Source organism: Streptomyces sp. NPDC057616, assembly GCF_042800575.1.
Classification (GTDB): Bacteria; Actinomycetota; Actinomycetes; order Streptomycetales; family Streptomycetaceae; genus Streptomyces.
Genome location: NZ_JBHVGU010000057.1, coordinates 1 through 52,674 on the forward strand (window position 1 = coordinate 1; position 52,674 = coordinate 52,674).

General features: G+C 72.0%; 51 protein-coding genes. 33 read left to right on the plus strand and 18 right to left on the minus strand.

Annotated elements, in window-relative coordinates; genetic code table 11:
* Window positions 1–32: 32 nt before the first annotated feature.
* Window positions 33–3,170: an isoleucine--tRNA ligase gene (ileS, locus tag ACFU97_RS42185; protein ID WP_384267545.1), complete on the minus strand. Its 3,138-nt coding sequence runs from the start codon at window positions 3,168–3,170 to the stop codon at window positions 33–35.
* 604 nt (window positions 3,171–3,774) lie between these two features.
* Between ileS and ACFU97_RS42190 the strand changes: the two genes are divergently transcribed.
* From ACFU97_RS42190 to ACFU97_RS42215, 6 genes are all read left to right on the plus strand, one after another.
* A complete protein-coding gene (locus ACFU97_RS42190; protein WP_384267546.1) occupies window positions 3,775–5,241 on the plus strand; it encodes a TraR/DksA family transcriptional regulator in 1,467 nt (488 codons plus the stop codon).
* 61 nt (window positions 5,242–5,302) lie between these two features.
* The gene (gene lspA / locus ACFU97_RS42195; RefSeq protein ID WP_384267549.1) at window positions 5,303–5,878 is read left to right on the plus strand and encodes a signal peptidase II; all 576 of its coding nucleotides are present in this window, start codon (window positions 5,303–5,305) and stop codon (window positions 5,876–5,878) included.
* 101 nt (window positions 5,879–5,979) lie between these two features.
* A complete protein-coding gene (locus ACFU97_RS42200; RefSeq protein WP_384267552.1) occupies window positions 5,980–6,924 on the plus strand; it encodes an RluA family pseudouridine synthase in 945 nt (314 codons plus the stop codon).
* Complete coding sequence (locus ACFU97_RS42205) at window positions 6,921–7,403, plus strand: GNAT family N-acetyltransferase (protein ID WP_384267555.1); 483 nt, start codon at window positions 6,921–6,923, stop codon at window positions 7,401–7,403. Before ACFU97_RS42200 ends, ACFU97_RS42205 begins: the two co-directional genes overlap by 4 nt.
* A 74-nt stretch (window positions 7,404–7,477) precedes the next feature.
* Entirely contained in the window at window positions 7,478–9,064 is a 1,587-nt protein-coding gene (locus ACFU97_RS42210) for a Na+/H+ antiporter (RefSeq protein WP_384267557.1), read from the plus strand.
* A gap of 104 nt (window positions 9,065–9,168) precedes the next feature.
* The gene (locus tag ACFU97_RS42215; RefSeq protein ID WP_384267560.1) at window positions 9,169–9,909 is read left to right on the plus strand and encodes an SDR family NAD(P)-dependent oxidoreductase; all 741 of its coding nucleotides are present in this window, start codon (window positions 9,169–9,171) and stop codon (window positions 9,907–9,909) included.
* A 43-nt stretch (window positions 9,910–9,952) separates the two neighbouring features.
* On the opposite strand, the gene ACFU97_RS42220 is transcribed toward ACFU97_RS42215, so the two are convergent.
* On the minus strand, window positions 9,953–11,119 hold the full coding sequence (locus ACFU97_RS42220; protein ID WP_384267563.1) for a mechanosensitive ion channel family protein: 1,167 nt from the start codon (window positions 11,117–11,119) through the stop codon (window positions 9,953–9,955).
* 107 nt (window positions 11,120–11,226) lie between these two features.
* On the opposite strand from ACFU97_RS42220, the gene ACFU97_RS42225 reads away from it, so the two are divergent.
* On the plus strand, window positions 11,227–11,796 hold the full coding sequence (locus ACFU97_RS42225) for a dienelactone hydrolase family protein (RefSeq protein WP_384267565.1): 570 nt from the start codon (window positions 11,227–11,229) through the stop codon (window positions 11,794–11,796).
* A gap of 20 nt (window positions 11,797–11,816) precedes the next feature.
* Here the strand turns inward: ACFU97_RS42225 and ACFU97_RS42230 are convergent, their stop codons facing one another.
* The 5 genes from ACFU97_RS42230 to ACFU97_RS42250 form a co-directional block, all read right to left on the minus strand.
* On the minus strand, window positions 11,817–12,155 hold the full coding sequence (locus ACFU97_RS42230; protein WP_384267567.1) for a hypothetical protein: 339 nt from the start codon (window positions 12,153–12,155) through the stop codon (window positions 11,817–11,819).
* Between the two features lie 103 nt (window positions 12,156–12,258).
* Window positions 12,259–13,929, minus strand: a complete 1,671-nt coding sequence (locus ACFU97_RS42235; protein WP_384267570.1) for an alkaline phosphatase D family protein — start codon at window positions 13,927–13,929, stop codon at window positions 12,259–12,261.
* Between the two features lie 123 nt (window positions 13,930–14,052).
* Window positions 14,053–14,862, minus strand: coding sequence for a thioredoxin domain-containing protein (locus ACFU97_RS42240; protein WP_384267572.1), 810 nt, complete (start codon window positions 14,860–14,862; stop codon window positions 14,053–14,055).
* Between the two features lie 101 nt (window positions 14,863–14,963).
* On the minus strand, window positions 14,964–15,659 hold the full coding sequence (locus tag ACFU97_RS42245) for a hypothetical protein (RefSeq protein ID WP_384267574.1): 696 nt from the start codon (window positions 15,657–15,659) through the stop codon (window positions 14,964–14,966).
* A gap of 68 nt (window positions 15,660–15,727) precedes the next feature.
* Window positions 15,728–17,053: a DUF2252 domain-containing protein gene (locus ACFU97_RS42250; protein ID WP_384267577.1), complete on the minus strand. Its 1,326-nt coding sequence runs from the start codon at window positions 17,051–17,053 to the stop codon at window positions 15,728–15,730.
* A 204-nt stretch (window positions 17,054–17,257) separates the two neighbouring features.
* Here ACFU97_RS42250 and dnaE point away from each other — a divergent pair, with 204 nt between their 5' ends.
* Entirely contained in the window at window positions 17,258–20,797 is a 3,540-nt protein-coding gene (dnaE, locus tag ACFU97_RS42255; protein ID WP_384267579.1) for a DNA polymerase III subunit alpha, read from the plus strand.
* 86 nt (window positions 20,798–20,883) lie between these two features.
* Here dnaE and ACFU97_RS42260 read toward each other — a convergent pair whose 3' ends face one another.
* Window positions 20,884–21,048 (minus strand): hypothetical protein, encoded by a 165-nt coding sequence (locus tag ACFU97_RS42260; protein WP_384267581.1) that lies wholly within the window; start codon window positions 21,046–21,048, stop codon window positions 20,884–20,886.
* A 236-nt stretch (window positions 21,049–21,284) separates the two neighbouring features.
* On the opposite strand from ACFU97_RS42260, the gene ACFU97_RS42265 reads away from it, so the two are divergent.
* From ACFU97_RS42265 to ACFU97_RS42280, 4 genes are all read left to right on the plus strand, one after another.
* The gene (locus ACFU97_RS42265; RefSeq protein ID WP_384267583.1) at window positions 21,285–22,499 is read left to right on the plus strand and encodes an NYN domain-containing protein; all 1,215 of its coding nucleotides are present in this window, start codon (window positions 21,285–21,287) and stop codon (window positions 22,497–22,499) included.
* A 123-nt stretch (window positions 22,500–22,622) separates the two neighbouring features.
* Window positions 22,623–23,597, plus strand: a complete 975-nt coding sequence (locus ACFU97_RS42270) for an ABC transporter ATP-binding protein (RefSeq protein ID WP_384267585.1) — start codon at window positions 22,623–22,625, stop codon at window positions 23,595–23,597.
* 100 nt (window positions 23,598–23,697) lie between these two features.
* Window positions 23,698–24,519: an ABC transporter permease gene (locus ACFU97_RS42275; RefSeq protein WP_384267588.1), complete on the plus strand. Its 822-nt coding sequence runs from the start codon at window positions 23,698–23,700 to the stop codon at window positions 24,517–24,519.
* A gap of 34 nt (window positions 24,520–24,553) precedes the next feature.
* Window positions 24,554–25,243 carry an AAA family ATPase gene (locus ACFU97_RS42280; RefSeq protein ID WP_384267590.1) on the plus strand — a complete coding sequence of 230 codons (690 nt, stop codon included), beginning with the start codon at window positions 24,554–24,556 and terminating at the stop codon, window positions 25,241–25,243.
* Between the two features lie 213 nt (window positions 25,244–25,456).
* On the opposite strand, the gene ybaK is transcribed toward ACFU97_RS42280, so the two are convergent.
* From ybaK to ACFU97_RS42300, 4 genes are all read right to left on the minus strand, one after another.
* The gene (ybaK, locus tag ACFU97_RS42285; protein ID WP_384267592.1) at window positions 25,457–25,957 is read right to left on the minus strand and encodes a Cys-tRNA(Pro) deacylase; all 501 of its coding nucleotides are present in this window, start codon (window positions 25,955–25,957) and stop codon (window positions 25,457–25,459) included.
* A 112-nt stretch (window positions 25,958–26,069) separates the two neighbouring features.
* A complete protein-coding gene (locus ACFU97_RS42290) occupies window positions 26,070–26,810 on the minus strand; it encodes an LON peptidase substrate-binding domain-containing protein (protein ID WP_384267595.1) in 741 nt (246 codons plus the stop codon).
* A gap of 11 nt (window positions 26,811–26,821) precedes the next feature.
* Complete coding sequence (locus tag ACFU97_RS42295) at window positions 26,822–27,871, minus strand: hypothetical protein (RefSeq protein WP_384267597.1); 1,050 nt, start codon at window positions 27,869–27,871, stop codon at window positions 26,822–26,824.
* Window positions 27,872–28,007: 136 nt separating this feature from the next.
* The gene (locus ACFU97_RS42300; protein WP_384267599.1) at window positions 28,008–29,585 is read right to left on the minus strand and encodes an oxidoreductase; all 1,578 of its coding nucleotides are present in this window, start codon (window positions 29,583–29,585) and stop codon (window positions 28,008–28,010) included.
* A 164-nt stretch (window positions 29,586–29,749) separates the two neighbouring features.
* On the opposite strand from ACFU97_RS42300, the gene hisD reads away from it, so the two are divergent.
* The 10 genes from hisD to ACFU97_RS42350 all read left to right on the plus strand — a co-directional run bounded on the left by hisD (window position 29,750) and on the right by ACFU97_RS42350 (window position 37,437).
* Window positions 29,750–31,075, plus strand: a complete 1,326-nt coding sequence (hisD, locus tag ACFU97_RS42305; RefSeq protein ID WP_384267601.1) for a histidinol dehydrogenase — start codon at window positions 29,750–29,752, stop codon at window positions 31,073–31,075.
* On the plus strand, window positions 31,072–32,187 hold the full coding sequence (locus ACFU97_RS42310) for a histidinol-phosphate transaminase (protein WP_384267603.1): 1,116 nt from the start codon (window positions 31,072–31,074) through the stop codon (window positions 32,185–32,187). The genes hisD and ACFU97_RS42310 overlap by 4 nt, the downstream gene beginning before the upstream one ends.
* Window positions 32,184–32,777, plus strand: coding sequence for an imidazoleglycerol-phosphate dehydratase HisB (gene hisB / locus ACFU97_RS42315; protein ID WP_007381383.1), 594 nt, complete (start codon window positions 32,184–32,186; stop codon window positions 32,775–32,777). The genes ACFU97_RS42310 and hisB overlap by 4 nt, the downstream gene beginning before the upstream one ends.
* A complete protein-coding gene (locus ACFU97_RS42320) occupies window positions 32,774–32,938 on the plus strand; it encodes a hypothetical protein (protein WP_164932275.1) in 165 nt (54 codons plus the stop codon). The genes hisB and ACFU97_RS42320 overlap by 4 nt, the downstream gene beginning before the upstream one ends.
* Window positions 32,935–33,576 carry an imidazole glycerol phosphate synthase subunit HisH gene (gene hisH, locus ACFU97_RS42325; protein WP_384267607.1) on the plus strand — a complete coding sequence of 214 codons (642 nt, stop codon included), beginning with the start codon at window positions 32,935–32,937 and terminating at the stop codon, window positions 33,574–33,576. The genes ACFU97_RS42320 and hisH overlap by 4 nt, the downstream gene beginning before the upstream one ends.
* Window positions 33,573–34,298: a bifunctional 1-(5-phosphoribosyl)-5-((5-phosphoribosylamino)methylideneamino)imidazole-4-carboxamide isomerase/phosphoribosylanthranilate isomerase PriA gene (priA, locus tag ACFU97_RS42330; protein ID WP_384267609.1), complete on the plus strand. Its 726-nt coding sequence runs from the start codon at window positions 33,573–33,575 to the stop codon at window positions 34,296–34,298. The genes hisH and priA overlap by 4 nt, the downstream gene beginning before the upstream one ends.
* A complete protein-coding gene (locus ACFU97_RS42335) occupies window positions 34,295–34,687 on the plus strand; it encodes a RidA family protein (RefSeq protein ID WP_384267611.1) in 393 nt (130 codons plus the stop codon). The genes priA and ACFU97_RS42335 overlap by 4 nt, the downstream gene beginning before the upstream one ends.
* Window positions 34,688–34,719: 32 nt before the next feature.
* Window positions 34,720–35,475 carry an imidazole glycerol phosphate synthase subunit HisF gene (gene hisF, locus ACFU97_RS42340; RefSeq protein WP_384267614.1) on the plus strand — a complete coding sequence of 252 codons (756 nt, stop codon included), beginning with the start codon at window positions 34,720–34,722 and terminating at the stop codon, window positions 35,473–35,475.
* 110 nt (window positions 35,476–35,585) lie between these two features.
* On the plus strand, window positions 35,586–36,176 hold the full coding sequence (locus ACFU97_RS42345) for an ArsR/SmtB family transcription factor (protein ID WP_384267616.1): 591 nt from the start codon (window positions 35,586–35,588) through the stop codon (window positions 36,174–36,176).
* Complete coding sequence (locus tag ACFU97_RS42350) at window positions 36,169–37,437, plus strand: MFS transporter (protein WP_384267619.1); 1,269 nt, start codon at window positions 36,169–36,171, stop codon at window positions 37,435–37,437. Before ACFU97_RS42345 ends, ACFU97_RS42350 begins: the two co-directional genes overlap by 8 nt.
* Here ACFU97_RS42350 and ACFU97_RS42355 read toward each other — a convergent pair.
* Window positions 37,434–38,069 (minus strand): TIGR03085 family metal-binding protein, encoded by a 636-nt coding sequence (locus ACFU97_RS42355; protein ID WP_384267621.1) that lies wholly within the window; start codon window positions 38,067–38,069, stop codon window positions 37,434–37,436. The two genes, ACFU97_RS42350 and ACFU97_RS42355, sit on opposite strands and share 4 nt — an antisense overlap.
* 83 nt (window positions 38,070–38,152) lie before the next feature.
* On the opposite strand from ACFU97_RS42355, the gene hisI reads away from it, so the two are divergent.
* The 11 genes from hisI to lgt all read left to right on the plus strand — a co-directional run bounded on the left by hisI (window position 38,153) and on the right by lgt (window position 46,938).
* The gene (gene hisI, locus ACFU97_RS42360) at window positions 38,153–38,545 is read left to right on the plus strand and encodes a phosphoribosyl-AMP cyclohydrolase (RefSeq protein WP_384267624.1); all 393 of its coding nucleotides are present in this window, start codon (window positions 38,153–38,155) and stop codon (window positions 38,543–38,545) included.
* An 11-nt stretch (window positions 38,546–38,556) separates the two neighbouring features.
* Window positions 38,557–40,035 carry an anthranilate synthase component I gene (locus ACFU97_RS42365; RefSeq protein ID WP_384267626.1) on the plus strand — a complete coding sequence of 493 codons (1,479 nt, stop codon included), beginning with the start codon at window positions 38,557–38,559 and terminating at the stop codon, window positions 40,033–40,035.
* 70 nt (window positions 40,036–40,105) lie between these two features.
* Window positions 40,106–40,747 (plus strand): TIGR02234 family membrane protein, encoded by a 642-nt coding sequence (locus tag ACFU97_RS42370; protein WP_384267629.1) that lies wholly within the window; start codon window positions 40,106–40,108, stop codon window positions 40,745–40,747.
* A gap of 144 nt (window positions 40,748–40,891) precedes the next feature.
* Window positions 40,892–41,152, plus strand: coding sequence for an HGxxPAAW family protein (locus ACFU97_RS42375; RefSeq protein WP_384267631.1), 261 nt, complete (start codon window positions 40,892–40,894; stop codon window positions 41,150–41,152).
* Between the two features lie 89 nt (window positions 41,153–41,241).
* Window positions 41,242–41,691 (plus strand): DUF2752 domain-containing protein, encoded by a 450-nt coding sequence (locus ACFU97_RS42380; RefSeq protein ID WP_384267634.1) that lies wholly within the window; start codon window positions 41,242–41,244, stop codon window positions 41,689–41,691.
* Window positions 41,692–41,835: 144 nt separating this feature from the next.
* On the plus strand, window positions 41,836–42,645 hold the full coding sequence (gene trpC / locus ACFU97_RS42385) for an indole-3-glycerol phosphate synthase TrpC (RefSeq protein ID WP_384267636.1): 810 nt from the start codon (window positions 41,836–41,838) through the stop codon (window positions 42,643–42,645).
* A gap of 21 nt (window positions 42,646–42,666) precedes the next feature.
* Entirely contained in the window at window positions 42,667–42,891 is a 225-nt protein-coding gene (gene trpM / locus ACFU97_RS42390; RefSeq protein WP_384267639.1) for a tryptophan biosynthesis modulator TrpM, read from the plus strand.
* Between the two features lie 77 nt (window positions 42,892–42,968).
* On the plus strand, window positions 42,969–44,252 hold the full coding sequence (trpB, locus tag ACFU97_RS42395; protein WP_384267641.1) for a tryptophan synthase subunit beta: 1,284 nt from the start codon (window positions 42,969–42,971) through the stop codon (window positions 44,250–44,252).
* Window positions 44,249–45,067 (plus strand): tryptophan synthase subunit alpha, encoded by an 819-nt coding sequence (trpA, locus tag ACFU97_RS42400; protein ID WP_384267643.1) that lies wholly within the window; start codon window positions 44,249–44,251, stop codon window positions 45,065–45,067. The genes trpB and trpA overlap by 4 nt, the downstream gene beginning before the upstream one ends.
* Before the next feature lie 88 nt (window positions 45,068–45,155).
* A complete protein-coding gene (locus ACFU97_RS42405; protein ID WP_384267646.1) occupies window positions 45,156–45,929 on the plus strand; it encodes a DsbA family protein in 774 nt (257 codons plus the stop codon).
* Between the two features lie 82 nt (window positions 45,930–46,011).
* Complete coding sequence (lgt, locus tag ACFU97_RS42410) at window positions 46,012–46,938, plus strand: prolipoprotein diacylglyceryl transferase (RefSeq protein ID WP_384267649.1); 927 nt, start codon at window positions 46,012–46,014, stop codon at window positions 46,936–46,938.
* Between the two features lie 48 nt (window positions 46,939–46,986).
* Here the strand turns inward: lgt and ACFU97_RS42415 are convergent, their stop codons facing one another.
* Genes ACFU97_RS42415 through ACFU97_RS42435 form a run of 5 tightly spaced genes read right to left on the minus strand, consistent with a single transcriptional unit; the run spans window position 46,987 to window position 52,634 of the window.
* Window positions 46,987–47,823, minus strand: coding sequence for an HpcH/HpaI aldolase/citrate lyase family protein (locus tag ACFU97_RS42415; protein WP_384267651.1), 837 nt, complete (start codon window positions 47,821–47,823; stop codon window positions 46,987–46,989).
* Window positions 47,820–49,022 (minus strand): CaiB/BaiF CoA transferase family protein, encoded by a 1,203-nt coding sequence (locus tag ACFU97_RS42420; RefSeq protein WP_384267654.1) that lies wholly within the window; start codon window positions 49,020–49,022, stop codon window positions 47,820–47,822. The genes ACFU97_RS42415 and ACFU97_RS42420 overlap by 4 nt, the downstream gene beginning before the upstream one ends.
* Window positions 49,019–50,380 (minus strand): ADP-ribosylglycohydrolase family protein, encoded by a 1,362-nt coding sequence (locus tag ACFU97_RS42425; protein WP_384267657.1) that lies wholly within the window; start codon window positions 50,378–50,380, stop codon window positions 49,019–49,021. The genes ACFU97_RS42420 and ACFU97_RS42425 overlap by 4 nt, the downstream gene beginning before the upstream one ends.
* On the minus strand, window positions 50,368–51,534 hold the full coding sequence (locus ACFU97_RS42430) for an ADP-ribosylglycohydrolase family protein (RefSeq protein WP_384267660.1): 1,167 nt from the start codon (window positions 51,532–51,534) through the stop codon (window positions 50,368–50,370). The genes ACFU97_RS42425 and ACFU97_RS42430 overlap by 13 nt, the downstream gene beginning before the upstream one ends.
* Before the next feature lie 8 nt (window positions 51,535–51,542).
* Window positions 51,543–52,634, minus strand: coding sequence for an ADP-ribosylglycohydrolase family protein (locus tag ACFU97_RS42435; RefSeq protein WP_384267663.1), 1,092 nt, complete (start codon window positions 52,632–52,634; stop codon window positions 51,543–51,545).
* Window positions 52,635–52,674: the final 40 nt, after the last annotated feature.

The following is a 52,674-nucleotide window of genomic DNA, read 5'->3' on the forward strand; positions in this document are numbered from 1 at the left end:
CGGGGAGGCCGGGCCCTTCGCGCGCCGTGCGGTTATGCCTTGCGGAGGCGGAACGCCAGCGACAGACCCTCGTCGGTGAACGAGGCGCCGTAGGAGCCGTCGGCCTCGCCCTGGGCGAAGTCCGTGGCCAGGACCTCGTCAGCGATCAGGTCCGCGTGCTCGGACAGGGCGGCGATGACCGCCGGGTCCGTGGACGTCCAGCGCAGGGCGATCCGGTCCGCGACGTCGAGGCCGCTGTTCTTGCGGGCCTCCTGGATCAGGCGGATCGCGTCGCGGGCGAGGCCCGCCTGGCGCAGCTCCTCGGTGAGCTCCAGGTCGAGGGCGACCGTGGCACCCGAGTCGGAGGCCACCGACCAGCCCTCGCGCGGGGTCTCGGTGATGATCACCTCGTCGGGGGCGAGGGTGATCGTCTCGCCGTCGACCTCGACCGTCGCCGTGCCCTCGCGCAGGGCCAGGGACAGCGCGGCCGCGTCCGCGTTCGCGACGGCCTTCGCCACGTCCTGGACGCGCTTGCCGAACCGCTTGCCCAGGGCGCGGAAGTTGGCCTTCGCCGTGGTGTCGACCAGGCTGCCGCCGACCTCGGACAGCGACGCGAGGGCGCTGACGTTCAGCTCCTCCGTGATCTGCGTGTGCAGTTCGCGGTCGAGCGCGTCGAAGCCGGACGCGGCGACGAGCGCGCGGGACAGCGGCTGGCGGGTCTTCACGCCCGACTCCGCGCGCGTGGCGCGGCCCAGTTCGACGAGACGGCGGACGAGGACCATCTGCTTCGACAGCTCGGGGTCGATCGCCGACAGGTCCGCCTCCGGCCAGGACGACAGGTGCACCGACTCCGGCGCGCCCGGCGTCACCGGCACGACGAGGTCCTGCCAGACCCGCTCGGTGATGAACGGGGTCAGCGGGGCCATCAGCTTGGTGACCGTCTCCACGACCTCGTGCAGCGTACGCAGCGCCGCCTTGTCGCCCTGCCAGAAGCGGCGGCGGGAGCGGCGCACGTACCAGTTGGAGAGGTCGTCGACGAACGCGGACAGGAGCTTGCCGGCGCGCTGGGTGTCGTAGGCCTCCAGCGACTCGGTCACCTGGTCGGTGAGCGCGTGCAGCTCGCTCAGCAGCCAGCGGTCCAGCACCGGGCGGTCGGCCGGGGCCGGATCCGCCGCGCTGGGCGCCCAGTTGGAGGTGCGCGCGTACAGGGCCTGGAAGGCGACCGTGTTCCAGTACGTCAGGAGCGTCTTGCGGACGACCTCCTGGATGGTGCCGTGGCCCACACGGCGGGCCGCCCACGGGGAGCCACCCGCGGCCATGAACCAGCGCACCGCGTCCGCGCCGTGCTGGTCCATCAGCGGGATCGGCTGCAGGATGTTGCCCAGGTGCTTGGACATCTTGCGGCCGTCCTCGGCGAGGATGTGGCCGAGGCAGACGACGTTCTCGTACGAGGACTTGTCGAAGACCAGGGTGCCGACGGCCATCAGCGTGTAGAACCAGCCGCGGGTCTGGTCGATGGCCTCGCAGATGAACTGCGCCGGGTAACGGGCCTCGAACAGCTCCTTGTTCTTGTACGGGTAGCCCCACTGCGCGAACGGCATCGAACCCGAGTCGTACCAGGCGTCGATGACCTCCGGCACGCGCGTGGCCGTCTGCCGGCACTCGGGGCACGGGAAGGTGACGTCGTCGATGTACGGGCGGTGCGGGTCCAGTTCGGACTGGTCGGTGCCGGTCAGCTCGGTGAGCTGGGCCCGGGAGCCGACGCAGGTGAGATGGCCCTCCTCGCAGCGCCAGATCGGCAGCGGGGTGCCCCAGTAGCGGTTGCGGGACAGCGCCCAGTCGATGTTGTTGTTCAGCCAGTCGCCGTACCGGCCGTGCTTGACCGTGTCCGGGAACCAGTTGGTGTTCTCGTTCTCCTGGAGCAGGCGGTCCTTGACGGCCGTCGTGCGGATGTACCAGGACGGCTGCGCGTAGTAGAGGAGCGCGGTGTGGCAGCGCCAGCAGTGCGGGTAGCTGTGCTCGTACGGGATGTGCTTGAAGAGCAGACCGCGCTGCTGGAGGTCCTCGGTGAGCCGCTCGTCCGCCTTCTTGAAGAAGACGCCGCCGACCAGCGGGACGTCCTCCTCGAAGGTGCCGTCCCGGCGGACCGGGTTGACCACGGGCAGGCCGTACGCGCGGCAGACCTTGAGGTCGTCCTCACCGAAGGCGGGGGACTGGTGGACCAGACCCGTACCGTCCTCGGTCGTGACGTATTCGGCGTTGACGACGAAATGGGCCGGTTCCGGGAACTCGACGAGCTCGAACGGTCGTTGATACGTCCAGCGCTCCATCTCGGCGCCGGTGAAGGTCTGGCCGGTGGTCTCCCAGCCCTCGCCGAGCGCCTTGCCGACGAGCGGCTCGGCGACGACGACCTTCTCCTCGCCGTCGGTCGCCACGACGTAGGTGACCTCGGGGTGCGCGGCGACAGCCGTGTTGGAGACCAGCGTCCAGGGGGTCGTCGTCCACACCAGGAGCGCGGCCTCGCCGGCGAGCGGACCGGAGGTGAGCGGGAAACGGACGTACACGGAGGGGTCCACGATCGTCTCGTAGCCCTGCGCCAGCTCGTGGTCGGACAGGCCCGTCTCGTCACGCGGGCACCAGGGGGCCACGCGGTAGTCCTGCACCAGCAGGCCCTTGTCGAAGATCTCCTTGAGCGACCACCAGACCGACTCGATGTACTCGGGGTCCATCGTGCGGTAGGGGTCGGTGAGGTCGGTCCAGTACCCCATGCGGGTCGTGAGCTCTTCGAAGGCGTCGGTGTGGCGGGTCACCGACTCGCGGCACTTGGCGTTGAACTCGGCGATGCCGTACGCCTCGATGTCACGCTTGCCCGTGAAGCCGAGTTCCTTCTCGACCGCGAGCTCCACCGGCAGGCCGTGGCAGTCCCAGCCCGCCTTGCGGGCCACGTGGTAGCCGCGCATGGTGCGGAAGCGCGGGAAGACGTCCTTGAAGACGCGGGCCTCGATGTGGTGGGCGCCCGGCATGCCGTTGGCGGTGGGCGGGCCCTCGTAGAAGACCCACTCGGGGCGGCCCTCGGACTGCTCCAGGGTCTTGGCGAAGATCTTCTGGTCGCGCCAGAAGTCGAGCACGGCGTGCTCGAGCGCGGGCAGGTCGACCTGGGCGGGCACCTGGCGGTACGTCGGCGTTGTCATCAGCGGGCTTCCTCCGGCGGACTTGCTGCCTTCCGTCCGGAGGGACGAGAGCCGTGTCCTTCTCTACGCCGGTTTCGGCGGGCTCCCGCGGTACCACCCTCCTTGGCCCGCCGGCGCCTGGTCTGCGACGGTGAGCCCCCTCATTGGGGTCGCGATGCCGGTTCTACCGGCCGCTGCCTGTCGGCTGCGGCTTTCTTCCGGCGGCTCCGGGGTGATCTTCGCGTCGCGCTCGCCCCCGGGCTTCCACCGTCCCCGGGTCGCTCTGGGCTGCGTACGCCGCTACTCGTCCCCATCCATGCTTTTCGCTCCGGCCAGTGTACGGCGCCGCGAGGACAGCGGCCGACCGGTTTCCGGGTACCCGGAGGTCCGGGCGCCGGACGGCCGGAGATGACCCGAATGGAGCGGTACGCGTGTTCGGATTCTGGGACGGACGGTCCGGCGGATTACCCCGCGGGGAGCTGGGCACAACGCAGGCAGGCTTGCGGAGCGGCGTGCGCGGGCCGGGCGAATCGGGCGGTGTGCCCCGTTGCCGCGGGACTGAAGTCGATTTATCGTCCCAGCACGATTCGCGTGCAAGATCACAAAATGTGAAGGGGCCGCGGCCATGGTGGCGAAGAAGACCGCCGTACAGCAGCCGGCGTCGTCCACGGCGGCCACGCGAGGGGTGGCCGGAGGGGGCGGGCCGGGCGCGGAGAAGCACGCCAGGAAGAGCGCCACCAAGCGGGCCGCGCCGGCCTCCGGCTCCGGTACGGCTTCGGCGAAGAAGACGATCAGGGCGTCCACGGGGGAGGGCCACGGCGGACCGGGGGGCACGGGGACGGCCGGCGGGAAGGGCGGGGCGGGCGCGGGCAGGAAGTCCGCGGGCACGAAGGCCGAGGGCGGGAAGGGTGCGGCCGGGACGGCGGCCGCGAGGAGCGCGGCCGGGAAGAGCGGGGACGCGGCGGCTTCGGCCGAGGCCGGCACGGGCAGAAAGACCGCGACCACGAAGACGGCGGCGAAGAAGACTGCGGCCACGAAGACCGCGGCCACGAAGACCTCAGCCAAGAAGGCGGCCACGAAGTCCGCGGCGAAGAAGACCGCCGCGAAGAAGACCAGCACCAGGAAGACCGCGGCCGAGAAAGGCACGGCTGCGAAGCCGGCCGCCACGAAGGCCGCGGCTGCGGGGACCGAGGACGAGGAGACCACCGCCACGAAGACCACCGCCGGGAAGGCCACCGCCACCAGGACCGCGGGCAAGAAGACCGCGGCTGAGAAGGCCGCGGGCGCGAAGGCCGTGGGCAAGAAGACCGCGGCCGGCAAGCGCGCGGGTGGGAAGACCACGGCCGCCGAGGGCGCTGCCGCCAAGGCCGTGGACGAGGAGGCCGCATCCGAAACGGCGGCGGTCGCGAAGAGCGGTACCAGGAAGGCCGCGGCCAGGAAGAGTGCGGGCAGGAAGGCCGCGGCCGCGAAGACCGCGGCCACCGGGCGTGCCGATGAGGAGAGCACGGTCGCGGAGGGCAAGGCCACACGCGCCAAGGGTGCGGGTGTGGGCAGGAAACGTACGGCCAAGACGGTGGGTGCGGCTGAGGCCGCGGAGGAGACGGGAGCCACGACGGTGGTTGCGAAGAAGACTCCAGGCACGGCCACGGCGGCGAAGACAGCCCTGCCCAAGGCGCGCGTCGCCGCGGCGGAACCCGGCGAGCTCGCCGTACGTCCCGGTGAGGACCCCTGGACCCCCGAGGAGGTCGAGGAGGCGCGGGCCGAGCTGCACGCCGAGGCGACCCGGCTCAACGACGAGATCACCGCGTCCGAGAACGCCATCGCCGGCCTGATGCGGGACTCCGGCGACGGCGCGGGCGACGACCAGGCGGACACCGGCACCAAGAACATCACCCGCGAGCACGAGCTGGCCCTCGCCGCCAACGCGCGCGAGATGCTCGAGCAGACGCAGCGCGCCCTGCAGCGGCTGGACGCCGGCACCTACGGTCTCTGCGAGAACTGCGGCAACCCCATCGGCAAGGCCCGGATGCAGGCGTTCCCGCGGGCCACCCTGTGCGTGGAGTGCAAGCAGAAGCAGGAACGCCGGTACTGATGGGGGCGGGAGGCGTGTCGTACCCTCGTCCTCAGTCAGGTATCTAGGTTGAGGGACTCACGTGGCAGAGGCGGAGCGCATCATCGGTACCCCGGACACCCCAGAGGCAGCGGGGACCGAGCCGGAGCAGGGCGGATCCGCACGCCCTAGGGGCAAGCGCCGTGTCGTCGTGCTGTTCGCGGTCGCCGCGTTCGCGTACGCCCTCGACCTGATCAGCAAGATGATCGTGGTCGCCAAGCTGGAGCACCACGCGCCGATCCAGATCATCGGGGACTGGCTGAAGCTCGAGGCGATCCGCAACGCGGGCGCGGCCTTCGGCTTCGGCGAGGCCTTCACCGTGATCTTCACGGTGATCGCGGCGGCCGTCATCGTGGTGATCGCCCGGCTCGCCCGCAAGCTCTACAGCCTGCCCTGGGCGATCGCGCTCGGCCTGCTGCTGGGCGGCGCCCTCGGCAACCTCACCGACCGGATCTTCCGCTCGCCCGGCGTCTTCGAGGGCGCGGTCGTCGACTTCATCTCGCCCAAGGGGTTCGCGGTCTTCAACCTGGCCGACTCGGCGATCGTGTGCGGCGGCATCCTGATCGTGCTGCTGTCGTTCAAGGGGCTCGACCCGGACGGCACCGTCCACAAGGACTGACCGCCGGGGACCGGGCGCCGGGGGCTTGATCCACAGGGCGCCGGGGGCTTGATCCACAGGCTCCGGTCCGGCGTGCCTGCCCCGTCCGGCATACTCGACGGGTGAGCACGATTCCCGAGATCCGTACCCTGCCCGTGCCCGACGGCCTGGAGGGCGAGCGCGTCGACGCCGCCATCTCCCGCATGTTCGGCTTCTCCCGCACCAAGGCGGCCGAGCTCGCCGCGGCGGGGAAGGTCACGGTCGACGGGTCGGTGGCCGGGAAGTCGGAGCGGGTGCACGGCGGGGCCTGGCTCGAGGTCGAGATGCCGCAGGCACCCGCGCCCGTGCAGATCGTCGCCGAGCCCGTCGAGGGCATGGAGATCGTGTACGACGACGATGACGTGGTCGTGATCGTCAAGCCGGTCGGCGTCGCCGCCCACCCCTCGCCCGGCTGGACCGGCACGACCGTCATCGGGGGACTGGCCGCCGCCGGCTACCGCATCTCGACCTCCGGCGCCGCCGAGCGCCAGGGCATCGTGCACCGCCTCGACGTGGGCACCTCGGGCCTGATGGTGGTCGCCAAGTCGGAGCGCGCGTACACCTCGCTGAAGCGGCAGTTCAAGGAGCGCACGGTCGACAAGCGGTACCACACGCTCGTCCAGGGCCACCCCGACCCGACCAGCGGCACCATCGACGCGCCCATCGGCCGCCACCCCAACCACGACTACAAGTGGGCGGTCACCGCCGACGGCAAGCCCTCCGTCACGCACTACGACCTGATCGAGGCGTTCCGCGCGGCCTCCCTGCTCGACGTGAAGCTGGAGACCGGCCGCACCCACCAGATCCGCGTCCACATGGCCGCCCACCGCCACCCCTGCGTCGGCGACCTGACCTACGGCGCCGACCCGACGCTCGCCAAGCGGCTGGGCCTGACCCGCCAGTGGCTGCACGCCGTCCGGCTCGGCTTCGAGCACCCCGGGGACGGGCAGTGGGTCGAGTTCGAGAGCGACTACCCCGCCGACCTGCAGCAGGCCCTGGACCAGGTCCGCGAGGAGACGTACGGATGAGCACGCACGCGTACGAGGTGCGCGTCGCCGAGGACCTCGCCGACCTGGAGACGTGCTTCGCCCTGCGCAAGGACGTCTTCGTCGCCGAGCAGGGCGTGCCCGAGGACCTGGAGTACGACGAGTACGACGCGGTGGCCGTACATGTGCTGGCCGTGCGCGAGGACGGCGTGCCGCTCGGCACCGGGCGCCTGCTGCACGGTGCGGCGGCCGCCACGAAGACCGGCGGCGATCCTGCGGTGGGCTCGCTCGGGCGGCTCGCGGTGACCCGGGACGCGCGCGGGCTCGGCGTCGGCGCGGCGCTGGTGCGCGCCATCGAGGACGCGGCACGCGCGCGCGGGCTCGCGGCCGTCGACCTGCACGCGCAGACGCACGCGCTGGGCTTCTACGAGCGGCTCGGATACGAGGCGTACGGACCGGAGTACCCGGAGGCGGGCATCCCGCACCGCGCGATGCGGCGCGCGCTGCGCCCTGGGGGCTGAAGACGCTGGTCGGCGCGGCGGCGTGGCAGGCTTGAGGCCTGCTGCCGTACGTCGACCTGCCCGGAGCGCTGACCGTGGATCAGTTGGCCCTGCTGTTCGTGCTGTTGCTCGGGGCCCTGGTGAGTGTCCCGCTGGGAGACCGGTTCGGGCTGCCCGCGCCGGTGCTGATGACCCTGCTGGGGATCGTCCTCGCCGTGGTGGACTTCGTGCCGAACGTCGACGTGCCGCCGGACCTGATCCTGCCCCTGCTGCTCCCGCCGCTGCTGTACGCGGCGGTGCGGCGCACCTCCTGGCGGCAGTTCGCGGCCAACCGGCGGCCGATCTTCCTGCTGGCGGTGGCGCTGGTCTTCGTCACCACCGTGTGCGTGGCCGCCGTGGCGCACAGCATCGTGCCGGGGCTGCCCGTCGCCGCCGCCGTGGCGCTCGGCGCGCTCGTGGCACCGCCCGACCCGGTCGCCGCGACCGCCGTCGCCGGGCAGTTGGGGCTGCCCCGCCGGATCGTGTCCATCCTGGAGGGCGAGGGCCTGTTCAACGACGTGACGGCGATCGTGCTCTACCACGTCGCCGTCGCCGCCGCCGTCAGCGGTGACTTCCACCCGGGGCGGGCCGCGCTCGACCTGGTGCTGTCCGCAGTCGTCGCCGTCGCCGTGGGCGTGGCCCTGGGCTGGAGCGCCAACCGCCTCCTCGACCTGCTCGGCGACGCGACGCTGCAGGTCGGCCTGACGCTGCTCGTGCCGTACGCGTCGTACGTGCTCGCCGAGGAGCTGCACGGCTCCGGGGTGCTCGCCGTGCTCACCACCGCGCTGTTCCTCTCCGAGTACGGCACCGACCCCGACGACGTGATGACGCGGCTCGCCGGCCACACGTTCTGGGACATCGTCGACACGCTCGTCACGGGCGTCGCCTTCGGCCTGATCGGTCTCGAACTGCACAACGCGATCCGCACGGCGTCCGGGCGCTGGAGCGAGATGCTCGGGTGGGCCGGCGTGATCGTGGCCGTGGTGGTCGTCGTACGGCTGGTGTACCTGCTGCCGGCGACCTGGCTCACCAAACGGCTGCACGCCAAGCGGGACCACGACGAGGACATCCCGATGACCTGGCGGGAGACCGTCATCATGTGGTGGTCGGGGATGCGCGGGGTGGCCTCGGTGGCGCTCGCGCTGGCGATCCCGCTGGAGACCGACGACGGTTCGGCCTTCCCGGACCGGGACGAGATCGTGTTCATCGCGTTCGGCGTGATCATGGCGACGCTGGTGCTCCAGGGGCTGACCCTGCCGTGGCTGGTGAAGCGGCTGGGCGTGCAGTCCGACACGGAGCGGGAGAAGGAGTTCGAGCGGACGCTGGCGGTGCGGGCGGCCAAGGCGGCCAAGCGGAGGCTGCGGGAGATCGAGGAGGTCGAGGAACTGCCGGAGGAGCTGTCCGAACAGATGCTGCGGCGGGCCTTCGAGATCGGGGTGCGGATCAGCCCCGAGATGGGCGAGGAGGAGCGGCGGGAGGCGCACGAGATGCGGGTGCGCCGGCTCAAGCGGATGCGCCGCATCCAGGGCGAGTTGCTGAGCGCCGCGCGGCACGAGGTGCTGTCCGCACGCAACGAGCCGGGGGCGGATCCGGAGATCGTCGACCGGGTGCTGCGCCATCTGGACGTGCGCAGCCTGCGGTGACCGGCGCCGTCCGGCGGTGACTTCGGCGCCGTACTCCGGCGTTCCGCCGCCTCCCGGCCCGGATATCGATCGCGGACCGCGGCGAGGCTTCGTAGAGTCGCCTCATGGCTCGCAATGTCGTGATCAGTGGCGGCGGTACGGGAATCGGGCTCGCCGCGGCCCGTGTCTTCGCAGCGGACGGGGATCGGGTCCTGCTGCTGGGCCGCCGGGCGGACGTGCTGGAGAAGGCCGGGGTGCCGGGGGCGTCGACGTATGCCGCCGATCTGAGTGACCCCGCCGCCGTGCGCGGTGTCGCCGGCTTCGTGGCGCAGGAGTTCGGGACGGTGGACGTGCTCGTCCACAGCGCCGGGGGCACCGGGCAGCTGGAGCCCGGGTCCGCGAGCGAGGACCCGCTCGACCGGGTCGCGCACGACTGGACCGTCAACTTCCGGATCAACACGCTGACCGCCGCGCTGCTCACGGAGGCGCTGAAGGACCGGCTGGCCTCACCGGGCGGGCGGGTGCTGTTCGTCAGCTCCATCGCGGCGTACCGGGGGTCCGGGACCGGGGCGTACGGGGCCGCCAAGGCCGCGCTGCACCCGTACGCGCATGATCTGGCACGGGAGTTGGGCCCGCGCGGGATCACCGTGAACGTGGTCGCGCCGGGCTACATCGAGGACACCGAGTTCTTCGGGCCGCGGATCGACCCGGCGCGGCGCGAACGGCTCGTCGCCGACACCTCGACCGGCCGCGCCGGTACGCCCGGTGACGTCGCCTCGACGCTGCACTGGCTCGCCTCCCCGGGCGCGGGCCACGTCACCTCGCAGGTCGTCCAGGTCAACGGGGGCGCGGAGCGCGGCAACTGAGGCCGTACGGGCGGACCCGTACGGCCTCGGTGGCACTCCGCTCTCAGCCGCGGCCCGTCCGCGGCGGCTCGGGGACGCGGTGCGCGGTGGCGGCGCCGTCGGAGTGGCCGTCGCGGTGCCAGTCCCGGTGACCGTCGGGCTGCCCGTCACGGTGACCGTCCGCAGTGGGCCAGTCCGCCGGCAGGATCGCCTCCGCCGTGTTGACGCGGGGCAGGGCGTACGGGTGCTTGCGGCACAGCCAGTCCAGCATCTGCTCGCGCACCGTGACCCGGACCGTCCAGATGTCGTCGGCGTCCTTGGCCGTCACCAGGGCGCGGACCTGGATGGTGTTCGGGGTCGAGTCGGTGACCACCAGACCGCAGGCGCGGCCGTCCCAGGCGGGGCACTCGCGCAGGATGTCCCGCAGCCGCTCGCGCATCTCCTCGATCGGCGCGGTGTGGTCGAGGTGCCAGTAGACGATGCCCGTCATCTGGTTGCCGCCGCGCGACCAGTTCTCGAACGGCTTCGAGGTGAAGTACGACACCGGCATCGTGATCCGGCGCTCGTCCCAGGTCCGTACGGTCAGGAAGGTCAGGGTGATCTCCTCGACCGTGCCCCACTCGCCGTCGACCACGACCGTGTCGCCGATGCGCACCATGTCGCCGAAGGCGATCTGGAAGCCGGCGAACATGTTGCTGAGCGTCGACTGGGCGGCCACACCGGCGACGATGCCGACGACGCCGGCCGACGCCAGCAGCGAGGCACCGGCCGCGCGCATGGCCGGGAACGTCAGCAGCATCGAGGCCACGGCCACCACGCCGACGATCGCGGTCACCACGCGCATGATCAGCGACACCTGGGTCCGCACCCGGCGGACCCGGGCGGCGTCGTGGTGGGCGCGGGCGTAACGGCTGTAGGACGTCTCGACGATGGCGGCGGCGATCCGCACGACCAGCCACGCGGTGGCACCGATCAGCACCAGGGTCAGCGCCTGGCCGATGCCGATCCGGTAGTCCCGGAACCGCTGCAACTGGTCGTAGGAGCCTCTCAGCAGGGCGGCGCAGATCACCAGCTGGTAGGGGACCCGGGCACGGCGCAGCAGCCCCCACAGCGGCGTCTCCCGGTGCCGTTCGTCGGCCTTGCGCAGCAACTGGTCGGTGGCCCAGCCGATGACCAGCGTGAGCACGACCGAGCCGCCGATCACGATCAGCGGACGCAGTACGTTCTCCATGCCTCCGAACGTAACCGGATGCGGGGGGTCATGAACATGTGAGTTGGCGCTCGATCCGGGTACGGCCGCGACGGGGCGCTGTCGGACCCGGCTGGCACCATGGCCTCATGAACATCATGCTCTTTCACTCGACCTACGGCCTCAGGCCCGCGGTGCGCGAGGCCGCGGACCGGCTGCGCGGCGCCGGGCACGAGGTGTGGACCCCGGACCTCTTCGACGGGCGCACCTTCGAGACGGTCGAGGAGGGCATGGCCTTCAACGAGGAGATCGGCAAGGACGAGCTGCTCAAGCGGGCCGTGCTGGCCGCCGCGCCCTACTCGGAGCGAGGACTCGTGTACGCCGGGTTCTCGCTCGGCGCCTCCGTCGCGCAGACCCTGGCGCTCGGCGACGAGAAGGCCCGCGGACTGCTGCTCCTGCACGGCACGTCGGACATCGCGCCGAACGCCGCGGTGGACGACCTGCCGGTCCAGCTGCACGTGGCCGAACCCGACCCCTTCGAGACGGACGACTGGCTGAGCGCCTGGTACCTGCAGATGGGCAGAGCGGGCGCGGACGTCGAGGTCTACCGGTACGCGGGCGCGGGCCACCTCTACACCGACCCCGGCCTCCCGGACTACGACGAGGAGGCGGCCGAGGCCACCTGGCGGGTGGCACTCGGCTTCCTCGACTCCCTCTAGGAACTCGTCCTGGGAGCCCGTCAGCACTCCTTGGGCGGGTGGACGAGCGAGGGGAAGTGCCCCGACCACACCCAGGTGGTCGGCTTGGCGTTGTAGAGCCTGAACCACCGCTCCCCCGAGGGGGTGTGGGTGGTCGAGCAGGCGATCCGCAGGGTCGTGCCCCTCGGTTCCACGCGGTATCTCGTCGAGGACGACGTGGGCTGCGCGTACAGGGGCGCGGACTCGGCGGTGGTCAGGTTGACGAACGCCGGTGCCGCCGCCGCTGACTGGGCGTGCGCGGAGCCGGCGGTGAGCCCGGCGAGGGCCAGGGTGGCGCCGAGCACCGCCGTCTTCGTCAGGACACTTCGGGGGGTGGCCATATGACTCCCATCGTGAACAGAACTGACGGGCCGCCAGTGCAGCGGCCCGCCAGTATGTTCGACGGAGTCAAGATCCCAGCGGTTGCTCCGCGTGCCCGCCTTTTTACACCGGGTCGTAGGTGCGCTCGATCTTCTGGGTGCCGGTGCGGGTGCGGTAGGAGCGGACCCAGGCGGACGTCGCGTTCTTGTCCGTGCGGTCGGACAGGACGTAGTAGTCCATCTGCGCGCGGTCGGCGGTGATGTCCAGGACGCCGTAGCCGTGGCGGTCGGTGTCGACCCAGTGGACGTGCCGGTTGGCGGCCCGGATGATCGGCGAGGCGATCGCGGAGACGGTGCCCTCGGGGACCTTCACGATGTCGTCGAGGTTGTCGGAGGTCACCGACGTGACGACGAACTCCGTGGCGGCGGAGGCCGACAGCGGGTACGTCCCGGCGTCCACCGGCACGTCGTTGGCCCACGCCATGTGGATGTCGCCGGTCAGGAAGACCGTGTTGCGGATGGCGTTGGAGCGCAGATGGGCCAGCAGCTCACGGCGGTCGTCGGTGTAGCCGTCCCACTGGTCGGTGTTGAGGGCCAGGCCCTCCTGCGGCAGCCCGAGCAGCTTGGCGAGCGGTTTGAGCAGGTCGGCGGAGAGGGAGCCGATGGCGAACGGCGAGATCATCACCGAGTTGCCGACCAGCCGCCAGGTGGTGTCCGAGGCCTTCAACCCGGCCTTCAGCCAGTCCAGTTGGGCGCGCCCGGTGATCGTGCGGTCCGGGTCGTCGACCGAGCCGCTGGCGGTGGACGCCTGCTGCGAGCGGAAGGAGCGCAGGTCCAGCAGCGAGAGGTCGGCGAGCTTGCCGAAGCGCAGCCGGCGGTAGGTCGTGCCCTCGATCGCCGGGCGGACCGGCATCCACTCGAAGTAGGCCTGCTTGGCGGCCGCCTTGCGGTCGGTCCAGGTGCCCTCGGCGCCCTCGGTGTGGTTGACCGCGCCGCCCGACCAGGCGTTGTCGGCGAACTCGTGGTCGTCCCAGATCGCCACGACCGGCGCCTTGTGGTGCAGGGCCTGCAGGTCCGGGTCGGTCTTGTACCGGCCGTGCCGGGTGCGGTAGTCGGCGAGCGTGATGATCTCGTTCGCGGGCGCGTGCGGGCGCACGACCGTGCCGCGGGCCGCGTACTCGCCGGACTTGTACTCGTAGATGTAGTCGCCGAGGTGCAGCCAGGCGTCCAGGTCGCCGCGGGCCGCGAGATGGCGGTACGAGGCGAACCAGCCGCCCTCCCAGTTGGCGCAGGAGACCACGCCGAAGCGGAGGCCGGAGACGGCGGCGTCCGCCGCCGGCGCGGTGCGGGTGCGCGCCACCGGGGAGTCCGTGCCGCCGGCCGAGAAGCGGAACCAGTAGTCGGTGGCGGGCGCGAGGCCGCGTATGTCCGCCTTGACGGTGTGGTCGGATGCGGCGGTCGCCGTGGTGGAGCCCTTGGCCACGATGTCGGTCAGCGACCTGTCCCGGGCGACGATCCAGCTGACCGGGGTGTCAGGACCGAGACCGGAACCGGGAACCGCTTCGGACGTGGGGGTCACCCGGGTCCACAGCAGCACGCCGTCGGGCAGCGGGTCGCCGGAGGCGACACCGTGCAGGAAGGCAGGCGTGTCCGCGGCGGCGCGGGCCGGGAGCGCGGCCGCGAGCGGGCCTGCCAGGACAGCAGTCGCCGCCGCGGCCTTGACGACCGTACGGCGGCGGGGCGTAAGCGAGTTGAGGCTCTGAGTCGCCTCGGACGATCTGTATCGACTGGTCACGGGCGATTAGGTTACTGGCTGGTATGCGCGGGAGCGGGCGAACACGGAAAGTTCGCCCGCTCTTCACGCGAGGGCCGGAATTCCCAGGTGGGGTAAGGGCTTTCCGGAAATCCCGGCCGTGGATCAGGCCTTGAGGGCCGCGCCGACGACCTTGTTGAAATCGGCCACGGTCAGCAGCGGGCTGCCGTTGTTGAGCTGCTTGCCGTCCATGACGAAGCCCGGGGTGCCGGTGACGCCGTCCTTGTTGTCGTCGAAGGTCTTCGACATGGCCATCGCCCAGGCGTCGTAGGTGCCCTTCTTGACGGCGTTCTGGAACTGGGCGTTGTTCTTCAGCGCGGGGACGGTGTTGGCGACCTTGATGAGGTAGGCGTCGTCCTTGAACTTGTCCTGCGTCTCGTCCGGGTGCCACTTCGCCGAGTACAGCGCGGTCTTGTACTGGAGGAACGCGTCGTCGCTGACGTTCAGCGCGGCGCCGAGGGCGCTCAGCGCGTTCTTGGAGCCCTCGCCGTTGTCGTGGCTGTCGATGAACGTGGCGCCCACGTACTGGAACTTGTACTTGCCGGCGTCGAGGTCCTTCTTGAAGGTCGCGCCGACCGTCTGCTCGAACTGGGCGCAGACCGGGCAGCGCGGGTCCTCGTAGACCTTCAGGGTCTTCTTGGCGCTCGCCTTGCCGATGACGACCGTCGTGCCGTTCTTGCCCGTGGTGTTGGCCGGCGCGACGACCTTCGCGTCCTTCGCGGCCTCCCAGTGGCTGGGCTTGTTGCCCTGGACGACGGCGTAACCTATGCCGCCGGCCGCCGCCAGGACGAGGACGACCGAACCGGCCACGATGCCCTGCCGCTTGGCCTTGGCCCGCTTGGCCTGGCGCTCGCGCTCCTGGCGCAGGCGCTCCCGGGCCGCCGACTTCGAGGCCTGGCTGTTCCGCTTGCTCATGTTGGTCTTCTCCATGTGGGACGCGCAGAGGTGCTGCGCGGAATACGTGTGGGGGACTGGTCGTGCTCAGTGGGGCCGGCCGGGCGACCGGAAGAGGCCGCTCAGACCAGGGCGACCGAGCACGGCGGTCCACGCCGTCCCAGGGAGTGCACGAGGAGCCGGTCGCGGACGAGGGCCACGGGCGGGCCGGTGCGCCCGAGGCGCCGGACCGCGGTGGCCGGCCGCACGGCGACCGCGGCGACCGCGAGCAGCAGCGGCCGGAACGTCGTCGCGGCGGCCGCCCGCAGCAGCTGGGTCAGGGCGCGCTCGCCACGGCGCAGCCAGGCGGCGGCGAGCAGGCCGACCCCGATGTGCGCGCCGAGCAGCAGCCAGGCGGTGGCCGGGTCCGCGTGGGCGAGCAGCGCAGCGATGCGGTCGGTGCCGGTGCTCTCGGTCACCCGGGTCAGCGGGGTGCCGACCTGGGTGCCGGTGCCGCACAGCAGGTTCCAGCCGACGGAGCGCAGCGGTCCGGTCACGGGCCCGCCCGAGGGGCCGTAGCAGACGTGCTGGCCGGTGGTGAAGACCGTGTCCGCGGCCAGCTCCAGCGGGATCAGCAGGGCGGCGATCGGGCCGAAGCCGCGCTCGCGGCCGGCCAGGGCGAAGGAGACCGCGAACACGGCGGCGGCGACCGCGGCCACCGTGTTCAGCGGCAACGGGACCTGCGACAGCAGCACGTGCGACGCGGTGCTGAGCGTCACGACGAGTGCCGTGAACAGCGCCGCGCGAAGCGCTCTGAGTCGGATCCCGGATATGTCCATAGCGAGGAAGAGTCTGTCATGCGCTCCGGTAAGGGACCCCTAAAAGGTCCCTGTGAGAGCACGGAACGTCACAGACCCGGAATCCGGCCGTTGCGGAACAGGTCGACGAAGATCTGGTGGTCGGCACGCGCGCGTGCGCCGTAGGCGTGCGCGAAGTCGGTCAGCAGGTCCGCGAAGCCGTCCTCGTCGGCGGCGATCGCCGCGTCGATGGCGCGCTCGGTGGAGAAGGGCACCAGCGACTCGCCGGAGGTGTCGTCCGCGGCCGCGTGCATGGTGGCCGTGGCCCGGCCGAGGTCGGCGACGACGGCGGCGATCTCCTCCGGGTCGTCGATGTCGCCCCAGTCCAGGTCGACCGCGTACGGCGAGACCTCGGCGACCAGCTGGCCCGCGCCGTCCAGCTCGGTCCAGCCCAGCCACGGGTCGGCGTGCGCCTGCAGGGCGCGCTGCGAGATCACCGTGCGGTGGCCCTCGTGCTGGAAGTAGTCGCGGATCGCCGGGTCGGTGATGTGCCGGGAGACGGCCGGGGTCTGGGCCTGCTTGATGTAGATCACCACGTCGTTCTCCAGGGCGTCGCTGTGGCCCTCGAGCAGGATGTTGTACGACGGCAGGCCGGCCGAGCCGATGCCGATGCCGCGGCGGCCCACCACGTCCTTCACGCGGTAGGAGTCGGGGCGGGCCAGCGACGCGTCCGGCAGCGTCTCCAGATAGCCGTCGAAGGCCGCCAGGACCTTGTACCGGGTCGCCGCGTCCAGCTCGATCGAGCCGCCGCCGGGGGCGAAGCGGCGCTCGAAGTCGCGGATCTCCGTCATCGAGTCCAGCAGCTCGAAGCGGGTCAGAGAGCGGGCCGCGCGCAGGGCGCCGAGCAGCGGGCCCTCGGCGGTGTCCAGCGTGAACGGCGGCACCTCGTCGCTCTTCGCGCCGGACGCCAGGGCGTGGATCCGCTCGCGGTACGCGCCCGCGTACACCCGCACCAGCTCGGTGATCTGTTCGTCGCTGAGCGCCTTGGCGTACCCGATCAGCGCGACGGAGGCGGAGAAGCGCCTGAGGTCCCAGGTGAACGGGCCGACGTAGGCCTCGTCGAAGTCGTTGACGTTGAAGATCAGCCGGCCGTTTGAGTCCATGTACGTGCCGAAGTTCTCCGCGTGCAGGTCGCCGTGGATCCACACGCGCGAGGTGCGCTCGTCCAGGTACGGACCGCCCCGCTTCTCGGCCGCCAGGTCGTGGTAGAAGAGGCACGCCGTGCCCCGGTAGAACGCGAACGCCGAGGCCGCCATCTTCCGGAACTTCACCCGGAACGCGGCCGGATCCGCGGCCAGGAGTTCGCCGAAGGCGGTGTCGAAGACGGCGAGGATCTCCTCGCCGCGCTGCTCGTCGTTGAGCTGGGGTACCGACATCGCGGGGTGCCTCCTGGTGCCTGGACGTGTACGACGGCGTTTCGTCGATTCCAACGGGTGAGGACCCGCGGAAGTGCCCGAGATCCTCGCTGTGAAGGTACGCGGGGGAGCCCTCGGAGTGTCAGTGCCGAGGCATAGACTTCGACGCTGACCCCAGAACTGTCCGACCGCCTGTCACCGACCGTTTGCCATGGAGGCCACACCGTGTCAAAGCCGCCGTTCACGCACCTGCACGTCCACACCCAGTACTCGCTGCTGGACGGTGCCGCGCGGCTCAAGGACATGTTCAACGCGTGCAACGAGATGGGGATGACGCACATCGCCATGTCGGACCACGGCAACCTCCACGGGGCGTACGACTTCTTCCATTCCGCCCAGAAGGCCGGAATCACCCCGATCATCGGGATCGAGGCGTACGTCGCGCCCGAGTCGCGGCGCAACAAGCGCAAGATCCAGTGGGGCCAGCCGCACCAGAAGCGCGACGACGTCTCCGGCTCCGGCGGCTACACCCACAAGACGATGTGGGCCACGAACCGGACGGGCCTGCACAACATCTTCCGGCTCTCCTCCGACGCGTACGCCGAGGGCTGGCTGCAGAAGTGGCCCCGGATGGACAAGGAGACGATCTCCCAGTGGTCCGAGGGGATCGTCGCCTCCACCGGCTGCCCCTCGGGCGAGGTCCAGACCCGGCTGCGCCTCGGCCAGTTCGACGAGGCCCTGAAGTCGGCCGCCGACTACCAGGACATCTTCGGCAAGGACCGCTACTTCCTGGAGCTGATGGACCACGGCATCGACATCGAGCACCGGGTCCGCGAGGGTCTGCTGGACATCGGAAGGAAGCTCGGCATCCCGCCCCTGGTCACCAACGACTCGCACTACACGTACGCGCACGAGGCGACCGCCCACGACGCCCTGCTGTGCATCCAGACCGGCAAGAACCTCTCCGACCCGGACCGTTTCAAGTTCGACGGCACCGGCTACTACCTGAAGTCCACGGACGAGATGTACGCCATCGACTCCTCGGACGCCTGGCAGGAGGGCTGCCGCAACACGCTGCTCATCGCCGAGATGGTCGACACCGCCGGCATGTTCGAGAAGCGCGACCTGATGCCGAAGTTCGACATCCCCGAGGGCTACACCGAGGTCACCTGGTTCAAGGAGGAGGTCCGCCGCGGCATGGAGCGCCGCTTCCCCGGCGGCATCCCCGAGGACCGCCAGAAGCAGGCCGAGTACGAGATGGACGTCATCATCTCGATGGGCTTCCCCGGCTACTTCCTCGTGGTCGCCGACTTCATCATGTGGGCCAAGAACAACGGCATCGCGGTCGGCCCCGGCCGAGGCTCCGCGGCCGGCTCGATCGTCGCCTACGCCATGGGCATCACCGACCTCGACCCGATCCCGCACGGCCTGATCTTCGAGCGGTTCCTCAACCCCGAGCGCATCTCGATGCCCGACGTCGACATCGACTTCGACGAGCGCAGGCGCGTCGAGGTCATCAGGTACGTGACGGAGAAGTACGGCGCCGACAAGGTCGCCATGATCGGCACCTACGGCAAGATCAAGGCCAAGAACGCGATCAAGGACTCCGCGCGCGTGCTGGGCTACCCGTACGCGATGGGCGACCGGCTCACCAAGGCCATGCCCGCCGACGTCCTCGGCAAGGGCATCGACCTGGACGGCATCACCAACCCCTCGCACCCGCGCTACAACGAGGCGGGCGAGATCCGGGGGATGTACGAGAACGAGCCGGACGTGAAGAAGGTCATCGACACCGCCAAGGGCGTCGAGGGCCTGGTCCGGCAGATGGGTGTGCACGCCGCCGGCGTGATCATGTCGAGCGAGACCATCACCGAGCACGTGCCCGTCTGGGTCCGGCACACCGACGGCGTGACCATCACGCAGTGGGACTACCCGAGCTGCGAGTCGCTCGGCCTGCTGAAGATGGACTTCCTCGGCCTGCGCAACCTGACGATCATGGACGACGCCGTGAAGATGGTGAAGTCCAACAAGGGCATCGACCTGGAGCTGCTGAGCCTCCCGCTGGACGACCCGACGACCTTCGAACTGCTCCAGCGCGGCGACACCCTCGGCGTCTTCCAGTTCGACGGCGGCCCCATGCGCTCCCTGCTGCGCCTGATGAAGCCCGACAACTTCGAAGACATCTCCGCCGTGTCGGCGCTCTATCGTCCGGGCCCGATGGGCATGGACTCGCACACCAACTACGCGCTGCGCAAGAACAAGCTCCAGGAGATCACCCCGATCCACAAGGAACTGGAGGAGCCGCTCGAGGAGGTCCTGGCGGTCACCTACGGCCTGATCGTCTACCAGGAGCAGGTGCAGAAGGCCGCCCAGATCATCGCCGGCTACTCGCTCGGCGAGGCCGACATCCTGCGCCGCGTCATGGGCAAGAAGAAGCCCGACGAACTGGCCAAGAACTTCACCATCTTCCAGGCCGGCGCCCGCAAGAACGGCTACAGCGACGAGGCGATCCAGGCCCTGTGGGACGTGCTGGTCCCCTTCGCCGGCTACGCCTTCAACAAGGCGCACTCCGCCGCGTACGGACTGGTGTCGTACTGGACGGCGTATCTGAAGGCCAACCACCCCGCCGAGTACATGGCGGCGCTGCTGACCTCGGTGAAGGACGACAAGGACAAGTCGGCCGTCTACCTCAACGAGTGCCGCCGCATGGGCATCAAGGTGCTCCCGCCGAACGTGAACGAGTCGGTGCACAACTTCGCCGCCCAGGGCGACGACGTGATCCTGTTCGGCCTGGAGGCCGTGCGCAACGTCGGCACGAACGTGGTCGAGTCGATCATCAAGAGCCGCAAGGCGAAGGGCAAGTACGCCTCCTTCCCCGACTACCTCGACAAGATCGACGCGGCCGCCTGCAACAAGCGCACCACGGAGTCGCTGATCAAGGCGGGCGCGTTCGACACCATGGGCCACACCCGCAAGGGCCTCACCGCGCACTACGAGCCGATGATCGACAACGTGGTCGCGGTCAAGCGCAAGGAGGCCGAGGGCCAGTTCGACCTCTTCGGCGGGATGGGCGAGGAGGAGTCCAGCGAGCCGGGCTTCGGCCTCGACGTCCAGTTCACCGACGAGGAGTGGGACAAGACCTATCTGCTCGCCCAGGAGCGGGAGATGCTCGGTCTCTACGTCTCCGACCACCCGCTCTTCGGCCTGGAGCACGTGCTGTCGGACAAGGCCGACGCGGGCATCGCCCAGCTCACCGGAGGCGAGCACTCCGACGGCGCGGTCGTCACCATCGGCGGCATCATCTCGGGCCTCCAGCGCAAGATGACCAAGCAGGGCAACGCCTGGGCGATCGCCACGGTCGAGGACCTCGCCGGCTCCATCGAGTGCATGTTCTTCCCGGCGACCTACCAGCTGGTGTCGACCCAACTCGTCGAGGACGCCGTGGTGTTCGTGAAGGGACGCCTCGACAAGCGGGAGGACGTGCCCCGGCTGGTGGCGATGGAGCTCCAGGTCCCCGACCTGTCGAACGCGGGCACCAACGCGCCCGTGATCCTCACCATCCCGGCCACCCGGGTCACCCCGCCGATGGTCAGCCGCCTCGGCGAGATCCTCTCTCACCACAAGGGCGACAGCGAGGTCCGGATCAAGCTCCAGGGCCCGACCAGGACGACGGTGCTGCGCCTGGACCGGCACCGGGTCAAGCCCGACCCGGCACTGTTCGGCGATCTGAAGGTGCTGCTCGGCCCCTCCTGCCTGGCGGGCTGAGCAACGGCACACACGCGAGGGGCGCACCCTGTCACAGGGGGCGCCCCTCGGCCGTGCCCGGGTCTCAACAACCCTTTACACAACCGTCAGTTGTGACCGAAGCTCTTCTGCCGGCCCTTGCGCGGCATGTCACTCGGGGTGACCTGCAGGGGACGCTGCTCGGCCTGCGCCTCCATCGAGGGCTGCTGGGCCTGCTGCTGCCCGCGCTCGGACTGCGGCTGCTTACGGTTCTGTTTCTTGTTCTTGGCCATGGTGATCTACCTCCTGTGGGGGATCTGGGGGCCAGGACCGGGATCAGATTCACATAGGCTGACAAGGAGCGCATTTCGGATAATTACCGTCCGTGACAGGGCTTGTCGGAGCGCGAGGGTGCAGCTCGGGACCCGAAACGCCACGCCGAAGATCGAGTTCGGGCCGTTAAGCCCCGCGCCGTCGGGCAGACTCGAAGGAAGCCCGAAGCAAACCTCCCGGAAAGAGGGTGGATCGCGTGGACCGCTGCATCGTCCTTGTCGACGCCGGGTATCTGCTGGGGGCCGCTGCCAGTCTCCTCGCGGGGGAGCCCTCGCGTTCGCGGATCTCCGTCGACCACACCGCCCTCATCCAGGCGCTGCGCGAACGCGCCGAGTCCGAAACGGAACGGCCGCTGCTGCGCATCTACTGGTTCGACGGCGCCCCCGACCGCGTCCCCCAGCCCGAGCACCGCAGGCTGCGCGTGATGCCCCGGGTCACCGTCCGGCTCGGCGCCCTGACCCGCAGCGACGGACGCTGGGCCCAGAAGGGCGTGGACGCCGCCATGCACGCCGAACTCACCGAGCTGGCCCGCAACCGCGCCTGTTCCGACATCGTCCTGGTCACCGGCGACGGCGACCTGCTGCCGGGCATGATGGCCGCCAAGGAGCACGGCGTCGCCGTCCACCTGTGGGCCGTCCAGGCCGCCGACGGCGACTACAACCAGTCCGAGGACCTGGTCGCCGAGGCCGACGAGCGGCGCGTGCTGGACCGCACCTGGATCACCAAGGCCGTACGGGCCAAGGAGCTCGGCGGGGTCTGTGCGCCGCCGCCCGTGCCGCGGCCCGAGATCGCCGCCATCCTCTCCGCCCCGCTGCCGGACACCTCGCTCGCCCCGGCGCCCGAGCGTGGCGCCGAGGAGACCGAGCACGCCCCCGCCGCGGCCGCCACCGGGAACGGCACGCAGGAGCGGGTGTCCTCCGCCAAGGGCGTGCCCACCCCCAAGGACCTGGCCGCGCTGCGCGCCCCCGGGGTGCAGCCCGCCCCGCACCCGCCGACCGCGACCCTGCGCTGGTCCTCCGACAAGGGCTGGGTGGACCGCCCGCCCGCGGAGCCGGCCGACGCCGCCTCGATGCCGACGCTCGCGCAGCTGACCACGGCCGAGCAGCGCTGGGCCGACCGCGAGGAGGACATCACCACGGTCGGCGGCGATCCCTACGAGGTCGGGCAGGTGTTCGCGCGCCGCTGGATGGAGCGCCTGGGCGACCAGAGCCATCTGCAGAAGCTGTCCACGATGTACCCCCGTGTCCCGCACCGCATCGACGGGGAACTGCTGCGCTACGCCGCCCGCTTCGGGCTGCTCGCCCACAAGGACGACCAGATCGACGAGCACGACCGGTACGCGATCCGGGCCGGTTTCTGGCGCGAGATCGACGTGCGGACGGCCGCGGAGCACGCGCCCGCGGGGGAGTAGGTCTTTTACCGGCGCATTTGCCGTTATGGACCAACCCGAGGGCGGAGGGGGGTTCCGGACCCCGTACCCTCGTCGTTTGTGGGTACGCGCGCGACACAGGCACTTCGGCACCGTGGTGATGTCGTGTGCGCGGTGCGCGGACTGACCAAGACCTATCCGGCGGTACGAGGACGGCGGGGCACCCCGGCCGCTCCCGCCGTACGCGCCACCGACGACGTGCACCTCGACATCCGCCGCGGTGAGATCTTCGGGCTGCTGGGGCCGAACGGCGCGGGCAAGTCCACCCTCGTGCGCCAGCTGACCGGGCTGATGCGGCCCGACGCCGGGCGCGTGGAGATCCTCGGGCACGACATCGTGCGCCACCCGGAGCGGGCCGCGCGGATCCTCGCCTACCTGGGGCAGGAGTCGAGCGCGCTGGACGAGCTGACCGTGTCGCTGGCCGCCGAGACGACCGGGAGGCTGCGCGGCCTGGAGACGCGCGTGGCGCGGGCCGAGCGGGACGCCGTCCTGGAGGAACTGGGGCTCACGGCGATCGCCGGGCGCCCGCTGAAGAAGCTGTCCGGTGGGCAGCGGCGGCTCGCGTGCTTCGCCGCCGCGCTGGTCGGGGAGCGGCCGCTGCTGGTGCTCGACGAGCCGACCACCGGGATGGATCCGGTGGCCCGGCGGGCCGTCTGGGCGGCCGTGGACCGGCGCCGCGCCGAGCGCGGGACGACGGTGCTGCTGGTCACCCACAACGTCATCGAGGCCGAGACGGTCCTCGACCGGGTCGCCGTGCTCGACCAGGGGCGGGTGATCGCCTGCGACACCCCCGCCGGGCTCAAGGAGCAGGTCGCCGGGGAGGTGCGGGTCGAGCTGGTGTGGCGCGAGGCGGCGCCGCTGCACGTGCCCGAGGTCGCGGCGCTGCGCGGGCGGGCCGTGGAGTCCGGGCGCCGCTGGACGCTGCGGCTCGTCCCGGAGGAGGCCCGCGCGGTGGTCGCCACCGTCACCGGCGGCAGCGCCTTCGCGGCGCTCGACGACTTCACCCTGGCCACGCCCAGCCTCGAGGACGTGTACCTGGCGCTGGGCGGCGCCGCGCAGCAGGGTTTGGTGAAGGCATGAGTCACGTCATGAGCACGCGGGCCGTCATGTTCGTATGGTCTCTACGCGGACTGCGCACAGCCGCCTCAGTGAGCCCGAGCCGGAAGGGGAGCAGCGCGACGTGAGTGTCGTACCCGCCGATGTCCTGCCGGGCAGTGCCCTGGCCGTGGAGGAGGCCGGCCGCGGCGCGGCCGAGCTCGGGCCGCGGGCGCGGATGTGGCCGTCCCTCGCCGCCGTGTACCGGGCGCAGCTGTCCCGCGCGCGGGTGGCCCGTATCCCGCTGCTGTTCGTGGCGACCTTCCAGTCGATCGGGATCATGGTCCTGATGCGCGGGGTGGTGACCGGCGGGGGCGAGGCCGAGTCGGTGGTGGCCGGCTCCGCGGTGCTGGTGGTGGCGTTCGTCGCGCTGAACCTGCTCGCCCAGTACTTCGGGCAGCTGCGGGCCAGCGGCGGACTCGACCACTACGCGACGCTGCCGGTGCCGCCCGCGGCCGTGGTGCTCGGGGCCGCGGGCGCGTACGCCTCGTTCACGGTGCCCGGGACCGTGATCACGGCGGTGTTCGGATGCGTGCTGTTCGGGCTGCCGATGGCGCATCTGTGGGTGCTCGCCGCGGTGATCCCGCTGGCCGGCGCCGCCCTGTCCGGGCTGGGCGCGGCGCTGGGCCTGCTGGCGCCGCGGCCCGAGCTGGCCACACTGCTCGGCCAGTTGGGCATGTCCGCCGCGCTGCTGCTCGGGGTGCTGCCCGCCGATCGGATGCCCGAGGCGGTGCGCTTCGCCCGGGACCTGCTGCCGTCGACGTACGGTGTCGAGGCCTTCGCGCGGACCTTCTCGGGGCATCCGGACTGGGCCTTCGTCCTCGGTGACCTCGCGGTCTGCGGGGCGGTCGGAGTCGTCTCGCTGGCCGTCGCCACCTGGGCCTACCGCCGGGCGGCCGTCCGGTGACGCGCCGCACAGGCGGGCCTGGCACGATGGCAGTGTGACCGCACCGTTGACTCCGCCTCCACCGCCGCATGAACAGTCCTCGCAGAACTCGTGGCAGCCGCCGGCTGCCGGGCATGTGGCGCCCGCGCCCCATGACGCCGTCTGGCACGGCACGTACGGACAGGACGGGCCCGGAATGAAGACCGAAGTGCGGGAGGCCGCCGTGGTCACGGTGGCCGTTGCGCTCGCCGGGGCGTTGCTCGGTGTCCTGTGGTGGTGGCTGGCGCCGCACGTGCCGCTCGTCGCGGACGTGGTCGACAAGAACTGGGTCGTCTATCTCTCCGACAGCGAGGGCGAGCAGGCGATCGGGGTCGACGGAACGTTCACGCTGCTTGCGGTGGGCTTCGGCGTGGTGAGCGCGCTGGCCGTCTTCCTGCTGCGGCGGCGCGGCGGCGTGCCGCTGGTGGTGGCCCTCGGGATCGGCGGCTTGCTCGGCTCGCTGCTGGCCTGGAAGGTCGGCGTGTGGCTCGGGCCCACGCAGGACGTGATCGCCCATGCGAAGGCCGTGGGCAAGGGCGTCGTCTTCTCCGCGCCGCTGAAGATGGGGGCGAAGGGGGCGTTGCTGGCGTGGCCGCTGGCCGCGCTGGTGGTGCATCTGGGACTGATGGCGCTGTTCGGGCCGCGGGACCCGGAGTCGTACCAGGAACAGGGCGCGAAGGATCCCTACGGGGCGCCGTTGCGCTAGCGCGCGGCGCGGCCCCGTTTCGGCCCGGCCTGGACGGCCTCGTCCTCGAACGCCGGACGGTCGGACCGGTGCGGACCGGCGTTCGAGGGGTCAGGGCATCACGCCGGACGATGGCCGTGGTTCGAGCGGCCCTTCTTGGTGCGCCACTTGCGCTTCCTGGTTTTCTTCGACATGTCCCTCGTAATTAACCGAGGGAGCGGCTGCCGTCGAGGGTCACGCACGGCCGATGGGGGCCACGACCGCTTCGGTGAGCTCGGCGAGGTCCTCCGGGGAGAGCTCGACCTCCACGCCGCGGCGGCCCGCCGAGACGCAGATGGTGGCGTGGGCCGAGGCCGAGGCGTCCAGGACCGTGGGGAGCCTCTTGCGCTGGCCCAGGGGGGAGATGCCGCCGCGGACGTAGCCCGTGGTGCGTTCGGCGAGGGACGGGTCCGCCATGGCGGCACGCTTGCCGCCCACCGCCGAGGCCAGCGCCTTCAGGTCGAGCTGGCCCGCGACCGGGACCACGGCGACCGTAAGGGTGCCGTCGACGTCCGCCACCAGGGTCTTGAAGACGCGGTCCGGCGAGACGCCCATCGCCTCCGCGGCCTCCTCGCCGTAGGAGGGGTGGGAGGGATCGTGGTCGTAGGAGTGGACCGTGTACGCGGTGCCGGCGGCCGTCAGGGCCACCGTCGCGGGGGTGCCGCCCGACTGCTGCTTCTTCTGCTTCTTCGCCATGCCGCGGTTCCCCTAGGGCCTGTCGTTTTGATCATGCCGGCGTCGCGGTGTACCGCTCGGGTCGGCTCGTAAGCGCAGTCTCTCTCAGCCGTCCTGGTCCAGACGACAGACCCTAGTTGAGGCTCGTCCGGCCGCGCGTCAGCTCCGACGCCGGCAGTGACGGCAGGCTACGGATGATCGCGGTCTCGGTGCGAAGGAGTTTCAGCTCGTCGCGCAGCCGGGACGCGGTGTCCGGGGCCTGGAGCAGGCGCTGCTTGGTCGGGGTGTCGAGCATCATCGCCGCCGCGACCAGGTACGAGACCACGGACGGCTCGTCCGGCAGTTCGGCGCCGGTCGACAGCGAGCGCTCGCGCGCGCCCGCCAGGCGCTTCTGGTACTGGCGGAAGGCGCGCAGCACGCCCTCGGCGAGCGCGCCCGCCTCCTCGCCCGGGTCCTCGGTGAGTTCCTCCAGCTCGGCCGTGAGGAACGGGCCCGAGGCGTCCACGGACACCAGGCGCACCCGGGTGGTGCCGGTGGCCAACACCTCGAAGGTGCCGTCCGCGCGCTCACGGATGGTCGCCGCGTCCGCCACGCAGCCCGTCGCGTGGAACGACTTCGCCGGGTCGGGCCCGAAGCCGGCCGCGGGGCCGCGGTCGGGCAGCGCCGTGGGGTCGGGCATGCCGGGGGCGCTGGGCGCCACCTCGTGGCCGTCGCGGATCGCCACGACGGCGAACCGGCGCGGCTCGTCCTCGGGAGCCTTGAGCAACTCGCGCATCATGGCGCGATAGCGCTCCTCGAAAACGTTCAGCGGCAGCACCAGCCCCGGGAACAACACCGAGTTCAGGGGGAAGAGCGGGAGACGGACGATGGTCACGGCGCAAAAGCCTAGTGGTCGCCGGAGGCGGCGCGTCCGCCACGTTCACTTCGTGGATGTCCGGACGGGGGCGGAGCGCCCGCCGCACGGGCGCGGATCTCGCCCCGCACACGGAGGAAGTGCGCCAGCGGGTCGTCCGACAGGCGGTCCCAGGGGAACGACGTGGCGCAGGGGCCGATCCGGTGGGCCTCGGTGAGGGCCTCCTGCCAGCGCTCCAGCCGGAAGAGGACGTACATCAGCTTGTTGCGGATCGGGGACGGCCAGGGATCGGCCACCGGGAAGCGGGCCGAGAGCGCGATCGCCCGGTCGGCCGCCGCGTGCAGCCGGGCGCGCGGCACCGAGCCGGAGCCGGAGCCGTCGCCGTCGGTGAGGCAGGCCAGGGCCGCCCTTGAGGGCAGCGCCTGGATCAGGGAGTCGGGCAGCGCGTCCTGCGCGGCCAGGTCGGCGAAGTCGAAGCACTCGCTGTGCGAGCCCTGCCAGGACTCCGACAGATAGCGCAGGGCCGCCACATGGCAGCCGTAGTGGTGCGGGGCGCGGCGCAGCGCCGCCTCCCAGAGCTCGCCGAAGTACTTGTGGCCGGCCCGGGTGCCGCGCGCGTGGTCCAGCGCGATCCGCCACGGCACCGGGTCGCGGTCGTCGCCGCGCGCGGCCGCCGTGATCAGCGGGCTGACCTCGCGCAGCAGCTCCGCGCGGGCCGGGGAGTCCCAGGCGCGGTCCACCTCGAGCTGGGCCCGGACGAGGAGCAGGTCCGGGTCGTGCGGGTCGGCGGCCGTCCACCGCTGCAGCCATTCGGGGCGCGAGCGGGCGAAGGCCGCCAGCCGTCTGGCGTTCCGGTCGCGCATCTCCCAGTCGGCGGATCCGCGGGTGCCGGCCAGCAGGGCGGCCGCGGGACCGTGCTCGCCGCGCGCGGCCGCGACCAGCGCGTGGCCGAGGCGGTCGTCGGGAGCGTCGAGCAGCACCTCGTCGTCGGCGGGCAGCGGGGCGCCGTCGAGGGGCTGCAGGGCCCGGGTGGTGCGGGCCGTGCGGTTGAAGGGGTGCAGCAGTGCCATGGTGACGACCATTGAAAGACCGCAGGTCACGCATGCGCCAGCGGCAATGCGTAATCCGCGGAAAGTTGTACGCGAATCGGTCAAGACAGAGTAAAGGTTAACTGTTCAACTACTGTTTCACATCTGTGGCCCCAGGGAACGGGTCGGCTCAATTCCGGCGCAGCAGGCGCGTGGCCCCCGCCGTCACCGTGGTGGCCAGGATCCAGCCCAGCAGGACCAGCGCCGCGGCCAGCCACTGCCAGCCGCCGCTGAGCTGCCACTGGCCGGCCTGGCCCAGGTCGATGACCGGGAGCAGCAGGTCCAGCGCGAACAGGGCCGGATTCCACGGCGGATGCTGCCCCGGCTGCACCGGCGGATGGCTGGCGTGCGCGAAGGCCAGCGAGCCCGCCGCCCACAGCAGCGCCATCCAGACCGCGGCCCGCCCGGGCCGGTAGCCGTAGGCGACGGTCCAGTCCTGTGCATAGCCCCAGAGCTTGGCGGCCGGCGGCAGGCTCTCGCGGCGCCGGCGCTGCTTGGCCAGCAGCACCTCGCGGGCATCCTCGTCCTCGCCGCCGTTGCGCAGCACGGAGGCGAGGCGCTCGTACGGCTCCGGGTTGTACTCGGCGGTCGCCGCGGCCACCCACTCGAGCCGCTCGGTCAGCGGGAAGGGACCCTGCGGCACCAGGTTCTCGTAGGTGAAGCCGCCCATGTGGAGGTTGCCCGGGCCCGGCCAGGCGCTCGCCCGGTCGACCAGGTTGCCGACGCGCGCGCCCGACAGGGTGACCTTGCCGCGCTGCGGACGCTCGCCGAGGAAGCGCAGCTCGGGCGTCTGCACCCGGCGCATGGACAGCTCCTGGTCGTCGGTGAAGGCGAACCGGGCCCGCCCGAAGTCCACCGCGTCCCCGAACCGTCCGTCGTCCAGGCGCACCCCGCCCTGGCACTCGAACCGCTGGATCCGCGTCCCGCGCGCGGGTGTCGCGCCGCTCACCATGGAGGCGCCGACGCCCGCCGGGGTCAGGTACAGCGTGCGGCCCACGGTCAGCTGGGGCGCGTTCAGCGCGAGCCGGCCGTACGGGTTGGCCAGCCGGGCGCCGCGCAGGCTCAGCGACACGCCGATCTTGGCGCTGCGCAGGCTGAGTTCGCCGTGCGACTCCAGCAGCTCGGCCTGGAGGTCCTGGCCCACGGTCATGCCGTCGGCGGCGACGGAGCGGTCGCTGCGGTCGCGGTGCACGATCGCCTGGTTGAGCAGCAGGTCCGTGCCGATGTGCGCGTCGGTCAGCCGGATGCCGCCCAGGAAGCGGCAGCGCGGGAGGTGCAGATCGCCCTCCGTGTGCAGCCGGGCCGCCTCCAGGCGGGGCACCGAGCAGTTCACCAGGCGCACGGTCGTGAAGCGGGCCTCCGGCAGCAGGACGTCCCGCTCGAAGCGGCAGCCGCGCATCTCGACGTACGGCACCACCGTGCCGCCGGCCAGGTCGAGGCTGCCGTCGATCCGCACCCCGCGCAGCTTCAGGGAGGAGACCCGGCCGGCGAGCGCGGGCGGGCCGTCGAGCAGCAGCCAGCACACGATGCGCGCCCGCACCGTCCGCCCGGCTCCCCAGGGGTGCCCGCCGTGCGGGTCGTCCACGGCCGCGTCCCCGCTGGTCAGGTCGTACACGCTGCCGTTGCGGAAGGCCTGCCACATGCCGGCCTCCGCCGCGGTCAGGTCGTCCGGCAGGTCTCCGGCGCGCAGGCCGGCCCCCTCAGTCACCGCTCCCCGCTCCTCCAGTCGTGTGTTCGCACAACCGTTCATGCCCGCTGGGTAACCTCCGAAGCACAGGACGTGAAGACGATCTTCCGGGTTCCGCGCGGGTTCTGTATCAGCCATTGATACGCGCGAACGGCGCCTGACCCGGGTCTGAGAGAATTGGGTACGTGATCTCCCGAATCGATCTGCGCGGCGACGCCCTTCCCGAGGGCCCCGCCCTGCGCGACCTGCTGCCCCGAGCCGACTTCGACGTTCAGGCCGCCCTGGAGAAGGTGCGTCCGATCTGCGAGGCCGTGCATCATCGGGGCGACGCGGCGCTGATCGACTTCGCCGAGAAGTTCGACGGCGTGCGGCTGGAGCAGGTGCGGGTGCCCGCCGAGGCGCTCACGAAGGCCCTCGACGAGCTCGACCCGGCCGTGCGCGCGGCCCTGGAGGAGTCCATCCGGCGCGCCCGCCTCGTCCACCGGGAGCAGCGCCGTACGACCCACACGACCAAGGTCGTGCCCGGCGGCTCCGTCACCGAGAAGTGGGTGCCGGTCGAGCGGGTCGGGCTGTACGCGCCCGGCGGCCGCTCGGTCTACCCCTCCTCCGTGATCATGAACGTCGTGCCCGCCCAGGAGGCCGGCGTCCGGTCGGTCGCCCTGGCCTCGCCCGCCCAGGCCGAGTTCGGCGGCCTGCCGCACCCGACCATCCTCGCCGCCTGCGCGCTGCTCGGCGTCGACGAGGTGTACGCCGCCGGCGGCGCGACCGCGGTCGCGATGTTCGCGTACGGCACGGAGTCCTGCCCGCCCGCCAACATGGTCACCGGCCCCGGCAACATCTGGGTCGCCGCCGCCAAGCGCTACTTCACCGGCAAGATCGGCATCGACGCCGAGGCCGGCCCGACCGAGATCGCGATCCTCGCGGACGACACGGCCGACCCGGTGCACGTCGCCTCCGACCTGATCAGCCAGGCCGAGCACGACCCGCTCGCCGCCGCCGTCCTGGTCACCGACTCCGTCGCGCTCGCCGACGCGGTCGAGAAGGAGCTGGAGCCCCAGGTCGCGGCCACCAAGCACATCGAGGACCGGATCCGTCCCGCGCTCGCGGGCCGCCAGTCCGCGATCGTCCTGGTCGACGGCGTCGACGAGGGCCTCAGGGTGGTCGACGCCTACGGCGCCGAGCACCTGGAGATCCAGACCGCCGACGCCACCGCGGTCGCCGACCGCGTGCAGAACGCGGGCGCGATCTTCATCGGCCCCTGGGCGCCGGTCTCCCTCGGCGACTACGCGGCCGGCTCCAACCACGTGCTGCCGACCGGCGGTTGCGCCTGCCACTCCTCGGGCCTGTCCGTGCAGTCCTTCCTGCGCGGCATCCACATCGTCGACTACACGAAGGACGCGCTGGCCGAGGTCGCGCACCACGTGGTCACGCTGGCGGAGGCGGAGGACCTGCCGGCGCACGGCGCGGCGATCAAGGCACGGTTCGGCTGGAAGGTACCCGAGGGCAAGTGACAGGCATCGACGATCTCCCCGTACGGGACGAGCTGCGCGGCAAGTCCCCCTACGGCGCGCCACAGTTGGACGTGCCCGTACGGCTGAACACGAACGAGAACCCCTACCCGCTGCCCGAGCCGCTGGTCGAGCGGATCGCCGAGCGCGTGCGCGAGGCGGCCCGCGACCTCAACCGCTACCCGGACCGGGACGCGGTGGAGCTGCGCACCCAGCTCGCCAAGTACCTGACGGACACCTCCGGCCACGAGGTCGGCCTGGCCAACGTCTGGGCCGCCAACGGCTCCAACGAGGTCATCCAGCAGTTGCTGCAGACCTTCGGCGGACCGGGCCGCACGGCGATCGGCTTCGAGCCGTCGTACTCGATGCACGCGCTGATCGCGCGCGGCACCGGCACGGGCTGGATCTCCGGGCCGCGCGGCGAGGACTTCACGATCGACCTCCCGGCGGCCGAGCGGTGGATCGCCGAGAACAAGCCGGACGTCGTCTTCGTCACCACCCCCAACAACCCGACGGGCAACGCGGTTCCCCGTGAGACGGTCCTCGCGCTGTACGAGGCCGCGCAGGCGGCCAAGCCGTCGATGGTGATCGTGGACGAGGCCTACGTCGAGTTCAGCCACGGCGACTCGCTGCTGCCGCTGATCGAGGGCCGGCCGAATCTCGTCGTCTCGCGCACGATGTCGAAGGCGTTCGGCGCGGCGGGCCTGCGCCTCGGCTACCTCGCCGCGCACCCGGCCGTCGTCGACGCCGTCCAGCTCGTCCGGCTGCCCTACCACCTCTCGGCGGTCACCCAGGCGACCGCCCTGGCCGCCCTGGAGCACACCGGCACGCTGCTGAAGTACGTCGAGCAGCTGAAGTCGGAGCGGGACCGGCTGGTGGACGAGTTGCGCGCGGCCGGCTACGAGGTGGTCGAGTCCGACGCGAACTTCGTGCAGTTCGGCAGGTTCGACGACGAGGGCGGCTCGCACGCCACCTGGCAGAAGATCCTCGACCGGGGCGTCCTGGTCCGGGACAACGGCATCCCGGGGTGGCTGCGGGTGTCCGCCGGAACCCCCGAAGAGAACGACGCGTTCCTCGACGCGGTACGTGAACTGAAGAAGGAGCAGAGCGCATGAGCCGCGTTGGACGCGTGGAGCGAGTGACGAAGGAGACCTCGGTGCTCGTCGAGATCGACCTCGACGGCAGCGGCAAGGTCGAGGTGTCGACGGGCGTCGGCTTCTACGACCACATGCTCGACCAGCTCGGCCGGCACGGCCTGTTCGACCTCACCGTGAAGACCGAGGGCGACCTGCACATCGACTCCCACCACACCATCGAGGACACCGCCCTCGCGCTGGGCGCCGCCTTCAAGCAGGCGCTCGGCGACAAGGTGGGGATCTACCGCTTCGGCAACTGCACGGTCCCGCTGGACGAGTCCCTCGCCCAGGTCACCGTCGACCTCTCCGGCCGCCCCTACCTCGTGCACACCGAGCCCGAGAACATGGCGCCGATGATCGGCGAGTACGACACGACGATGACCCGCCACATCCTGGAGTCCTTCGTCGCCCAGGCCCAGATCGCGCTGCACGTGCACGTGCCGTACGGGCGCAACGCGCACCACATCGTGGAGTGCCAGTTCAAGGCGCTGGCGCGAGCCCTGCGGTACGCGAGCGAGCGCGACCCGCGCGCCGCCGGCATCCTCCCGTCCACGAAGGGCGCGCTGTGAACGGTCTGTCGACCCTCCTGATCGTCGTCGGCCTCTTCCTGGTCGGCGGCATCATCTCCTTCGCCAAGCAGCAGATGCCCAAGCAGCTGATCGTGCTGCTGTCGATCGGTGCCGCGATGTGCCTGGTCGCCGGTGTGATGCGGCTGGAGGTGTGGAATTGAGCGCGCGCAAGAAGGTCGTCGTCTTCGACTACGGCTTCGGCAACATCCGCTCGGCGGAGCGCGCGCTGGCGCGCGCGGGCGCGGACGTCGAGGTGACGCGCGACTACGACCGGGCCATGAACGCCGACGGCCTGCTGGTCCCCGGCGTCGGCGCCTTCGCCGCCTGCATGAAGGGCCTGAAGGAGGCGCGCGGCGACTGGGTCGTGGACCGCCGGCTGTCCGGCGGCCGCCCGGTCATGGGCATCTGCGTCGGCATGCAGATCCTCTTCGCGCGCGGTATCGAGCACGGCGTGGAGACCGAGGGCCTCGACGAGTGGCCCGGCTCGGTCGAGCCGCTGCAGGCCGAGGTCGTGCCCCACATGGGCTGGAACACCGTCGAGGCGCCCGCCGACACCGAGCTGTTCGCCGGCCTGGACGCGGACGCGCGCTTCTACTTCGTGCACTCCTACGCCGTCCACGACTGGACCCTCCAGACGCACAACTCGGCGATGCGCGCCCCCAAGGTGACCTGGTCGACGCACGGCAAGCCGTTCGTGGCGGCCGTCGAGAACGGCGCGCTGTGGGCCACGCAGTTCCACCCCGAGAAGTCCGGCGACGCCGGAGCCCAGCTCCTCACCAACTGGATCGGAACACTGTGAGCAAGCTCGAACTCCTCCCCGCCGTCGACGTCCGCGACGGCCAGGCCGTCCGCCTCGTGCACGGCGAGTCCGGCACGGAGACCTCCTACGGCTCGCCGCTGGAGGCCGCCCTCGCCTGGCAGCGCTCGGGCGCCGAGTGGCTGCACCTGGTCGACCTGGACGCCGCGTTCGGCACGGGCGACAACCGTGAGCTGATCGCCGAGGTCGCGCAGGCCATGGACATCAAGGTCGAGCTGTCCGGCGGCATCCGCGACGACGCGTCGCTCGCGGCCGCCCTCGCCACCGGCTGCACCCGGGTCAACCTGGGCACGGCCGCGCTGGAGTCCCCGGAGTGGGTCGCCAAGGTCATCGCCGAGCACGGCGACAAGATCGCGGTGGGCCTGGACGTGCGCGGCACCACGCTGCGCGGCCGCGGCTGGACCCGCGACGGCGGCGACCTCTACGAGACGCTGGAGCGCCTGAACAAGGAGGGCTGCGCGCGGTACGTCGTCACCGACATCGCCAAGGACGGCACCCTGCAGGGCCCCAACCTGGAGCTGCTGCGCAACGTGTGCGCGGCGACCGACCGCCCGGTGGTGGCCTCCGGCGGCGTCTCGTCCCTGGACGATCTGCGCGCCATCGCCGACCTGGTCCCCCTCGGTGTCGAGGGTTCCATCGTCGGGAAGGCCCTGTACGCAAAGGCGTTCACCCTGGAAGAGGCCTTGGAGGCTGTGTCGTCATGACGTCCGAAGCCGTACGGCGGGTGCAGAGCGGAAGTCCCTGGGAAGAGTCCTTCGGTTTCGCCCGCGCCGTGGCGGCGGGCGACCGAGTGCTGGTGGCGGGCACCACGTCCTTCAAGGGCACCGTGCTGTACGGCGAGGGCGACCCGTACGAGCAGGCGAAGGTGGCGTTCACCGGCGCGCTCGACGCGATCGGCGAGTTCGGGCTCGGTGTCGAGTCCGTGGTCCGCACCCGGATGTATCTGACCCACAGCAGGGACGTCGACGAGGTGGGCCGGGCCCACAAGGAGATCTTCGACTCCGTGCGGCCCGTCTCGACCCTGCTGGTCGTGGAGGGGTTCGTCGACCCGCGCATCCTGGTCGAAGTGGAACTGGAAGCCTTCCGAGGCTAGATCAACTGGTTGGTTTAAGGAGCCGTGGATTCATGACCCTGGCGGTCCGAGTCATCCCCTGCCTGGACGTGGACAACGGCCGGGTCGTCAAGGGCGTCAACTTCCAGAACCTGCGTGACGCGGGCGACCCCGTCGAGATGGCCAAGGTGTACGACGCCGAGGGCGCCGACGAGCTGACGTTCCTGGACATCACCGCGTCGTCGGGCAACCGCGAGACGACCTACGACGTGGTGCGCCGCACCGCGGAGCAGGTGTTCATCCCGCTCACCGTCGGCGGCGGCGTCCGCACGGCCGAGGACGTGGACAGGCTGCTGCGGGCCGGAGCGGACAAGGTCGGCGTCAACACCGCGGCCATCGCCCGCCCCGACCTGATCCGCGAGATCGCCGAGCGCTTCGGCCGGCAGGTGCTGGTCCTCTCGGTGGACGCGCGCCGCACCCCCGAGGGCACCTTCGAGGTGACCACCCACGGCGGCCGCCAGGGCACCGGCATCGACGCCGTGGAGTGGGCGCACCGGGCCGCCGAACTCGGCGCCGGCGAGATCCTCCTGAACTCGATGGACGCGGACGGCACCAAGGACGGCTACGACCTGGAGATGATCGCGGCCGTCCGCAAGCACGTCACGGTCCCGGTGATCGCCTCGGGCGGCGCCGGAAAGCTCGCCGACTTCCCGCCGGCCGTCGCGGCGGGCGCGGACGCGGTCCTTGCGGCGTCGGTCTTCCACTTCGGCGATCTGCGGATCGGCGAGGTGAAGGGGGCGCTGCGGGACGCCGGGCACCCCGTGCGCTAGGACGCCGAGCCCCGGCCGGAACCGGCCGGGGCTCTTTCACGGGCAGAAGCAAAAGAGAAGTTGCGCAAAATCTGTTGTGCAATTTTTCTTTCGTATCTAGGCTCGGACGCATGACGGAGAAGGAGCGAGACCGCCGCATCAAGGACGTGGGCACGCTCAAGGCCCTCGCCCACCCCCTGCGCGCACAGCTGTACCGGCTTCTGACCATCGCGCGGACGGCGACCGCCTCCCAGCTCGCCGACCAGGTCGACGAGGCCGTCTCGCTGGTCAGCTACCACCTGCGCAAGCTGGCCGAGCACGGGCTGATCGAGGAGGCGCAGGCACGCAGCGAGGACGGCCGCGAGCGGTGGTGGCAGCCCGCCACCGAGGGGATCAGCATCCGCGACGAGGACTTCAGGGACGCCCCGGAGAAGGCCGCCGCGCACACCGCGGCCAGCCGCCTCTTCTTCGAGCAGCGCGCCGACATGTTCCGGCGCTACCTCGACGAGCGCGCGCACTGGAGCGACGCCTGGACCACGGCATCCGAGTCCGCCGAGTGGCTGCTGCGCCTCACCCCGGACGAACTGGCCGCGCTGGCCCGGGAGATGTACGCGGTCGTGCGCCGCTACGAGGAGCGCGGTCGCGAAGCCGTGGAGGCCGGCGACACCGAGGGCCGCGAGCACGTCGCGGTGCACACCTACGGCTTCCCGTTCCGTGTCTGAGACCGCGCTCGGCAGCGCCCCCACGGCCGTTGCCGGGCTCCCCGCCCACCGCGACGCCAACGTCCTGCGCTGGCTGGCCGCCTTCACCTTCTCGATGGTCGGCGACAACGTCTACTACATCGCCCTGTCCTGGGCCGCCGTCCAGGCCGGTTCGGCCTCCCAGGCGGGCCTGGTGATGACGGTGAGCGCACTGCCGCGGGCGGTTCTGATGCTGGGCGGCGGCGTGATCGCCGACCGGCTGGGGCCGCGGCGCGTGGTGATCGGCAGCGACGCCGTGCGCTGCGCGGCCGTGTTCGCGGTGGCCGCACTCCTGCTGCTGACCGGCCCCGGCCTGTGGCCCCTGGCACTGCTCGCCCTGGTCTTCGGCACCGTCGACGCCGTGTTCCTGCCGGCCGTGGGCGCCCTGCCCGCGCGCGTGACGCACCGCGACCAGCTGGCGCGCGTGCAGGGCATGCGGGGCCTGGCGATCCGGTTCGCGAGCGTGGCCGGCGGCCCGCTCGGCGGGCTCGGGGTGGCGCTGGGCGGGGCGACGGCCGCGTTCGCGCTCGCGGGGCTGCTGATCGCCGTGTCGGTACCGCTGCTGATCGGCGTACGGATGCGCGAGCTGCCGCCGGACGACACGGCAGGCGCACGGAAGGCGACCGCCCGGCAGGACCTCGTGGCGGGCCTGCGCCACATCCGCCGGCACCGGGTGCTCGCTCCGCTGATGCTGGCCATCGCCCTCGGCGACCTCGGCTTCGTCGGGCCGCTCAACGTCGGCCTGACCCTGCTCTGCGACGAGCGCGGCTGGGGCGCGGCCGGCATGGGCTGGGTGCTCGCGGGCTTCGGCGTCGGCGCGGGCGCCGCCTCGCTGCTGCTGACCGTACGGGGTCGGCTGCCGCACGCCGGGCAGGTCGCCGGCTGGTCGATCCTCGCGGGGTCGGTGGCGGTCGGCGCGCTCGCGTACGCGCCCACGGTCGCCCAGGGCGTCGGCACGGCCCTGGTGATCGGGCTGCTCACCGGCCTCAGCGGCGCCATGTGCGCGGCGCTGCTGCAGACCCACGCCGACCCGGCCTGCCTCGGCCGGGTGTCCGCCGTGGCCGGCCTGGTCAGCCTCGGCCTCACCCCGCTCAGCATGCCGCTGTCCGCCGCCGCGATCGGCGCCTGGGGCACCGGCCCGGTCTTCGTGGTCAGTGGCGCCGTGTGCGGGCTCGGCGGCGTGGTCGCCCTGACCGTGCCCGCACTGCGCCGCGCCGAGCTGCCCCGCCCGAGTGCGCCCTAGATCCCCAGCTGCTTCGCCTCGTGGAGCTTGGCCACGGCGTCCTTGTCGCCCTCCAGCTCCACATGGGCCGCGTTCTGGCGGCCGTAGGAGAACAGGAGGAGTTCCGAGGGCTCGCCGGTGACCGTGACCACGGGGGTGCCGCGGTGGGCGACCGCCGTCTGGCCGTCCGGGCGGCGCAGCACGAGGCCGGTGGGGGCGCTGCGGCCCATCAGCCGGGCCGAGCGTTCGAGGCGGGACCACAGCGCGTCCTGGAAGACCGTGTCGAGCTCGCGCGGCGTCCAGTCGGACTGCGCGCGGCGGACGTCCTCGGTGTGGACGTAGAACTCCACCGTGTTCGACATCTCGTCCACCTGCTTGAGCTGGAACGGCGAGAAGCGCGGTGGGCCGGTGCGGATGAGCTGGATCAGCTCCTCGTACGGCTTCGCGGCGAACTCGGCCATCACCCGCTCCAGACGGGGGGCGAGCTGCTTGATCAGGATGCCGCCCGCGGCATCGGGGCGGCGCTCGCGCACCACCACGTGCGCGGCGAGGTCACGGGTCAGCCAGCCCTCGCAGAGGGTCGCGGCGTCCGGGCCCGCGGCCTCCAACAGGTCGGCCAGGAGAAGTCGTTCACGCTTGGCGAAAGTCGACATGCAGTCAGCCTACGACCACCCTCCGGGTCCGCCCAGTGGACTCGCCACCGTGACCGCCGCCGCCGCGCGGCACAATGGCACCCATGACCAGCACGCCTCCCGCCAGCAGCCTCGACCCGGAGATCGCCGCGCGCCTCAGGCGCAGCGCCGACGGGCTCGTCCCCGCCATCGCCCAGCAGTACGACACCGGTGAGGTGCTCATGCTCGGCTGGATGGACGACGAGGCGCTGCACCGCACCCTGACCACCGGCCGCTGCACCTACTGGTCGCGCAGCCGCCAGGAGTACTGGGTCAAGGGCGACACCTCCGGTCACTTCCAGTGGGTCAGGTCCGTCGCGCTGGACTGCGACGCGGACACCGTGCTGGTCAAGGTCGACCAGGTCGGTGCCGCCTGCCACACCGGGGCGCGCACCTGCTTCGACGCCGACGTGCTCCTCAAGGACGCCGATTCCGTCCCGTCCGGCGCGGATCAGTAGGGTCGGCCGCCATGGACCTCGAGACGTTCCGCAAGCTGGCCACCGACCGCCGGGTCATCCCGGTCACCCGCAAGCTCCTCGCCGACGGCGACACCCCGGTCGCGCTCTACCGCAAGCTGGCCGCCGAGCGCCCCGGCACCTTCCTGCTGGAGTCCGCGGAGAACGGCCGCTCCTGGTCCCGCTACTCGTTCGTGGGCGTGCGCTCCGCCGCCGCCCTGACCGCGCGCGACGGACAGGCGCACTGGCTCGGCACCCCGCCCGTCGGCGTCCCCACGGACGGCGACCCGCTCGCCGCCCTGCGCGCCACCATCGAGGCGCTGCACACCCCGCACCAGGAGGGCCTGCCGCCCTTCACCGGCGGCATGGTGGGCTATCTCGGCTACGACATCGTGCGCCGCCTGGAGAAGATCGGCCCGGGGGAGCGCGACGACCTGAAACTGCCCGAGCTCACCATGCTCCTCACCAGCGACCTCGCCGTCATGGACCACTGGGAGGGCTCGGTCCTGCTGATCGCCAACGCGATCAACCACAACGACCTCGACACGGGCGTCGACGAGGCCTACACCGACGCCGTCGCCCGCCTCGACGCCATGGAGGCGGACCTCACGCGCGCGGTCGCCCAGCCGCCCGCCGTGCTGCCGCCCTCCGAGCTGCCCGAGTACACCGCCCTGTGGGGCGGCCCCGACTTCCGGGCGGCCGTCGAGGACGTCAAGGAGCGCATCCGCGCGGGCGAGGCCTTCCAGGTCGTCCCCTCGCAGCGCTTCGAAACGCCGTGCACGGCCAGCGCGCTGGACGTCTACCGGGTGCTGCGGGCCACCAACCCGTCGCCGTACATGTACCTCTTCCGGTTCGACGGCTTCGACGTCGTGGGCTCCAGCCCCGAAGCCCTGGTGAAGGTCGAGGACGGGCAGGCCATGGTGCACCCCATCGCCGGCACCCGGCCGCGCGGGGCGACCCCGCAGGAGGACCAGGCCCTCGCCGACGAGCTGATGGCCGACCCCAAGGAGCGCGCCGAGCACCTGATGCTGGTCGACCTCGGCCGCAACGACCTGGGACGGGTCTGCGAGCCCGGCTCCGTCGAGGTCGTCGACTTCATGTCGGTGGAGCGCTACTCGCACGTGATGCACATCGTCTCGACCGTCACCGGCAAGGTCGCCGAGGGCCGCACCGCCTTCGACGTCCTCACGGCCTGCTTCCCGGCCGGCACCCTCTCCGGCGCGCCCAAGCCCCGGGCGATGCAGATCATCGACGAACTCGAGCCGTCCCGGCGCGGGTTGTACGGCGGCTGCGTCGGCTACCTCGACTTCGCGGGCGACTCCGACACCGCCATCGCCATCCGCACGGCCCTGCTGCGCGGCGGCACGGCCTACGTCCAGGCGGGTGCCGGCATCGTCGCCGACTCCGACCCGGTCGCCGAGGACCAGGAGTGCCGCAACAAGGCGGCCGCCGTGCTCCGCGCGGTCCACACGGCGAACAGGCTCGGCAACTAGGGCGTTTGCGGGCAGTGGGGCGCTTCTCACGTGAACCCCGGGTGACGGTTCGCGGGGGGTTCGGGCGATAGTGGAGTACGTGACTGCTGTTCCTCACCCCCGTTCCGAAGCCGACGGACCCGCACGGGCCGGCCGCCGGAGTCTCGCCATTGCCCTGCTGTGCGGTGCGCTCGGCGCGGCCGTCGCGCTGCTCTCCACCCGGCAGCGCTGGTCGGAGGGCACCACGACGGTGGCCGGCGGCGCCTTCTCCCTGACCGCCAAGGGCAGCGACGTCACCGGCGTCCCCGCGGCGCTCGCCATAGTGGGCCTCGCCGCGCTCGTCGCCGTCTTCGCCGTCCGCAGGAGCGGCCGCCTGCTGGTCTCGGCCCTGCTCGCGCTCTCCGGTGCCGGCACCATCGCCGCGGCCCTGCTCGGCGTGTCCGACACCTCCGCGCTCGACGAGAAGGCCGCGCAGGCCGCCGGCGACACCTCGGCCACCGTGGACGCCCTCACCCACACCGCCTGGCCCTACGCCGCGGCCGCGGGCGGCGCCCTGCTCCTCGTGGCCGGCCTGCTCGCCCTGCGCTACGGCAGCCAGTGGCCCGCGATGTCGGGCCGCTACGAGCGCACCGGCGCCCCGAAGCCGCGCCGCACCCCCGCGGCCGCCGACCCGGACCGCCCGGAGGACCTCTGGAAGGCGCTGGACCGCGGCGAGGACCCCACCGGCGCGTAGGCCGCGCCCGGAGCGCACCGGGACCGGTCCACCACCGGAGCCGACGCGCGATGGGCGACCCCCGGGCGGCGCGCCCGCGCGCGTGCGGGACAATGTTCCACGAGCGTCCGGCTCAGACACGAAAACAGCACTGAGGAGCAAGCAATGGCGGGCAGCAGCCACGGTCACACCCCGGCCGCCTGGACCGGTGTCATGATCGCCTTCGTCGGTTTCTGCGTCGCGGGTGCCTTCATGGTGATGGCTCAGCCCGTGGGCTTCTGGGCCGGTATGGGCATCGTCGCCGTCGGCGGTGTCGTCGGCTGGGTGATGAGCGCGATGGGCATGGGCCAGCCGAAGGACGCGCACAAGGACTTCCAGGCGGCGCTGGCGCAGAGCCAGGCCGCCGCGAGCGCGACCAAGAGCTGACCTTCGTACGCCGTCCGCGCGTACCGACGAGGGGCGATCCGGTGCCGGATCGCCCCTCACGCGCGCGTGGCGGCCGTGCCGGGGGGACAATGCTGGACGTGAACGCCGAGAGCCCGCTCCCGACGCCGGCGGCCGCCGCACCCACGGCGGTGTCCCGGCTCGCCGTGCCCGCCGGACTGCTCGCGGCCGTCGCCGGCGCCTTCGCCTACGTCGGCACCGTGGACCCGAACCGTCCCGGCCACTACCCCGTCTGCCCGCTCTACCGCTTCACCGGCATCTACTGCCCCGGCTGCGGCGGCCTGCGCAGCGCGTACTCCTTCATCCACGGCGATCTCCCGGCGGCCCTCCAGGACAACGCCCTCGCGGTCGCCGGCTATCTGGGCTTCGCCGTGCTGTGGACCGTATGGGTGGTGCGCGCGGCCCGCGGCCGGCCGCTGCGCCTCGACCTCGGGCCGGTCCACCTGTGGACCCTGGGGACGTTGGTGCTGGTCTTCAGCGTTGTCCGGAACCTGCCGTTCGGTGGCTGGCTGCATCCTTGATCAACAGGGGAACGTCCAGGTAGTGGGACCGGCGTCAACCGGATGCGAGGCCTACGCCTTCCTCCGGATACCATCGCAGTGACCATCGGTTTTTCCCCCGGGTCAACCTCTGAACAGTCAACCGTCTGAAAGGGGGCCGCTCGCGTGAGTGTGCTCGACGAGATCATCGACGGAGTCCGTGCCGACCTCGCGGAGCGGCAGGCGCGCGTCAGCCTCGACGAGCTCAAGGAGCGCGCGGCGAAGGCCCCCGCGGCCAAGGACGGGCTGGCCGCGCTGCGCGGCGAGGGTGTCAAGGTCATCTGCGAGGTCAAGCGCTCCAGCCCCTCCAAGGGCGCGCTCGCAGCGATCGCCGACCCGGCGGGACTCGCCGCCGACTACGAGGCGGGCGGCGCCGCCGTCATCTCCGTCCTGACCGAGCAGCGCCGCTTCGGCGGCTCGCTGGCCGACCTGGAGGCCGTCCGGGCCCGGGTCGACATCCCGGTGCTGCGCAAGGACTTCATCGTCACCTCGTACCAGCTGTGGGAGGCCCGCGCGTACGGCGCCGACCTCGCGCTGCTCATCGTCGCCGCCCTGGAGCAGTCGGCCCTGGAGTCGCTGATCGAGCGCGCCGAGTCCATCGGCCTCACCCCGCTCGTCGAGGTCCACGACGAGGACGAGGTCGAGCGGGCCGTCGACGCGGGCGCGAAGGTGATCGGCGTCAACGCGCGCAACCTCAAGACCCTCGAGGTCGACCGGGGCACGTTCGAGCGCGTCGCGCCCGAGATCCCGGCCCACGTCGTCCGCGTGGCCGAGTCCGGCGTCCGCGGTCCGCACGACCTCATCGCGTACGCCAACGCCGGGGCCGACGCGGTCCTCGTCGGCGAGTCCCTGGTCACCGGCAAGGACCCGAAGTCCGCGGTCTCCGACCTCGTCGCGGCGGGCGAGCATCCCGCCCTGCGGCACGGCCGGGGCTGATTCCCGGCTAGGCTTGTCCCGATGACCCTCACCGTGACCACCATGGACCGGCACGCCCGCCTCGCGCGTGGCTGCCGCCCCCGCGGCTGCCGTGCGCCGGCCCGCCGCGTGCACGGCCGCAGGGTCAGGTACGTCATCGGAGACGAACCGGGCCAGGTGAACGGCCGGCGATGGCAGCGCGCCCTCAGGGGCGCGGGGCTCGACTTGATGTGCGGCTACGGCCGCGCGGGCGCGACCAGCCACTGACGGCCCGCAGCCGGACGAACGACCCCGCCCCCACGGCGATCAGTGCATTCACAGCCAACTCACCGTGAGGTACACGCATGCCCAGCGACTTCTTCATCCCCGACCCGTCGGGTCAGGTCCCCACGCCCGAGGGCTACTTCGGCGCGTTCGGCGGCAAGTTCATCCCGGAGGCCCTCGTCGCCGCCGTGGACGAGGTGGCCGTCGAGTACGACAAGGCCAAGCACGACCCCGAGTTCGCCCGTGAACTCGACGATCTGCTGGTCAACTACACCGGCCGGCCCAGCGCCCTCACCGAGGTGCCCCGGTTCGCCGAGCACGCAGGCGGTGCCCGGATCTTCCTGAAGCGGGAGGACCTCAACCACACCGGCTCGCACAAGATCAACAACGTCCTCGGCCAGGCCCTGCTCACCAAGCGGATGGGCAAGACCCGCGTCATCGCCGAGACCGGCGCCGGCCAGCACGGCGTCGCCACCGCCACGGCCTGCGCGCTGTTCGGCCTCGACTGCACGATCTACATGGGCGAGATCGACACCGAGCGCCAGGCCCTGAACGTGGCCCGCATGCGCATGCTCGGCGCCGAGGTCGTCGCGGTGAAGTCCGGCAGCCGCACGCTCAAGGACGCCATCAACGAGGCCTTCCGCGACTGGGTCGCCAACGTCGACCACACCCACTACCTCTTCGGTACGGTCGCCGGCCCGCACCCCTTCCCGGCCATGGTCCGCGACTTCCACCGCGTCATCGGCGTGGAGGCCAGGCGCCAGCTCCTGGAGCGCGCCGGCCGGCTCCCGGACGCCGCGGTCGCCTGCGTGGGCGGCGGCTCCAACGCCATCGGCCTCTTCCACGCCTTCATCCCGGACGCCTCCGTCCGCCTGATCGGCTGCGAGCCGGCCGGGCACGGCGTGGAGACGGGCGAGCACGCGGCCACGCTGACCGCGGGCGAGCCCGGCATCCTGCACGGCTCCCGCTCCTACGTCCTGCAGGACGACGAGGGCCAGATCACCGAGCCGTACTCCATCTCGGCCGGTCTGGACTACCCGGGCATCGGCCCGGAGCACTCCTACCTCAAGGACAGCGGCCGTGGCGAGTACCGCGCGGTCACCGACGACGCGGCGATGCAGGCCCTGCGCCTGCTGTCGCGCACCGAGGGCATCATCCCGGCGATCGAGAGCGCGCACGCCCTCGCGGGAGCCCTGGACGTCGGCAAGGAGCTGGGCAGGGACGGCCTGATCGTCATCAACCTGTCCGGCCGCGGCGACAAGGACATGGACACGGCCGCCCGCTACTTCGGCCTGTACGACACCGACGCGGAGGTCGCCGCCAACGAGGCCGACACCGCCGAGATCGAGGGGGACGCCAAGTGAGCGGCAACATCCAGCTGTTGACGGACACCCTCGCCGGCGCCAGGGCCGAGGTCCGCTCCGCGCTCATCGCCTACCTCCCGGCCGGCTTCCCGACCGTGGACGGCGGCATCGAGGCGATCAAGGCGGCCCTGGACGGCGGCGCGGACGTCGTCGAGGTCGGCCTGCCGCACAGCGACCCGGTCCTCGACGGGCCCGTCATCCAGACCGCCGACGACATCGCCCTGCGCGGCGGCGTCAAGATCGCGCACGTCATGCGGACGGTCAAGGAGGCCTACGAGGCCACCGGCAAGCCGATCCTGGTCATGACGTACTGGAACCCGATCGACCGCTACGGCGTCGAGCGCTTCACCGCCGAGCTCGCCGAGGCGGGCGGCGCGGGCTGCATCCTGCCGGACCTGCCGGTGCAGGAGTCGGCGCTGTGGCGGGAGCACGCCGAGAAGCACGGGCTGGCCACGGTCTTCGTGGTCGCGCCCAGCAGCAAGGACGAGCGGCTCGCGCAGATCACCGGCGCGGGCAGCGGCTTCGTCTACGCGGCCTCGCTGATGGGCGTCACGGGCACCCGCGAGTCGGTCGGCGCGCAGGCGCAGGACCTGGTCGAGCGCACCCGGGCCACCGGCACGGGCCTGCCCGTCTGCGTCGGGCTCGGCGTCTCCAACGCCGAGCAGGCCGCCGAGGTGGCCGGCTTCGCCGACGGCGTGATCGTCGGCTCGGCGTTCGTCAAGCGGATGCTGGACGCACCGGACCACGCGGCCGGCATCGAGGCCGTGCGCTCACTCGCCGCCGACCTGGCCAAGGGCGTGCGCGCACAGGCGTAGCCGGACATCTCATGTCACCTTGATCCCCCTTACGAGTGGATCTGGGACCGGGGAGGCGCATTGCGCCTCCCCGGTTCGTTCTGGGGGTGTGAGCGAGAAGAACCGTGAGGGAAAGCGCACCGCCCGGGAGCGGCTGGCGGACGAGCGCGAGAAGCAGAAGGCCGCCGACAAGCGACGGCGGGCGCTGATCGTGGGCGCGAGCGTCGTCTGCGTCCTGGGCCTGGCCGCGGTGATCGGCGTGGTCGCCGCGAACTCGGGCAAGGACAAGTCCAAGGCGTCCGGCCCGGCCGTGGCGCCCTCCGGGGCGCAGGGCAAGGACAGCCTCGCGATCCCGGTGGGCAAGGACGGCGCCAGGTCGACGCTCACGATCTGGGAGGACTTCCGCTGCCCGGCCTGCATGGCCTTCGAGACGGCGTACCGCCCCACCCTTCACGAGCTGACCGACTCCGGCCAGATGCGGATCGAGTACCACCTGGTCAGGCTGATCGACGGCAACCTCGGAGGCACCGGCTCGCTGCGCGCGGGCAACGCCGCCGCGTGCGCCCAGGACGCCGGGAAGTTCCGCGACTACCACGACGTGCTGTACGCGAACCAGCCGAAGGAGACCGACGACGCCTTCGGCGACAACGCCAAGCTGATCGCTCTCGCGGCGAAGGTGAAGGGCCTCGACACGGCCGCCTTCCGCTCCTGCGTCAACGACGGCAAGCACGACAGCTGGGTGAACAAGTCGAACGACGCCTTCAAGGCCGGCGGCTTCGGCGGCACGCCGACGGTTCTGCTCAACGGCAAGAACATCTACCAGGACCAGACCATGACGCCCGCGAAGCTGAAGCAACTGGTGCAGCAGGCGAACAAGGGGTAAGAGATTCACGCCCGCCCGTTATGGAGCCGTAGCCGGTCCGCCTGCCGTCGGGCCCGCCCGGCACGGTAGCGTCGACCCTGCCATGGAAGAACTTGCCTACATTCCGAGCCCGTCGCGCGGGGTGCTGTACCTCGGCCCCATCCCGCTGCGCGGCTACGCGTTCTGCATCATCATCGGCGTCTTCGTCGCGGTCTGGCTCGGCAACAAACGCTGGATCGCCCGCGGCGGACGGACGGGCACGGTGGCCGACATCGCTGTCTGGGCGGTGCCCTTCGGCCTCGTCGGCGGCCGGCTCTACCACGTCATCACGGACTACGAGCTGTACTTCAGCGAGGGCCGTGACTGGGTGGACGCCTTCAAGGTGTGGGAGGGCGGGCTCGGCATCTGGGGCGCGATCGCGCTCGGTGCCCTGGGCGCCTGGATCGGCTGCCGCCGCCGCGGCATCCCGTTGCCCGCGTACGCCGACGCCGTCGCGCCCGGCATCGCCTTCGCCCAGGCGATCGGCCGCTGGGGCAACTGGTTCAACCAGGAGCTGTACGGCAGAGAGACGCACGTCCCCTGGGCGCTGCACATCACGTCCTCCACGGACGGCCGCGTGCCCGGCTACTACCACCCGACGTTCCTCTACGAGTCGCTGTGGTGCATCGGCGTCGCCTTGCTGGTCATCTGGGCCGACCGCCGCTTCAAGCTCGGGCACGGACGGGCGTTCGCGCTCTACGTCGCCGCCTACTGCGTGGGCCGGGCCTGGATCGAGTACATGCGCGTCGACGACGCCCACCACTTCCTGGGCCTGCGGCTGAACGACTGGACCGCGCTGCTCGTGTTCCTGCTCGCCGTGGCGTACATGATCTTCTCGTCGAGGATCCGGCCGGGCCGGGAGGCCGTGGTCGAGCCGGGTGCCTCCGACGGTGAGGCCGAGGGCGACGCCGCCGTGACCCTCGACAAGGACGGGGAGAAGGACGCGGACGACGGCGTGAAGGACGGCGCGGAGTCGGCGAAGAAAAGCTGACCGCCCGGTCGTACGTGGATGAGGGCGCCCGCACGGCAGCGGGCGCCCTCATTTTTCGTTGCGGTGGGCCAGCGACAGCGTGCGGTGCGCCGTCGCCACGACCGCCGCGTCGATGAACCGGCCGTTCGGCAGGGCCTGCGCGCCCTGCTGGGTGGTCGCCGCCTTGACGATCGTCTCGGCCTCCTCGATCTCCCGCGCCGTGGGCAGGTAGGCCCGTTCGATGATGGGCAGCTGGCGCGGGTGGATGGCGGCCCGGCCGAGGAAGCCCAGGGTGCGGCCGCGGGCGCAGGAGGCCGCGAGCCCCTCCAGGTCGCGGATGTCCGGGTGGACCGACTGGGAGGGCGGGGGCAGCCCGGCCGCCCGCGCGGCGACGACGATGCGGGAGCGGCACCAGTCGAGGCCCGCCTCCTCCCGTACGCCCAGGTCGGCCCGCAGGTCGGCCTCGCCGAGGGCGATGCCGCGCAGCGCGGGATGGGCGGAGGCGATGGCGTGGGCGCGCTCGACGGCGAGCGCGGACTCCAGGAGCGCGTACAGCGCGGGCGCGCCACCGGCGACGGGGGCGGCGCCGCGCGCGGTGCGGACGATCTGCTCGGGAGACGTCACCTTCGCCAGCCGCAGGCCCGAGAGGCCGGGCAGGGCGGCCACCGCCGCCAGGTCGTCGGCGGCCAGCGGACCGTCCAGGGCGTTCACGCGGACGTGGACCGGGACCGGCTGCGGACAGGAGAGCAGTTCGGCGGTGGCCGAGCGGGCGTACTCCTTGCGGTCCGGGGCGACCGCGTCCTCCAGGTCCACGACGACCACGTCGGCGCCCGCCGCCAGCGCCTTGGCGACGACGAGCGGGCGGTCGCCGGGGACGTAGAGCCAGGTCAGCGGGGGCGTCGTCATACGGCGCCCTCCTCACGCAGGGCTGTGAGCTCCGCGGGGGTGAGGCCGAGGCCGGTCAGCACGGTGTCGGTGTCCGCGCCGTGCGGGCGGCCCGCCCAGCGGATCGCGCCGGGCGTGGACGAGAGGCGGAACAGGACGTTCTGCATACGGAGTCGGCCCAGTTCGGGGTCGTCGAGGGTGGTGATCGTGTCGAGGGCCGCGTACTGCGGGTCGGTCATCACCTCCCGTACGTCCTGCACCGGGGCCACCGCCGCCTCCGCCTTCTCGAAGGCCGCCAGCACCTCGGTGCGGGTGCGCTCGGCGATCCAGCCGCCGACCGCCGCGTCCAGGACGTCGGCGTGCCGGGCCCGCTCGGCGCCCGTCGCGAACCACGGCTCGTCGATCAGCTCCGGGCGGCCCACCAGGTGCAGCACGCGTTCCGCCACCGACTGCGCGGAGGTGGAGACGGCGACCCAGGCGCCGTCGGCGGTGAGGTAGGTGCCGCGCGGGGCGTTGTTCTGGGAGCGGTTGCCGGTGCGCGGCTGGACGTGGCCGAGCTGGTCGTACCAGATGGGCTGGGGGCCGAGGACCGTCAGGATCGGCTCGATGATCGCCATGTCGACGACCTGGCCCTCGCCGGTGCGCTCGCGGGCGGTGAGCGCGGTCATGACGGCGTAGGCGGTGGCCAGGCCGGCGATGGAGTCGGCCAGGCCGAAGGGCGGGAGCGTCGGCGGCGCGTCCGGCTCGCCGGTGATCGCGGCGAAGCCGCTCATGGCCTCGGCGAGGGTGCCGAAGCCGGGGCGGTGCGCGTACGGGCCGAACTGGCCGAAGGCGGTGACCCGGGTGAGGATCAGCCGGGGGTTGGCGGCGGACAGGTCGGCCCAGCCGAGGTCCCACTTCTCCAGGGTGCCGGGGCGGAAGTTCTCGATGACGACGTCCGCGGTGGCGGCCAGCCGCAGCAGGGTGGAGCGGCCGCCCGGCTTCGACAGGTCGAGGGTGATGGTCCGCTTGTTGCGGCCCAGGAGCTTCCACCACAGGCCGATGCCGTTCTTCGACGGGCCGTGGCCGCGGGAGGGGTCCGGCTTGGCCGGGTGCTCCACCTTGATGACCTCCGCGCCGAAGTCGCCGAGCAGGGTGGCGGCGAGCGGGCCGGCGAAGAGGGTGGCGAGATCGAGGACGCGCAGGCCGGTGAGCGGGGCGTCCTCGGTGGTGGATGTCATGGGCGGGTCGCCTCCCGGTGGGTGAGCTGGGCGAGGGTGTCGAAGCCGATGCCGTTGAAGTCGCCCACGGAGGTGGCGAGCCGGTTCTTCAGCGGGGTCGTCCAGCGGTCCGGCAGGGCGGTGGGGGAGCCGGCGAGGAGGCCGGCGACGCCGCCCGCGGTGGCGCCGTTGGAGTCGGTGTCCCAGCCTCCCGAGACGGCACGGCAGACGGCGCCGGTGAAGTCGCCGTCCGCGTGGGTGAGGGCGGCGGCCACGAGCGCGGTGTTGGGGACGGCGTGCACCCAGTGGTGGGTGGCCGCGTGGGTGGCGTGGAGATGGTCGACGACAGTGTCGAAGTCGGCGTGCTGCGCGGCGAGTTCGACGGCGTGGCGGACGGCGCGGGCCAGCCGGGAGCGGGGTGGCACGACCGTCAGTCCGGTGCGCAGACAGGAGTGGACGTCGTGCGTGCCGGTCGCCGCGGCGGCGATGACGGCGGCCGTGAACATGGCGGCGTAGACGCCGTTCGCGGTGTGCGTGAGGGTGGCGTCGCGGTGGGCCTGCTCGGCCGCGGCGGCCGGGTCGCCGGGGTTGGTCCAGCCGTGCACGTCGGCGCGGGTGAGGGCGCCGATCCACTCGCGGAAGGGGTTGCGGTGGCGGGCCGTGCGCGGCGGTTCGAGGCCGAGAAGGAGATTGCGGTAGGCGATGCGCTCGGCGGTGAAGGTGCGGCCCGCCGGGAGTTCGGCCAGCCACAGGCCCGCGACGTCGGCGGTGGTGAAGCCTCTGCCGTGTCGCTGCAGCAACAGGAGGTTGAGGAGCGGGTAGTTGAGGTCGTCGTCCTCGGGCATGCCGTCGATGTTCTCGGCGAGGGAGGTGGCCGCCGAGCGCCGGTTCCAGGGGTGCTGCGCCAGGAGTTCGGCGGGGACGCCGCGGGCGGTGAACCAGGTGTTCAGCGGCCAGTTGCCGGTGGCCCGCGCCAGCCGGCGGATGCCGTCGAGGGGGAGCTTCTCCACGGGCTTGCCGAGCAGGCAGCCGGCGGCGCGGCCCAGCCAGGCGGCCTCGAGGCGGTCCCGCGTGACGGACCGGTCGGGGGAGGGGGCGGGCCAGCGCGGGCACAGCTCCTTGATCCGCCGCAGGTCCGTCGGTTCGCTGTCGCTCAACGCGCTGGGCAGATCGGCCAGTTCGTCCAGCAGGTCCTTGGCGAGCTGCCGCAGATAGCGCGAGACCGGTGCGGGCGACGCGCCCGCGCGCAGCGGTGCCTCGGGGCCGCCCGCGGCACGCCACCGCGCGGCGATCGCCGAGGGTTCGCGGCCGTCGAGTGCGGCCTGCCGCAGCTCGTGGCCGATCAGGTCCTCCGGCTGGACCCAGGTCACTCGGAGCAACGCGCGCCTCCCATCCGGGTGAACGCCGCCTCGTGCGCCCTGCGCCTGCGGACGTCCCGCTCGAAGATCTCCCGCGTGACCCGCGTGAGCGTCGCCGCGGGCTCCCACAGGTCCAGGCGGCTCGCCTCCGCGATCCGCTTCGACCAGTCCTCCGGCACCTCGCCGCCCAGCGCTCCCGCGATCGCGCCCGCCATCGTGGCGATCGAGTCGCAGTCGCGGCCGTAGTTCACCGAACCCAGCACCGCGTGGCGGTAGTCGCCGCGGGACACCAGCAACATGCCGAGAGCGATGGGGAGTTCCTCGATCGCGTGCAGCCGGGAGGGGCGGCGGGCGCCGAGGGAGGGGGCGCGGTAGTCGGGGCCGACCGTGTCGTACGGGGCCACCGCCTCCCGCAGCGGGAGGAGCGCGGACTCGAAGTCCGTGTGGCGGGCGGCCACTTCGCAGACCCGCTCGATCGCCGTGCGCGTGCCGTCCTTGGCCAGGCGGAGCGCGGCGGCGACGACCGAGTCCGGCGTCGCCCCGGGCGTGGCGGCCGCGGCCACCGCCGCCGCGAAGACACCCGCCGCCTCGCGGCCGTACGACGACTGGTGGGCGCCCGCGACGTCGAGCGCCTCGGCGTACGCGCCCTCCGGATGGGCCGCGTTGACCAGGCCGACCGGCGCCATGTACATCGCGGCACCGCAGTTGACGATGTTGCCCGTGCCGGCCTCGCGCGGGTCGACATGGCCGTAGTGGAGCCGGGCCACCAGCCACTTCTCCGCGAGGAAGATCCGGTGCAGCGGGACGGCCTCCGTCTCCAGCTCCGGGATCCAGCGCGGGCCGGTCATCAGGTCCGGCACCAGGTGGTCCGCGATCGCGTACGCGTCCAGGTGGTCGCGGACCCGTGCGTACACCCGGATCAGCGCGTGCGTCATCAAGGTGTCGTCGGTGACGTGCCCGTCGCCCTTGTGGTACGGCGCGAGGGGGCGGGCGGTGCGCCAGGCGTCGCCGTTCCAGGGGCCGACGACGCCGTGCACACGGCCGCCGTGGCGCTCGAGGATCTGGTCGGGGGAGTAGCCCTCGACGGGGCCGCCGAGGGCGTCGCCCACCGCCGCGCCCACGAGGGCGCCGGCGATCCGGTCCTCCAGGCTGGTTTCTGACTCTTTGGGCGTCATGGGCGGAATCATCCTCCTGGGGAGGGCGGTTGCGTGGCTTCCAGGAGCTCGGCGAGTTCCACCAGGTCGGTACCGGTGAGCCGGGGGAGCGCGCAGCCGGAGAGGGTGCGGCACGCCTCGCGCCAGGACGCGGGGATCGAGTCGCCGCCGCCGAGCGCGCCGGTCAGGGCGCCCGCGAGGGCGGGCGCCGAGTCGGCCACGCGCGACAGACAGGCCGCCGCCGGTACCGCCTCCGCGATACGGCCGCGGGCGGCGGTGGTCAGCGCGAGGGCCACCGGGACCGTCTCGGCGGCGGCGATGCCGTAGCTGTAGACGTGGTCGACGATCCGGTGCTCCAGCAGGGGGATCAGGGCGAAGGCGGACTCGGCCCGCGCGGCCAGCTCCAGGGCGTGGCGGGCGTTGCGGCCGATCTCGGTGGTCTCGGGGAGTTCGGCGAGGGCGGCCGTCACACAGGTGCGCACGTCCGCACCGGTGAGGGCGAGGGAGACGGCGGCCGCCATGGCGCGGGCTCCGTGCACGCCGTCGCCGTCCTGGGTGTAGCGGGCGTCGAACTCGGCCAGGTCCGCGGCCGGCCGGGGGTCGCCGGGGTGGGCGACGGCCAGCACGCAGGCGCGGACGCAGGCCGCGTCGTCGAAGTAGTGGGGGTTGTCGTGACCGGTGGCGGGCGGGCGCAGGCCGGCGGCGAGGTTGCCGAGTCCGGCCCGGACGGAGATACGGGCGCGCAGCGGCAGGACGGCGGACTCGATCTCCGGGGCGCGGTCCGCCGCGGCGGCGACCTCGGCGGCCACGGCGTTCCAGGTCAGGTCGATGGCGGCTCTCGTACGGCGTTCCCGGCTGAGGTCGCCGAGGGCGTTGCCGTCGCCGGCGCGCAGCAGCGCCTCGGCGGCGAAGGCGGCCCATTCGGCGTCGTCGGAGGGGCCGAGGTGGAGGGGCTCGGGGGGCTGGTTGAGGGCGATGGGGACGGGGAGGGTGGTGGTGGCGTTGTGCTCGGCGAAGGTGTCGAGCTCGCGGGTGAGGCGGCGGGTCCACTCGGGCATACGGGCCGCCCGGTGGCGGGCGGCGGGCCAGCCGGCGGCGTCGCCCGCGGCGAGGCCCAGCAGGAGCCCGACCGTTCTCCTGGCCTCGGCTTCGCCTTCGTCC

Excerpts from the sequence above, each read along its gene's own strand:
- ACFU97_RS42430 (WP_384267660.1), bottom strand. The coding sequence starts at position 51,534 with ATGACGCCCAAAGAGTCAGAAACCAGCCTGGAGGACCGGATCGCCGGC.
- ACFU97_RS42225 (WP_384267565.1), top strand. The coding sequence starts at position 11,227 with ATGAACATCATGCTCTTTCACTCGACCTACGGCCTCAGGCCCGCGGTG.
- hisF (WP_384267614.1), top strand. The coding sequence starts at position 34,720 with ATGACCCTGGCGGTCCGAGTCATCCCCTGCCTGGACGTGGACAACGGC.
- ACFU97_RS42295 (WP_384267597.1), bottom strand. The coding sequence starts at position 27,871 with ATGGTCGTCACCATGGCACTGCTGCACCCCTTCAACCGCACGGCCCGC.
- ACFU97_RS42345 (WP_384267616.1), top strand. The coding sequence starts at position 35,586 with ATGACGGAGAAGGAGCGAGACCGCCGCATCAAGGACGTGGGCACGCTC.
- ybaK (WP_384267592.1), bottom strand. The coding sequence starts at position 25,957 with ATGGCGAAGAAGCAGAAGAAGCAGCAGTCGGGCGGCACCCCCGCGACG.
- hisB (WP_007381383.1), top strand. The coding sequence starts at position 32,184 with ATGAGCCGCGTTGGACGCGTGGAGCGAGTGACGAAGGAGACCTCGGTG.
- hisI (WP_384267624.1), top strand. The coding sequence starts at position 38,153 with ATGACCAGCACGCCTCCCGCCAGCAGCCTCGACCCGGAGATCGCCGCG.
- ACFU97_RS42260 (WP_384267581.1), bottom strand. The coding sequence starts at position 21,048 with ATGGCCAAGAACAAGAAACAGAACCGTAAGCAGCCGCAGTCCGAGCGC.
- ACFU97_RS42355 (WP_384267621.1), bottom strand. The coding sequence starts at position 38,069 with ATGTCGACTTTCGCCAAGCGTGAACGACTTCTCCTGGCCGACCTGTTG.
- trpM (WP_384267639.1), top strand. The coding sequence starts at position 42,667 with ATGACCCTCACCGTGACCACCATGGACCGGCACGCCCGCCTCGCGCGT.
- ACFU97_RS42375 (WP_384267631.1), top strand. The coding sequence starts at position 40,892 with ATGGCGGGCAGCAGCCACGGTCACACCCCGGCCGCCTGGACCGGTGTC.
- ACFU97_RS42365 (WP_384267626.1), top strand. The coding sequence starts at position 38,557 with ATGGACCTCGAGACGTTCCGCAAGCTGGCCACCGACCGCCGGGTCATC.
- ACFU97_RS42205 (WP_384267555.1), top strand. The coding sequence starts at position 6,921 with ATGAGCACGCACGCGTACGAGGTGCGCGTCGCCGAGGACCTCGCCGAC.
- ACFU97_RS42215 (WP_384267560.1), top strand. The coding sequence starts at position 9,169 with ATGGCTCGCAATGTCGTGATCAGTGGCGGCGGTACGGGAATCGGGCTC.
- ACFU97_RS42190 (WP_384267546.1), top strand. The coding sequence starts at position 3,775 with ATGGTGGCGAAGAAGACCGCCGTACAGCAGCCGGCGTCGTCCACGGCG.
- ACFU97_RS42230 (WP_384267567.1), bottom strand. The coding sequence starts at position 12,155 with ATGGCCACCCCCCGAAGTGTCCTGACGAAGACGGCGGTGCTCGGCGCC.
- ACFU97_RS42245 (WP_384267574.1), bottom strand. The coding sequence starts at position 15,659 with ATGGACATATCCGGGATCCGACTCAGAGCGCTTCGCGCGGCGCTGTTC.
- ileS (WP_384267545.1), bottom strand. The coding sequence starts at position 3,170 with ATGACAACGCCGACGTACCGCCAGGTGCCCGCCCAGGTCGACCTGCCC.
- ACFU97_RS42220 (WP_384267563.1), bottom strand. The coding sequence starts at position 11,119 with ATGGAGAACGTACTGCGTCCGCTGATCGTGATCGGCGGCTCGGTCGTG.
- lgt (WP_384267649.1), top strand. The coding sequence starts at position 46,012 with ATGGAAGAACTTGCCTACATTCCGAGCCCGTCGCGCGGGGTGCTGTAC.
- ACFU97_RS42250 (WP_384267577.1), bottom strand. The coding sequence starts at position 17,053 with ATGTCGGTACCCCAGCTCAACGACGAGCAGCGCGGCGAGGAGATCCTC.
- trpB (WP_384267641.1), top strand. The coding sequence starts at position 42,969 with ATGCCCAGCGACTTCTTCATCCCCGACCCGTCGGGTCAGGTCCCCACG.
- ACFU97_RS42415 (WP_384267651.1), bottom strand. The coding sequence starts at position 47,823 with ATGACGACGCCCCCGCTGACCTGGCTCTACGTCCCCGGCGACCGCCCG.
- ACFU97_RS42420 (WP_384267654.1), bottom strand. The coding sequence starts at position 49,022 with ATGACATCCACCACCGAGGACGCCCCGCTCACCGGCCTGCGCGTCCTC.
- ACFU97_RS42335 (WP_384267611.1), top strand. The coding sequence starts at position 34,295 with ATGACGTCCGAAGCCGTACGGCGGGTGCAGAGCGGAAGTCCCTGGGAA.
- ACFU97_RS42240 (WP_384267572.1), bottom strand. The coding sequence starts at position 14,862 with ATGAGCAAGCGGAACAGCCAGGCCTCGAAGTCGGCGGCCCGGGAGCGC.
- ACFU97_RS42380 (WP_384267634.1), top strand. The coding sequence starts at position 41,242 with ATGCTGGACGTGAACGCCGAGAGCCCGCTCCCGACGCCGGCGGCCGCC.